At 65.4% G+C, this 56,076-nt stretch carries 53 protein-coding genes and 2 pseudogenes (1 of these 55 only partly in view); 17 read left to right on the top strand and 38 right to left on the bottom strand.

Annotated elements, in window-relative coordinates:
• A protein-coding gene (locus tag CKW06_RS00275) for a DesA family fatty acid desaturase (protein ID WP_024958731.1) crosses the window boundary here: on the bottom strand, positions 1–445 show its start. It extends 758 nt beyond the left edge of the window; 445 of the gene's 1,203 nt are visible here — the first part of the coding sequence; its start codon is at positions 443–445; the stop codon falls past the left edge of the window.
• A 187-nt stretch (positions 446–632) separates the two neighbouring features.
• On the opposite strand from CKW06_RS00275, the gene CKW06_RS00270 reads away from it, so the two are divergent.
• A complete protein-coding gene (locus CKW06_RS00270; RefSeq protein WP_024958730.1) occupies positions 633–1,418 on the top strand; it encodes an ABC transporter ATP-binding protein in 786 nt (261 codons plus the stop codon).
• Positions 1,419–1,601: 183 nt separating this feature from the next.
• Here the strand turns inward: CKW06_RS00270 and CKW06_RS00265 are convergent, their stop codons facing one another.
• Both CKW06_RS00265 and CKW06_RS00260 read right to left on the bottom strand, forming a co-directional pair.
• Entirely contained in the window at positions 1,602–2,804 is a 1,203-nt protein-coding gene (locus CKW06_RS00265; protein WP_024958729.1) for a DUF4785 domain-containing protein, read from the bottom strand.
• Between the two features lie 11 nt (positions 2,805–2,815).
• The gene (locus tag CKW06_RS00260; RefSeq protein ID WP_005407483.1) at positions 2,816–3,694 is read right to left on the bottom strand and encodes a lipase family protein; all 879 of its coding nucleotides are present in this window, start codon (positions 3,692–3,694) and stop codon (positions 2,816–2,818) included.
• A gap of 262 nt (positions 3,695–3,956) precedes the next feature.
• On the opposite strand from CKW06_RS00260, the gene CKW06_RS00255 reads away from it, so the two are divergent.
• The gene (locus tag CKW06_RS00255) at positions 3,957–4,796 is read left to right on the top strand and encodes an acid phosphatase (RefSeq protein WP_038646268.1); all 840 of its coding nucleotides are present in this window, start codon (positions 3,957–3,959) and stop codon (positions 4,794–4,796) included.
• Between the two features lie 112 nt (positions 4,797–4,908).
• Here CKW06_RS00255 and CKW06_RS00250 read toward each other — a convergent pair whose 3' ends face one another.
• Positions 4,909–7,179, bottom strand: a complete 2,271-nt coding sequence (locus CKW06_RS00250) for a TonB-dependent receptor (protein WP_024958449.1) — start codon at positions 7,177–7,179, stop codon at positions 4,909–4,911.
• Positions 7,180–7,336: 157 nt separating this feature from the next.
• Here CKW06_RS00250 and CKW06_RS00245 point away from each other — a divergent pair, with 157 nt between their 5' ends.
• Both CKW06_RS00245 and CKW06_RS00240 read left to right on the top strand, forming a co-directional pair.
• Positions 7,337–8,353: a TIGR00266 family protein gene (locus CKW06_RS00245; RefSeq protein WP_005407480.1), complete on the top strand. Its 1,017-nt coding sequence runs from the start codon at positions 7,337–7,339 to the stop codon at positions 8,351–8,353.
• 584 nt (positions 8,354–8,937) lie between these two features.
• Positions 8,938–9,930: a patatin-like phospholipase family protein gene (locus CKW06_RS00240; RefSeq protein WP_019337382.1), complete on the top strand. Its 993-nt coding sequence runs from the start codon at positions 8,938–8,940 to the stop codon at positions 9,928–9,930.
• A gap of 39 nt (positions 9,931–9,969) precedes the next feature.
• Here CKW06_RS00240 and CKW06_RS00235 read toward each other — a convergent pair whose 3' ends face one another.
• On the bottom strand, positions 9,970–10,455 hold the full coding sequence (locus CKW06_RS00235) for an Lrp/AsnC family transcriptional regulator (protein WP_005411782.1): 486 nt from the start codon (positions 10,453–10,455) through the stop codon (positions 9,970–9,972).
• 125 nt (positions 10,456–10,580) lie between these two features.
• On the opposite strand from CKW06_RS00235, the gene phhA reads away from it, so the two are divergent.
• The gene (phhA, locus tag CKW06_RS00230) at positions 10,581–11,474 is read left to right on the top strand and encodes a phenylalanine 4-monooxygenase (RefSeq protein WP_024957473.1); all 894 of its coding nucleotides are present in this window, start codon (positions 10,581–10,583) and stop codon (positions 11,472–11,474) included.
• A 110-nt stretch (positions 11,475–11,584) separates the two neighbouring features.
• Here phhA and CKW06_RS00225 read toward each other — a convergent pair whose 3' ends face one another.
• A complete protein-coding gene (locus CKW06_RS00225) occupies positions 11,585–12,640 on the bottom strand; it encodes a LacI family DNA-binding transcriptional regulator (RefSeq protein ID WP_024957474.1) in 1,056 nt (351 codons plus the stop codon).
• Between the two features lie 238 nt (positions 12,641–12,878).
• On the opposite strand from CKW06_RS00225, the gene CKW06_RS00220 reads away from it, so the two are divergent.
• The 5 genes and pseudogenes from CKW06_RS00220 (at position 12,879) to CKW06_RS00200 (ending at position 16,245) form a co-directional block, all read left to right on the top strand.
• Complete coding sequence (locus tag CKW06_RS00220; protein ID WP_024957475.1) at positions 12,879–13,469, top strand: cysteine dioxygenase family protein; 591 nt, start codon at positions 12,879–12,881, stop codon at positions 13,467–13,469.
• A 113-nt stretch (positions 13,470–13,582) separates the two neighbouring features.
• Complete coding sequence (eda, locus tag CKW06_RS00215; protein WP_024957476.1) at positions 13,583–14,221, top strand: bifunctional 4-hydroxy-2-oxoglutarate aldolase/2-dehydro-3-deoxy-phosphogluconate aldolase; 639 nt, start codon at positions 13,583–13,585, stop codon at positions 14,219–14,221.
• Between the two features lie 96 nt (positions 14,222–14,317).
• A pseudogene (locus CKW06_RS00210) lies at positions 14,318–14,449 on the top strand (zinc-dependent alcohol dehydrogenase); the annotation flags it as partial.
• A gap of 1,122 nt (positions 14,450–15,571) precedes the next feature.
• Positions 15,572–15,901, top strand: coding sequence for a type II toxin-antitoxin system RelE/ParE family toxin (locus CKW06_RS00205; protein ID WP_231910850.1), 330 nt, complete (start codon positions 15,572–15,574; stop codon positions 15,899–15,901).
• On the top strand, positions 15,898–16,245 hold the full coding sequence (locus tag CKW06_RS00200; protein ID WP_012478672.1) for a helix-turn-helix domain-containing protein: 348 nt from the start codon (positions 15,898–15,900) through the stop codon (positions 16,243–16,245). The genes CKW06_RS00205 and CKW06_RS00200 overlap by 4 nt, the downstream gene beginning before the upstream one ends.
• A gap of 95 nt (positions 16,246–16,340) precedes the next feature.
• Here CKW06_RS00200 and CKW06_RS00195 read toward each other — a convergent pair whose 3' ends face one another.
• The 11 genes from CKW06_RS00195 to CKW06_RS00145 all read right to left on the bottom strand — a co-directional run bounded on the left by CKW06_RS00195 (position 16,341) and on the right by CKW06_RS00145 (position 24,868).
• Positions 16,341–17,342, bottom strand: a complete 1,002-nt coding sequence (locus tag CKW06_RS00195; protein ID WP_012478671.1) for a phage portal protein — start codon at positions 17,340–17,342, stop codon at positions 16,341–16,343.
• A 35-nt stretch (positions 17,343–17,377) separates the two neighbouring features.
• Positions 17,378–18,127, bottom strand: coding sequence for a hypothetical protein (locus CKW06_RS00190; RefSeq protein ID WP_024957477.1), 750 nt, complete (start codon positions 18,125–18,127; stop codon positions 17,378–17,380).
• A 72-nt stretch (positions 18,128–18,199) separates the two neighbouring features.
• A complete protein-coding gene (locus CKW06_RS00185; RefSeq protein ID WP_012478669.1) occupies positions 18,200–20,050 on the bottom strand; it encodes a DUF927 domain-containing protein in 1,851 nt (616 codons plus the stop codon).
• 58 nt (positions 20,051–20,108) lie between these two features.
• Positions 20,109–20,960: a toprim domain-containing protein gene (locus CKW06_RS00180; protein ID WP_012478668.1), complete on the bottom strand. Its 852-nt coding sequence runs from the start codon at positions 20,958–20,960 to the stop codon at positions 20,109–20,111.
• Positions 20,947–21,597, bottom strand: coding sequence for a hypothetical protein (locus tag CKW06_RS00175; RefSeq protein WP_012478667.1), 651 nt, complete (start codon positions 21,595–21,597; stop codon positions 20,947–20,949). Before CKW06_RS00175 ends, CKW06_RS00180 begins: the two co-directional genes overlap by 14 nt.
• Positions 21,594–21,809: a hypothetical protein gene (locus CKW06_RS00170; protein ID WP_024957480.1), complete on the bottom strand. Its 216-nt coding sequence runs from the start codon at positions 21,807–21,809 to the stop codon at positions 21,594–21,596. Before CKW06_RS00170 ends, CKW06_RS00175 begins: the two co-directional genes overlap by 4 nt.
• The gene (locus tag CKW06_RS00165) at positions 21,806–22,015 is read right to left on the bottom strand and encodes a hypothetical protein (RefSeq protein WP_024957481.1); all 210 of its coding nucleotides are present in this window, start codon (positions 22,013–22,015) and stop codon (positions 21,806–21,808) included. The genes CKW06_RS00170 and CKW06_RS00165 overlap by 4 nt, the downstream gene beginning before the upstream one ends.
• Before the next feature lie 296 nt (positions 22,016–22,311).
• A complete protein-coding gene (locus tag CKW06_RS00160; protein WP_012478664.1) occupies positions 22,312–22,599 on the bottom strand; it encodes an Ogr/Delta-like zinc finger protein in 288 nt (95 codons plus the stop codon).
• Positions 22,600–22,608: 9 nt separating this feature from the next.
• Positions 22,609–22,812: a hypothetical protein gene (locus tag CKW06_RS00155; RefSeq protein WP_012478663.1), complete on the bottom strand. Its 204-nt coding sequence runs from the start codon at positions 22,810–22,812 to the stop codon at positions 22,609–22,611.
• Complete coding sequence (locus tag CKW06_RS00150; protein WP_012478662.1) at positions 22,809–23,081, bottom strand: helix-turn-helix transcriptional regulator; 273 nt, start codon at positions 23,079–23,081, stop codon at positions 22,809–22,811. The genes CKW06_RS00155 and CKW06_RS00150 overlap by 4 nt, the downstream gene beginning before the upstream one ends.
• A gap of 596 nt (positions 23,082–23,677) precedes the next feature.
• Positions 23,678–24,868, bottom strand: coding sequence for a tyrosine-type recombinase/integrase (locus CKW06_RS00145; RefSeq protein WP_012478661.1), 1,191 nt, complete (start codon positions 24,866–24,868; stop codon positions 23,678–23,680).
• A 170-nt stretch (positions 24,869–25,038) separates the two neighbouring features.
• Here CKW06_RS00145 and adhP point away from each other — a divergent pair.
• A pseudogene (gene adhP / locus CKW06_RS00140) lies at positions 25,039–25,956 on the top strand (alcohol dehydrogenase AdhP); the annotation flags it as partial.
• A gap of 245 nt (positions 25,957–26,201) precedes the next feature.
• On the top strand, positions 26,202–26,594 hold the full coding sequence (locus tag CKW06_RS00135; RefSeq protein ID WP_005411776.1) for a hypothetical protein: 393 nt from the start codon (positions 26,202–26,204) through the stop codon (positions 26,592–26,594).
• A 71-nt stretch (positions 26,595–26,665) separates the two neighbouring features.
• On the opposite strand, the gene ligD is transcribed toward CKW06_RS00135, so the two are convergent.
• From ligD to CKW06_RS00120, 3 genes are all read right to left on the bottom strand, one after another.
• On the bottom strand, positions 26,666–29,152 hold the full coding sequence (ligD, locus tag CKW06_RS00130) for a DNA ligase D (protein ID WP_024957484.1): 2,487 nt from the start codon (positions 29,150–29,152) through the stop codon (positions 26,666–26,668).
• A 3-nt stretch (positions 29,153–29,155) separates the two neighbouring features.
• On the bottom strand, positions 29,156–30,076 hold the full coding sequence (gene ku, locus CKW06_RS00125; protein WP_005411774.1) for a non-homologous end joining protein Ku: 921 nt from the start codon (positions 30,074–30,076) through the stop codon (positions 29,156–29,158).
• A 164-nt stretch (positions 30,077–30,240) separates the two neighbouring features.
• Positions 30,241–30,639 carry a hypothetical protein gene (locus CKW06_RS00120; RefSeq protein WP_012478657.1) on the bottom strand — a complete coding sequence of 133 codons (399 nt, stop codon included), beginning with the start codon at positions 30,637–30,639 and terminating at the stop codon, positions 30,241–30,243.
• A gap of 147 nt (positions 30,640–30,786) precedes the next feature.
• Here CKW06_RS00120 and CKW06_RS00115 point away from each other — a divergent pair, with 147 nt between their 5' ends.
• Positions 30,787–31,125, top strand: coding sequence for a hypothetical protein (locus tag CKW06_RS00115; protein WP_005411772.1), 339 nt, complete (start codon positions 30,787–30,789; stop codon positions 31,123–31,125).
• 156 nt (positions 31,126–31,281) lie between these two features.
• On the opposite strand, the gene CKW06_RS00110 is transcribed toward CKW06_RS00115, so the two are convergent.
• The gene (locus CKW06_RS00110; RefSeq protein ID WP_024958105.1) at positions 31,282–33,375 is read right to left on the bottom strand and encodes a TonB-dependent receptor family protein; all 2,094 of its coding nucleotides are present in this window, start codon (positions 33,373–33,375) and stop codon (positions 31,282–31,284) included.
• Between the two features lie 171 nt (positions 33,376–33,546).
• On the opposite strand from CKW06_RS00110, the gene CKW06_RS00105 reads away from it, so the two are divergent.
• From CKW06_RS00105 to CKW06_RS00095, 3 genes are all read left to right on the top strand, one after another.
• The gene (locus CKW06_RS00105; RefSeq protein ID WP_024958104.1) at positions 33,547–34,749 is read left to right on the top strand and encodes an amino acid aminotransferase; all 1,203 of its coding nucleotides are present in this window, start codon (positions 33,547–33,549) and stop codon (positions 34,747–34,749) included.
• Between the two features lie 342 nt (positions 34,750–35,091).
• Positions 35,092–36,108, top strand: coding sequence for a class 1 fructose-bisphosphatase (locus CKW06_RS00100; protein ID WP_024958797.1), 1,017 nt, complete (start codon positions 35,092–35,094; stop codon positions 36,106–36,108).
• A 108-nt stretch (positions 36,109–36,216) separates the two neighbouring features.
• Positions 36,217–36,927 carry a 2OG-Fe(II) oxygenase gene (locus CKW06_RS00095; protein ID WP_024958796.1) on the top strand — a complete coding sequence of 237 codons (711 nt, stop codon included), beginning with the start codon at positions 36,217–36,219 and terminating at the stop codon, positions 36,925–36,927.
• A gap of 62 nt (positions 36,928–36,989) precedes the next feature.
• Here the strand turns inward: CKW06_RS00095 and CKW06_RS00090 are convergent, their stop codons facing one another.
• From CKW06_RS00090 to cls, 6 genes are all read right to left on the bottom strand, one after another.
• On the bottom strand, positions 36,990–37,460 hold the full coding sequence (locus CKW06_RS00090; protein WP_229297673.1) for a hypothetical protein: 471 nt from the start codon (positions 37,458–37,460) through the stop codon (positions 36,990–36,992).
• Positions 37,457–37,747 carry a hypothetical protein gene (locus CKW06_RS00085; protein WP_024958795.1) on the bottom strand — a complete coding sequence of 97 codons (291 nt, stop codon included), beginning with the start codon at positions 37,745–37,747 and terminating at the stop codon, positions 37,457–37,459. Before CKW06_RS00085 ends, CKW06_RS00090 begins: the two co-directional genes overlap by 4 nt.
• A gap of 141 nt (positions 37,748–37,888) precedes the next feature.
• On the bottom strand, positions 37,889–38,980 hold the full coding sequence (locus CKW06_RS00080) for a PA0069 family radical SAM protein (RefSeq protein WP_024958794.1): 1,092 nt from the start codon (positions 38,978–38,980) through the stop codon (positions 37,889–37,891).
• 101 nt (positions 38,981–39,081) lie between these two features.
• Positions 39,082–39,825 (bottom strand): pyridoxine 5'-phosphate synthase, encoded by a 744-nt coding sequence (locus CKW06_RS00075; RefSeq protein ID WP_024958793.1) that lies wholly within the window; start codon positions 39,823–39,825, stop codon positions 39,082–39,084.
• A 9-nt stretch (positions 39,826–39,834) separates the two neighbouring features.
• Positions 39,835–40,104 carry a hypothetical protein gene (locus CKW06_RS00070; RefSeq protein WP_005411742.1) on the bottom strand — a complete coding sequence of 90 codons (270 nt, stop codon included), beginning with the start codon at positions 40,102–40,104 and terminating at the stop codon, positions 39,835–39,837.
• Positions 40,105–40,144: 40 nt separating this feature from the next.
• Positions 40,145–41,605 carry a cardiolipin synthase gene (cls, locus tag CKW06_RS00065; protein ID WP_024958792.1) on the bottom strand — a complete coding sequence of 487 codons (1,461 nt, stop codon included), beginning with the start codon at positions 41,603–41,605 and terminating at the stop codon, positions 40,145–40,147.
• A 141-nt stretch (positions 41,606–41,746) separates the two neighbouring features.
• Here cls and CKW06_RS00060 point away from each other — a divergent pair, with 141 nt between their 5' ends.
• The gene (locus tag CKW06_RS00060; RefSeq protein WP_032964867.1) at positions 41,747–42,949 is read left to right on the top strand and encodes an ISL3 family transposase; all 1,203 of its coding nucleotides are present in this window, start codon (positions 41,747–41,749) and stop codon (positions 42,947–42,949) included.
• A 74-nt stretch (positions 42,950–43,023) separates the two neighbouring features.
• Here CKW06_RS00060 and CKW06_RS00055 read toward each other — a convergent pair whose 3' ends face one another.
• The 11 genes from CKW06_RS00055 to dnaA all read right to left on the bottom strand — a co-directional run bounded on the left by CKW06_RS00055 (position 43,024) and on the right by dnaA (position 56,076).
• Positions 43,024–43,437 (bottom strand): ExbD/TolR family protein, encoded by a 414-nt coding sequence (locus tag CKW06_RS00055; protein WP_005411740.1) that lies wholly within the window; start codon positions 43,435–43,437, stop codon positions 43,024–43,026.
• A 3-nt stretch (positions 43,438–43,440) separates the two neighbouring features.
• Positions 43,441–43,866, bottom strand: coding sequence for an ExbD/TolR family protein (locus CKW06_RS00050; protein WP_005411739.1), 426 nt, complete (start codon positions 43,864–43,866; stop codon positions 43,441–43,443).
• Positions 43,867–43,928: 62 nt separating this feature from the next.
• Positions 43,929–44,690, bottom strand: a complete 762-nt coding sequence (gene exbB, locus CKW06_RS00045) for a TonB-system energizer ExbB (RefSeq protein WP_005411738.1) — start codon at positions 44,688–44,690, stop codon at positions 43,929–43,931.
• Between the two features lie 94 nt (positions 44,691–44,784).
• Positions 44,785–45,453 carry an energy transducer TonB gene (locus CKW06_RS00040; protein WP_005411737.1) on the bottom strand — a complete coding sequence of 223 codons (669 nt, stop codon included), beginning with the start codon at positions 45,451–45,453 and terminating at the stop codon, positions 44,785–44,787.
• 143 nt (positions 45,454–45,596) lie between these two features.
• Positions 45,597–46,784, bottom strand: a complete 1,188-nt coding sequence (locus CKW06_RS00035) for a tetratricopeptide repeat protein (protein WP_005411736.1) — start codon at positions 46,782–46,784, stop codon at positions 45,597–45,599.
• A 132-nt stretch (positions 46,785–46,916) separates the two neighbouring features.
• Complete coding sequence (locus CKW06_RS00030) at positions 46,917–47,723, bottom strand: M48 family metallopeptidase (RefSeq protein WP_005411735.1); 807 nt, start codon at positions 47,721–47,723, stop codon at positions 46,917–46,919.
• Positions 47,724–47,794: 71 nt separating this feature from the next.
• On the bottom strand, positions 47,795–48,640 hold the full coding sequence (locus CKW06_RS00025) for a CPBP family intramembrane glutamic endopeptidase (protein ID WP_005411734.1): 846 nt from the start codon (positions 48,638–48,640) through the stop codon (positions 47,795–47,797).
• Between the two features lie 67 nt (positions 48,641–48,707).
• Positions 48,708–51,167: a DNA topoisomerase (ATP-hydrolyzing) subunit B gene (gyrB, locus tag CKW06_RS00020; RefSeq protein WP_005411733.1), complete on the bottom strand. Its 2,460-nt coding sequence runs from the start codon at positions 51,165–51,167 to the stop codon at positions 48,708–48,710.
• A 112-nt stretch (positions 51,168–51,279) separates the two neighbouring features.
• Positions 51,280–52,374, bottom strand: a complete 1,095-nt coding sequence (recF, locus tag CKW06_RS00015) for a DNA replication/repair protein RecF (RefSeq protein ID WP_024958547.1) — start codon at positions 52,372–52,374, stop codon at positions 51,280–51,282.
• 994 nt (positions 52,375–53,368) lie between these two features.
• Positions 53,369–54,469 (bottom strand): DNA polymerase III subunit beta, encoded by a 1,101-nt coding sequence (dnaN, locus tag CKW06_RS00010; protein ID WP_005411731.1) that lies wholly within the window; start codon positions 54,467–54,469, stop codon positions 53,369–53,371.
• Between the two features lie 275 nt (positions 54,470–54,744).
• Positions 54,745–56,076: a chromosomal replication initiator protein DnaA gene (gene dnaA / locus CKW06_RS00005; protein ID WP_005411730.1), complete on the bottom strand. Its 1,332-nt coding sequence runs from the start codon at positions 56,074–56,076 to the stop codon at positions 54,745–54,747.

Raw genomic sequence — 56,076 nt, 5'->3', positions numbered from 1 at the left:
GCAGCAGCACCGGACCGAGCGTGGCGTGCGGGGTATACAAATGGCGCTCGATCGCATCATCCGGGGTACCGCGCCCGTACTGATCGATGTCCGCGCGCATGCCGCGTGCTTCCCGGTACAGCTCCACGCCATGCCAGAACACCGTGCCGATGCCGCGGGTGACCGGGCTGTGCGGGTCGTCCTCGGTCTCCACCTTGGCGTGGTGCTTGCGGTGGATGGCCACCCACTCGCGGGTGATCATCGAGGTGGTCAGCCACAGCCAGAAACGGAACACGTGGGCCAGCGCCGGGTGGAAATCGACGCCGCGATGGGCCTGGCCGCGGTGCAGGTACAGGGTCACCGAGAAGATGGTGATCTGGGTGAAGACCAGCAGCACGCCCAGCATGGCCCACCAGCCGAGGCCGAGCACACCACCGGTCAACAGGGACATCAGGGCATCAGGCATGGCGGCTCTCCGTATCGACGCGGGGATGGCAGACATCATGGGCGCTTGCGTTGCAAACTGCATCCCTGCGGCGGTGATTGCCACCGTCATCCGTGGCACCGTTCACAGTTGGGGACCTGAGTTGTCGAGCCTTGATCCACGCGCCAGCACCACGACTGCCGCCCCGTCCGTTGCGGAGCTGCCCCCCTTGATCGAACTGGACCGCGCCACCGTGGTGCGCGGCCAGGTGAAGGTGCTGCACGGGCTCAGCCTGCGCATCGCGCAGGGACAGCACACCGCCCTGCTCGGCCCCAACGGCTGCGGCAAGTCGACCTTCATCAAGCTGATCACCCGCGAACTGTATCCCCTTGCACAGGGAGACGGCTCGGTGGCGGTGAAGGTGCTGGGCCAGAACCGCTGGCAGGTGGACCGGCTGCGTTCGCAGCTGGGCATCGTCACCGGCGACCTCAGCAGCAATCTGGCCGACATGCCCGGGCTGACCGTGGAACAGGCGGTGCTGTCCGGCTTCTTCGCCAGCTACGTGGTGCCGGCCTTCCGCGAAGTGACCGCCGACATGCGCACGCGCGTCGGCGAGACACTGGTGATGACCGGCGCCCTGTCCCTGCGCGAACGCGCCTATGCCGAGCTGTCGGCCGGCGAGACCCGCCGCGTGCTGATCGCCCGCGCGCTGGTCAATCGGCCGCAGGCACTGCTGCTGGACGAACCCTCCACCGGACTGGACCTGGTCGCCCGCGAGCAGCTGGTGGCGACCATGCGGGTGCTCGCCCAGCAGGGCATCACCCTGGTGCTGGTGACCCACCACATCGAAGAGATCATTCCCGAGATCGAACGCGTAGTGCTGCTGCGCGACGGCCGTGTGCTGGCTGATGGCACCCGTGCCGAACTGCTGCGCAGCGCGCCGCTGTCGGCGGTGTTCGGTGGCGCGATCACCGTGTGCGAGCAGGAAGGCCGGCTGACCGCGTACGCGGGGTGAGGCGGAGCCCTCGGGGGAAACAAGGGGCCTGGAAACCGACAGGCCTGGGAGACCGACTCTACCCCGTCGTGATGTCATTCCCGTCGTGATGTCATTCCCGCCGTCACGCCATTCCCGTCGCGATGCCATTCCGTCGCCATGCCGGTGCAGCGGGCCGGATGTTCCGGCCCGCCACCGCCTTGCTCAGAACCTCAACGCCAGTGCGCGCGATTCGATCGGTGCCATCCGGCTCTGATCCTGCAGCTGCAGGTCGCGCAACTCGTACGGCGCACCGAACCCAACCGGCAACGCGGCCTGGTCGAACGGCAGCACCAGCTGGCCCGCGCCCGGTCCATCGAACCACGCGGCCGCGTGCGCCTGCGCCACCGGCTTCAGCTGGCCATCGCGGCCGGTGGCATACAACGTGCCACGCGCCTCGTAACGCCCGGCGGCGGCCACCTGCAGCGGCAGCGCTACCTGGCGGCTGGCCGGGTCCGGTGCCGCCTGGCCACTGAAGCGCGCAGTGGGCCGCGCCACCGCGAAGGCCACCTTGCCATCGCGCAGCACACCATCGGCCTGGGCGAACACCTGCAGTTCCCACAGCCCCTGCACGTTGCCGACATCAGCCGGAATCCGCACCTGCGCGCGCAGGCTGCCATCGGTGGTACGCAGCAGGCGCTGCGGCCAGCTGCGGCCATCGGGCGCGACCAGCAGGGCTTCACCGCCCAGGCCGCCACGACGCGAGGCCAGCTGCGCGGTGGTGGCGCCGTCTTCCAGCAGGCGTGCCTGCAGCTGCACGTTGCCACCGGCCAGCACCTGCGCCTGGTTGGCCTGCACTTCCAGCCGCAGCGGGCTGTTCGGCTCCAGCACCTGCACCACGTAGCGGCCCTGTGCCTGCGCGCTCTGCAGCGTGTACGCACCGGCGGCACTGGTCGCGCCGGTGCGCAGCATGCTGCTGCCATCCCTCACCGGCATGCCGGCCTGCTGCAGCGCACGCGCGTCGACACTGCGGGCCACGCTGCTGCGGCCCGCCGGGTCGCGCACTTGCAACGCATTTGCCGGCACTGCCCGCGCGCCTTCGGCCGGGCTCAGCTGGATCACCGCGTCGGGCGCCGTCAGCGGCAACTCCAGGCCGCGTTGCAGCTGCGCGCCATCGACCTGCTGCCAGTAGCTGCGGCTGACCGAGGCATACGGCGTAGCCGCCTGCAGCGATTGCGCCGGGTCCAAGGCCCAGGCGAAGGACAGCGGTGCGCGTTCGCTGTCATCGGCCGGCAACGGCGCGGCAACCAGCGCAGCGGGCACCTGGTCGCCAGCACGGGCGGCCTGCAGCGGCTGCGCGGCCTGCGCTGCGGAAAGGGACAGTACTGCCAGCACGGCACCGGCCAGCAGGGTGGATTGAATCGTCATGGTCGTCTCCCTCACTGGGTCAGGTCGTTGCGCAGCAGGGTGCCCAGGCCGAAGCACTCGCGGCGGCTCTGGTTGTGGCTGAGCGGTTCTGCGCCCTGGGTACGCGCCTTGTCGGTGAACCAGGTGGTGCCGGCGGCCTTCTGGCTGCTGCACTCCAGGAAGCCATCGGAGCAGGACGACAGCCAGTTCTGGGTGAACTCCAGGCCGACGTTGGCGGCATAGCCGCCGCAGTAACTGTTGCTGTCCCACACCGCCGACTCCACGTCGCTGCCGACCACCGCGCGGAACGGCTTGGGCAGCGCCGGGCGACCGGCCGTGCCATACAGGTTCTGCGCGTTGTAGGTGGCCATGCTCGCCACCTGCTGCTGGCGCACCGCGTCGTTCTTGTAGCCCAGCAGCCAGCCCAGCGAGGTTTCGAAGGTGTTGCCGTTGAGCACCGCATCGGCCAACGGCGTACCCGCCGAGGAAGGTGCCAGCGCGGTGACCTTGCGCACCGTGCGGATGATCTTCGGATAGCGGCTGTCGTAGGTCGGGTTGGACAGGATCCAGCGCACCACATTGCCGCCGTTGGAATGGGTGATCACCACCAGCTGGGTGATGCCACGGCTGTCGATGAAGCTGGTCAGCTGGTTGGCCAGGCAACCGGCAGCTTCGGGCTTCCACATGTACTGGGTGAAGTCACAGTTGATGACCACGTAGTTGCTGCTGTTCGGCAGGCCCTGGCGCACGGTGTCGATGATCGCCGGCTGCCAGTAGTCCTGGGTGGCGTTGGTCTGCGCGCCGGTGCCATGCACGAAGGCCACGCCGACCACGTCGGCGGCCTGCGCCGGCGCTGTTGCAAGCCCGAGGAGCAGGGCCAGGACGGTACTTCCTGTTGCGGTGCTGCGCATCGCTTCTCTCCCTCTGTCTTCGGATCCCCCCGACCCGGCTGGAACTGGACGGCCCTGGCGCTTGCCGTTGTGCCGATGCTCGCGGTGCAGCGGCGTGAAAGTCCGTGCGCTGCGCCCGGAATCAGGAGACTGACGTCAAACGATGACGCTTTTCATATCGCGACAATGACCATGCCGGGTCTGGCCGTATGACCGATGGCCACTGCAGTGTCGTATGGGGGCTGCGATCATGGCGCGTTGTTTTCTCTCCCGGAGCCTGTCCATGTCGCTGATTTCCCACCCTGCCCGCCCGCTGCTCGGCCTTGCCGTCGTCGCGGCCCTGGCCGGTTGTGCCGCCACCGCCACCAAGCCGACCGCCGTCGAAGCCAACATCACCACCAAGGCGGTGGGCTATCTGGACAAGAGCACGGTTCCGGCCAGCCTCGACCTGGTACCGGCACCACCGGTGGCCGGTTCGGCCGCGCTCGCCCTGGACGAGCAGGTCAGCCGTGAAGCCCGCGCGCTGCGTGGCAGCCCGCGCTTCGCCCAGGCCGGTGTCGATGCGGAACTCGGTTTCCCCGAAGGCGCCAACCACTTCTCCTGCGCCGCCGACATCGACGTCGATGCGGTGAAGACCCCGGCGCTGTATCGCCTGCTGGAGCGCAGCCGGATCGACGCCAGTGCGGCGACCAAGGCGGCCAAGAACCACTACCAGCGCCCGCGCCCGTTCATGGTCAATGGTGAACCGACCTGCTCGCCGAAGGACGAGGAAGGCCTGCGCAAGAACGGTTCCTACCCCTCCGGCCACACCTCGATCGGCTGGGCCTGGGCCCTGATCCTGTCCGAGATCGCGCCGGACCGCGCCGATGCCATCCAGGCCCGTGGCCGCAACTACGGCGAGAGCCGCCTGGTCTGCAACGTGCACTGGCAGAGCGACATCCTCGAAGGCCGCTTCATGGGCGCCGCCGCGGTGGCCCGCCTGCACGACAACGCTGCATTCAACAAGGACCTGCTGGCCGCACGCAAGGAAATCGCCGCCGCACGCAAGGCCGGCCTGCACTCCAGCCGCGACTGCACCACCGAGAACGCGGTGCTGAAGGTGCGCCCGCAGAGCGCGCTGTAAGCGCGCGCCGGATCACTCGTTGCCGGCCAGCGGCCGGCACTACCAATGGGCGTAAGGAAGAAGGGCCGGCATTGCGCCGGCCCTTCTTCATTGCATCAACGCAGCCACCGCATCAGAACTTCGCGGTGAACTCCACGCCCCAGGTACGCGGCTCGTTGAGGAAGCCGGTCAGGTTGTTGAAGTCGATCGCACCGACCACGCGGGTCTGGTTGGTCAGGTTGCGGCCGAACACGGCCACGTCGTACTGGCCGTAATCCCAGTTGTAGCCCAGGCGCAGGCCGCCTTCCAGCGAACTACGGCCGCGGAATTCCGGCGACTCGTAGATGAAGAAGTTGACCGCACTGCGGTAGGCCCAGTCGGTGTAGGCGTACAGCTCGCTGCCATCGCTGAGCGGGAAGCCGACGCGCAGGGTCGCGTTGTGGATCCACTTCGGCGCCTGCGGCAGCGGGTTGCCGTTCACCAGCGCATAGGTCTGGCCGTTGATCACCGTGGTCGGGTCGGTGATGGTGCAGCCGCCGCCACAGATCGCCACCGCCAGGTTCTTGTCCTTGATCTCGGTGTCGTTATAGCTGCTGCCGAAGGTCAGCAGGACGTTGTCGGCCAGGTAGGCCTCCAGGTCCAGTTCCACGCCCTGGCCAATGGTCTTGTCGGCGTTGAGAAGGGTGGCGGTGTTGTTGCTGCCACCCACCGCGATCAGCTGCTGGCCGTCGACGTTGTAGCGGAACACGCTCAGGCCCAGGCGTGCGCGACGTTCGAACAGGTCGGCCTTGATGCCGGCTTCATACGAGATGACCTTCTCCGAATCGGCCTGCGACAGCCCCGGCGCGAAGGCCAGGCGGCCCTGGATCGACGGTGCGCGGAAGCCCTTGGCGACACGGGCGTAGGCATTGATGTCGTCGGTCAGCTTGTACACGCCGCTGACATCCCAGCTGACGTCGTTGACGTCGGTGTTGGCCAGGTACGGGCCGCTGACCGGGGTGCCGAACGGAACGGCCTGCAACACGCTGGCGCTGAAGTCCTTCTTGTCCTGGGTGTAGCGCACGCCGGCGCGCAGCTTGAAGCGGTCGGTGACATCGAAGTCACCCGAGGCGAACACCGCCCACGCCTTGTTGCGCTGGTTCTGCACCACGTGGCCGGTCTGTGGATTGCCCGGGGTCAGCGAGTCGTAGTTGAAGTTGTTGATGGTCACGTCTTCATCGAAGTAGAAGACGCCGGCCTGCCAGTCGAAGCGACCCCACTCGTTGGACTCGATCCGCACTTCCTGCGTCCACTGGCGGTGGTGCGGCAGGCCGTCGGCCGACTCCGACGAGAATGGAATCAGGCCCGGGCCGTAGTTGCCGGCACCGAGGAAGGCCGCACCGTAGCCGCCGTCGATGTCGCCACGGTTGAGCGATTCGGCGGTCTCGTAGCCGGTGATCGAATGCAACGTCACCGAGCCGAGGTTCCACTGCAGGCGCGCGCTGCCGCCCCAGGTTTCCAGGTCGGAGAAGTTGACGCCGTCGTTGGCCACCTTGTCGCGGTCGAAGTTCTCGACCAGCGAATTGCCACCCTTCCGGATGATGTTGGCGCGGAACAGGCGGGCGGTGCCGTTGAGCTTGCGCTTGTGCAGGTTGAACAGCGCTTCGAAGTCGTCGCCTTCGTACAGGAACTGCACGCGGCCGGCGGCTTCGTCATAGCCTTCGAAACCACTGTTGGGGGCACCGGCGCGGGTGTTGTCGACCCAGTCATCGCGGCGCTGGTAGATCGCCGAGACACGTGCCGACCAGCGGTCGGTCAGCGGGCCGCCGTAGGCGCCCTGCACGTTCCAGCTGTTGTAGCTGCCGTAGCCCACGCGCACGTAGCCGTCGGCATCCTGCGACGGTCGCGCCGAATCGAACTTGACCACGCCGGCCGGGGTGTTGCGGCCGAACAGCGTGCCCTGCGGGCCACGCAGCACTTCCACGTTGGCCAGGTCGAACAGCGGGAAGCCCTTCAGCAGCGGGCTTTCCTGCACCACGTCGTCATACACCAGCGACACCGGCTGCGAAGCATTGAGGTCGAAATCGGTGTTGCCCAGGCCGCGGATGTAGAAGCGCGGGAAGGCACGGCCGTAGGACGACTCGATGTTGAGGCTGGGCACGCGCGCGGCCAGGAAGCGGATGTCATCGCCGGCCGAGCCGAGCACATCCAGCTTCTCGCCCTGGATCGCGCTCAGCGCGACCGGTACGTCCTTGGCGTTCTCGACGCGGCGCTGCGCGGTCACCTGCAGGGCATCGAGGGCAACCGGATCCTTGGCGGCGGGGGTTTCCTGAGCGGCTGCTACCAGCGGCAGCAGGGCGGAAAGAGCGGCAACGATGGGGCGCGCGACCGGAAGGCGGCCACGGGAAGTACGGGTCGGGGACATGGCGGTAGGCTGTGTTTGGAGGGGTGGTAAAACGGCGCTACCAGATAATTGTTGCAATACAGCACCTACGCCGCAAATGCCCGCCGTTCATGGCCCCGTCGCCGGCGCCCCGGGCGCTCGCTAGACTCGGGGTTTCCAACGCGACGGACCCGCCGCCATGACCCAGTGGTACTTCCATGCCTCCGCCCAGGCCGAGCGCATCGGCCCGCTTGATGACGAGGCCGCGCGCCGCTACGCGCAGGCCAATCCGCGCGCGCTGGCCTGGTGCCAGGGCATGAGCGGGTGGACACCGATCGCCGAGGTGGCCGAGCTGCAGGCGGTGGCCCCGGGCATGCCCAACACCCCACCGCCGGTCCCCGTCGGCGCCAGCGGCCGCGCCGACGACATCGAGTTCCGCATCGTCGGCCATGAAATGCAGTTCGTGGAGATCGAGCTCGACCCCGGCGAGAGCGCCATCGCCGAGGCCGGCGCATTGATGTTCAAGGACGCCACGGTACAGATGGACACGGTGTTCGGCGCCGCCAACGGCGACCAGGGCGGCGGCTTCATGGGCAAGGTGATGGCCGCCGGCAAGCGCGTGCTGACCGGCGAGAGCCTGTTCGCCACCGTCTACACGCAGAGCGGGCACGGCAAGGGCAAGGTCGCCTTCGCCGCGCCCTACCCGGGCACGGTGCTGGCAATGAAACTGGACCAGCACGGCGGCCGCCTGATCTGCCAGAAGGACAGCTTCCTGGCCGGTGCGCGCGGCGTGCAGATCGGCGTGCAGTTCCAGCGCAAGATCATGACCGGCCTGTTCGGTGGTGAGGGTTTCATCATGCAGAAGCTGGAAGGCGACGGCTGGGTGTTCATCCACGCCGGCGGCTGCGTGGTGGAACGCGAGCTGGCTGCCGGCGAGCGCCTGGACGTGGATACCGGCTGCGTGGTGGCCTACCACCCGACCGTGGACATGGACGTGCGCCGTGTTGCGGGCATCAAGAGCATGCTGTTCGGCGGCGAGGGCGTGTTCCTGGCCACGCTGACCGGCCCAGGCAAGGTCTGGCTGCAGTCGCTGCCGTTCTCGCGCCTGGCCGGCCGCATGTGGATGGCCGCGCCGCAGGGCGGTGGCCAGAACCGCGGCGAGGGTTCGGTACTGGGCGGCCTGGGCCGGATGCTGGACGGCGACAACCGCTTCTGACCGCCTCCGGTCGTTCCGTCCGCTGGCCGGCAACCCCATGGACCTTGGCGCGCATCCCGGTAGTGCCGGCCGCTGGCCGGCAACCCCATGGACCTTGGAGCGCATCCCGGTAGTGCCGGCCGCTGGCCGGCAACCCCATGGACCTTGGCGCGCATCCCGGTAGTGCCGGCCGCTGGCCGGCAGCCCCATGGGCCTTGGCACGCATCCCGGTAGTGCCGGCCGCTGGCCGGCAACCCCATGGACCTTGGCACGCATCCCGGTAGTGCCGGCCGCTGGCCGGCAACCCCATGGACCTTGGCGCGCATCCCGGTAGTGCCGGCCGCTGGCCGGCAGCCCCATGGACCTTGGCACGCATCCCGGTAGTGCCGGCCGCTGGCCGGCAACCCCATGGACCTTGGCACGCATCCCGGTAGTGCCGGCCGCTGGCCGGCAGCCCCATGGACCGTTTCCAGTTTCCCTATGGTTGCCGGCCAGCGGCCGGCACTACCTTTATGAATGGGCGATATTTCCCACCCTGCCCGCCCCGCCACGGCTTCGGTATGCTGGCGCCCTTTCCTGAATCCGGCGCCGCGAGCGCACTGCCGATGAGCCTGTTCCGCCCCCGCATGCTGCTGTCCGTCGCCCTGATCGGCCTGCTGGCCGGCTGCGGTGGCGATCCGGTCCGCCCCACGCCGCCGCCGGCGCCGACCGTGGTGCCACAGGCCAAGCCGGTGAAGATCGGTATCGCCCTCGGCGGTGGCGCGGCCAAGGGCTTTGCCCACATCGGCGTGATCAAGATGCTGGAAGCCAATGGCTTCGAACCGGCGGTGGTGTCCGGCACCAGTGCCGGCAGCGTGGTCGGCGCGCTGTACGCCAGCGGCATGGACGCCTTCCAGATGCAGAGCAAGGCGGTGGCGCTGGATGAAGCCAGCATCCGCGACGTGCGGCTGTTCTCCGGTGGCCTGGTGCAGGGCCAGAAGCTGCAGGACTACGTCAACGAACAGGTTGCCAACCGTCCGGCCGAACGCCTGAAGAAGCCGTTCGCCGCCGTCGCCACCCAGCTGGAAACCGGCGAGCGCGCGATCTTCGTGCGCGGCAACGTCGGCCAGGCGGTGCGCGCGTCGAGCAGCATTCCCGGCGTGTTCGAACCGGTGAAGATCGGTGGTCGCAACTACATCGATGGCGGCGTGGTCAGCCCGGTGCCGGTGGATGCCGCGCGCCAGCTCGGCGCCGACTTCGTGATCGCCGTGGACATCTCCAGCAAGGCCAGCGGCAAGGCGCCGACCGACATGCTGGGCATCGTCAACCAGTCCATCTCGATCATGGGCCAGCGCTTGGGCGAACAGGAACTGGCACGCGCCGACATCGTCATCCGGCCGAAGGTGCTGGACATCGGCGCCGCCGATTTCAGCCAGCGCGGCACCGCGATCCTGGAAGGCGAGAAGGCCGCAATGGCGGCCATGCCGCAGATCCGCGCGAAGATCCAGCAGTTGCAGCGCGCGCGCGCCGCCGCGGCGGCACCCGCGCCGGTGGCCGCACCAAAGTGCGAGGAAGCCTCGCGCCTGGGCAAGCTGATGGGCCGCAAGGACAAGTGCTGATCCCTTGATGCCTGGCCACCGGGCATGCCCGGTGGCCGCTCAGGACTCCAGCTGCGAAAGCGGCAATGCCTGGAAGCCCTTCACCGTGCGCAGCACGAAGCTGGAGTTGGCATCGGCCACGCCACCGGCGTTGAGCAACCGGTCCAGCAGGAAGCGCGAGAAGTGCTCCAGGTCGCGCACGTAGACGTGCAGCAGGTAGTCCATGTCGCCGGTCAGCGCATGGCAGGCCACCACCTCGTCCCACGCTTGCACGCTGTCCACGAAGTGGCCGATGGCGGCCTGGTCGTGCTTTTCCAGCTGCACGCGCACGAAGGCCTGCAGGCCCAGCCGCAGCTGCCGCGGCTCCAGCCGCGCGCCATAGCCGACGATCACACCCTCGCTTTCCAGCCGCTGCAACCGCCGCAGGCAGGCCGAAGGCGAAAGATTCACCCGCGCCGCCAGTTCGGCGTTGGTGGCGCGCCCATCCCGCTGGATTTCAGCCAGCAGGCGTATATCCGTGCGATCAAACTGGACTTCTCCGGCCATTGTTGCCCCGCAACATGGTGAGTACGCAAGGATATTGCGCCAACAGGGTCAACGGGCGCAACTTTTGCAACCCTGTTGCGCGTGCTCTGCCCTAGCATCGTAGGCATCCCGTCAAGGAGTGCCCCATGGACCTCGCCCAGCCCCGCCGCGTCGAACACCAGCAGACCGACAAGGGCTACGTGCCGGTGTACACCACCGCGCTCGTCGAGCAGCCGTGGGACACCTATACCGCCGACGACCACGCCACCTGGAGCACGCTGTACCAGCGCCAGCGCGAGCTGCTGGTCGGCCGCGCCTGCCAGGAGTTCCTGGATGCACAGGACGAGATGGGCATGAGCGCGCACATGATTCCGCGCTTCGACCAGCTCAACGAAGTACTGGGCGCCGCCACCGGCTGGACCCTGGTCGGCGTTGAAGGCCTGCTGCCGGAACTGGATTTCTTCGACCACCTGGCCAATCGCCGTTTTCCGGTGACCTGGTGGATCCGTCGCCCGGACCAGATTGATTACATCGCCGAGCCGGATCTGTTCCACGATCTGTTCGGCCACGTGCCGCTGCTGATGAATCCGGTGTTCGCCGACTACATGGAGGCGTACGGCCGTGGCGGCGTCAAAGCCCACGCGATCGGCCCGGATGCACTGCAGAACCTGACCCGCCTGTACTGGTACACGGTGGAATTCGGCCTGATCGATACGCCCGAAGGCCTGCGCATCTACGGCGCCGGCATCGTGTCGTCGAAGGGCGAGTCGCTGTACTCGCTGGAATCGCCCGCGCCCAACCGCATCGGTTTCGACCTGCAGCGGATCATGCGCACGAAGTACCGCATCGACACCTTCCAGAAGACCTACTTCGTCATCGACAGCTTCGAACAGCTGATGCAGGCGACGTCGCCGGACTTCACCCCGATCTACGCGGCACTGGCCGACCAGGCGCATCTGCCGGCCGGCGAGGTGCAGGGCGATGACCGCGTGTTCCAGAAGGGCACCGGTGAAGGCTGGGCCGACGGCGGCGACGTGTAAGCGCACGGGGTACAGCGCTTCGCATTGAAAGGAAAACGGCGCACCTGGATGCGCCGTTTTCGTTGTTGCCTGCCTGCGCCATTGCAGCGGCGCAGGCGAGGGCAGGGCACTCAGGCGTCCACGGCGCGGCAGGAACCGCGCACCATCAACTGCGGATGCACGCTGGCTGCGGTCGGCGCATCCGGCAGATCGGTCTGCACCAGCATCGCTGCGGCCATGCGGCCGATGTCGGACACGTGGCGGCGCACCGAGGTCAGCGGCGGCCACAGCCGCGAGGCCAGCGGGCTGTCGTCGTAGCTGACGATCGACAGCTGCTGTGGCACGGCAATACCCGCACGCAGCGCGACCTGGTAGACACCGGCCGCCATCTCGTCGTTGCCGGCGAAGATCGCACTGGGGCGGCGTTCCCCCAGCAGCAACCGTTCGGCGGCATGCACGCCGGATTCGAAGGTGTCGCCCGCTTCCAGCACGCGCTCGCCCGGCAAGGTCAGCCCCACCTGGGCCAACCGGTCAAGGAAGCCATGGGTACGCTCACGCGCCGCGCGCCGGTCACCCGGTCCGGCGATCACCGCGATGTCGCGGTGGCCGAGCGAGAGCAGGTAGCCCGCTGCTGCTGCCGCGCCATCGCGATCGTGGGTGACCACCGCCTGCACGTCTTCTTCCGACGCATGCGCGTTGATCCGCACGTAGCGGCAGTCGATGTCGTCCAGCATCTGCGCGAGTGCAACCGATTCGGATGCACGCGGGCCGAGGATCACCCCATGCAGCTTCTGCTGCTGCACGAAGCGGCGCACGCCGTCCGCACAGTCCGGATCCTGGCTGTTGCACGGGTGCACCACCAGCTCATAGCCGGTGCCGCGCAGCGCTTCCAGCGCGCCGTGCTGCAGGTCGACAATGCATTGGGCGCCGGGGTCGTCGTACACCAGCCCGATCAGGAAGGAGCGGCGGAACGCGAGTCCGCGCGCCAGCGGGTCGGGGACGTAACCGACCTCGCGCATCAACGCCTCGACCTTGTCGCGGGTGTCTTTGCGCACCAGCGGCGAGTTGTTGATGATTCTTGAAACCGTTTTCTTGGAAACTCCCGACAGTCGTGCGATGTCGTTGATCGTGGCAGCCTTGCCTTTCGATGCCGGCAACGCGGCATCGCTCATATTTCGCACTGACATGTATAGAACCAGGTAAGTCGGAGAATTCTAGCCTTGCGCCCGTCGGGCGCGAAGTTGCGGAATGTCGCAGCTGGAGCGGCACAGACCGTGTTCGACACGTTCCACCGCGTGAGGTTCCATTGTGATCGCTCTACTGCGTTTGCATCTAAACCGTTTTTCACGCGTGCTTGCCATGAATGCGGGTGCCACGCGCGCGAACACCAACATTCCCTTAACCATGCTCCGCTACAGTCGGGGCATGGACCTGCAGACTTCTCCGTTTCCGGCGTTCCGTGGCCGCGACCGGTTGATCGCCGCAGTCGACGCGGCGATGACCGCCGGTGATGCCGGGCGCATCACCGCCGACCTGCAGCTGGCGCTGCAGGAAGCCATCGCGGACAGCCGCATCGAGCTACCCGAATGCGTGCACCGTCCGGTCAGTGATCATTACGCGCGACGCCCGCTGTACCACAGCCAGGAACACGGCTACAGCGTGATTGCCATGAGCTGGGGCCCAGGGCAGGGCACGCCGCTGCACGACCACGATGCCATGTGGTGTGTGGAGGGCGTGTGGTTGGGGGAACTGGAGATCACCCGTTACGAGCTGCTGGAATGCGCCGGCGAACGCTGGCGCTTCCGACGCCACGCCGCGCTGCGCGGCGGCTGCGGCAGCGCCGGCAGCCTCATTCCACCTCACGAATACCACACCCTGCGCAATGCCAGCGATGAAGCCCTGGCCATTTCGGTGCATGTATACGAAGCGCCGATGGAACGTTCGGCGGTGTTCGACCCGCTTGGGGGTGACTGGTACCAACGCCGCATCCAGGCACTGCAGGCCGACGCAGTCTGAATCCGCCGCAGGGCAGGGTACCAGCACCTTCGCAGCGTGCATGGCATCATGCGCCGCTGCGCTGCCGGACCCGGCGGCGATCCGCGATGCCCCATCGGGCAAGGAGCAAGACCATGTCCAGCGCTGATCCGCGCCTGCGCGCGCTGTTGAAGCTGGCACCGGTGATTCCGGTGTACACCCCCGAAGATGTGAATGAGGCGGTCGAAGTGGCCCAGGCGCTGTTCCGCGGCGGCCTGCCGGTGATCGAAGTGACGCTGCGCACGCCGCAGGCGCTGGATGCGATCAAGGCCATAGTCGAAGCCGTGCCCGATGCTGTCATCGGCGCCGGCACCGTGCTCAACGCCGCGCAGATGCAGGCGGCGAAGCAGGCCGGCGCGCGCTTCGCGGTGTCGCCCGGTGCAACGCCGGCGCTGTATGCCGCCGCACGCGATGCCGACCTGCCGTACCTGCCCGGTGCCGCCACCGCCTCGGACCTGATCCTGGGCCTGGAGCAGGGCACGGACACCTTCAAATTCTTCCCGGCGGTGCAGGCCGGTGGCGCTGCGTTGCTGGCGGCCTGGCACGGCCCGTTTGCCGACGTGCGCTTCTGCCCGACCGGTGGCATCAGCGCGCAGACCGCGCCGCAGTTCCTGCACCTGCCCAACGTGCTGTGCGTGGGCGGCTCGTGGCTGACCACCCCGGCGCTGCTGCAGACCCGTGACTGGGACGCCATCGAACGACTGGCGCGCGAAGCATCGGTGCTGGCCAGCTGAACCTGCTGCACGGATCTTCAAAGGTTTGATCGTGATCAAAGCGCCGGCCTCGAGCCGGCGTCATTCTGTGGGCAAGCGCACTGCGGAGATCCGAACATGCAATCCACCATGAAGGCCGCCGTCGTACGCGAGTTCGGCAAGCCGCTGGTCATCGAGGAAGTCTCGGTACCGCGCCCGGGGGCGGGCGAGGTGCTGGTCAGGATCGAGGCCTGTGGCGGACTCCACACAATAACCAGCTAACCATTGCTACATATAGATTCTTCCAAGAGTTGATTTTGAAGTTACCGCCACAATTACCGCCATCAGCGCAAAGCTTGGCCTGAGCGACGGGCACTAGGGGCGTCACGGAATGCTGCTGCGCGTGCACCGGCTCTCAGCACGCGCAGCAGCGCGCTACTGCATGACGCCAGGGCTGGAAGAGCGCTGCACTGCACGTGGCCAGTGAGCGCGCTGGTGACGGTTGAGATGGAATCGGGTGTACAGGGAGGCAGGAGGCCCGGCGGTGTGCGCACCCCGGCGTGCGCACTCGTCTCCCCGCCACGCCTGCGCACTTCATAGGGTGCTTTTTCTGCACTACCTGCACACAGGCCAGGAATAGGCCCAGCAAGGCTGTAGGGGACACTGAGAGGTCATGCCAATACCTGCGAATCCCTGCACCAAAGGGGGTTTCTGGCGGGGCACTGAGCGGCCAGATGGACGCCAAATGCGCAGTGACCAGAGAAGGGAGAAAAGAGGGCGTCCAATAGCGTCCAAGAAGAAAACACCCACTACTTACAGTGTTTCAGGAAGGCTATGAATTAAGGGTCTGGAACGCTTTTTTGGTTACACGTCCTGTGCAGGCACTACTGCCCCTCTCCCCCTGCCACTTCCCCTGTCTCCCAAGGGTTTCGCCGGTCTATCTATTGTCCTAGCGCCTGCCATTTCCTGTTTGAGATTTCTGACTCACTGTTTTTACTGGTTACATTGGTACGCTGGTTACACCCTCCATAGCCACCTTATATATCAATGACTTACGTCTGGCGCGAGTGCGTACCATCCGTTGGGAACAACTGGTTACACTGGTTACAGGCAGGACCGCAAAGACGCGCCTGATTGACTGGCTCACAACCGCAAGGCGCCCCTTTCAGGCATCGCAGCGCCGACTGGATTACGTGACTGGCGACTGCCCGGCACCTCGAAGGCAGGACGCCAGGACACATCACCGATTCCACCGTGGCTACCTGCTGTAATGGGGGAGCCGTGGAGCACCGCTGCGGGCGTCGGCAATAGGGGCCGCGCCCCTGAATGAACGTACATAAATAAGTACATCCCAGAACGCTCCCGGCGTATACTGGCCGCATGAAGACAGTCTTGGACGTCCGGTTCTACCGTTCCGCCTCGGCCGATGAGCCTGTGCGGATATGGCTCAAGGAAGAGGTCTCTGCCGAGGCACGCAGGGCCATCGGTGGCGATATCAAGACGGTCCAGCTCGGCTGGCCCATGGGCATGCCGCTGGTGCGAAAGATGGACGACCGGTTGTGGGAAGTGCGTAGCTCGATCCCCGAAGGCATTGCCCGCGTCATGTTCACCACGGTCAAGCAGGACATGGTGCTGCTGCACGGGTTTGTGAAGAAGTCCGATAAGACGCCCAAGGCCGATCTGGCAGTGGCAAAGAAGCGTAGGGATGAGGTGATCAAATGAGCAAGAACCCGCACATCGGATCGAGCTTTGACGACTTCCTGGAGTCGGAAGGGCTGCTGGAAGAGTCCGCATCTGTCGCGGTCAAGCGCGTGATCGCCTGGCAGGTTGCTGAAGCCATGAAGGTGGCCAAGGTCAGCAAGTCTGACTTGGCCAAGCGCATGAACACCAGCCGCTCGCAGCTGGATCGCGTGCTGGATGAGGCAGATACCGGGCTCACCCTCGATACGCTCAGCCGTGCAGCCACCGCGCTGGGCTATCGGATTCACGTTGACCTGGTGCCGCCCAAGCAACAGGGCAGCAAGCGGCGGAAGGATGCGACTGAGGCTACCGTCCGCGCGGCGTGAAACGAAAATAGGCCGCCCGTGGGCGGCCTATTGGGTCAGCCCGGGCCGGAACCGCCGCGCGTTCTGCGAGCGGCACCGGCACACCGGACAGGGCGTCAGGTTGCTCCGGGTGCCAGGTCAAACGGGGCGAAGGTAATGACATCCTCGCCGATCCATTCGTTGACCATGGCCATACGCGATTGCAAGGGTGCCAGTTCCATCGATGCCCACACCGTGGCCGCATCCCGAATCGAGCCGAATCCACCCGCATTCTGAGGCACGATGCCCAGCAGCTGCGGGGGGATGCGCAGTGCAGCCAGAATGTCATCACGGGTCACGCGCTTGATGCCGGTGAATTCATCCTTGGCGGCCACTTCGCTGATCGGGATCAGCTGCAACCCGTCCTTCTTGCCGTTGGGCGAATGCACGAACAAGTTGCGGAAATTACCCGGCCCGCGCGAGTCTCGCAGCGCCTGCCGCAGGGCGTCCACGTCCATGCCCTCCGGCTGCGGGTCGGTCATGTAGAGGATGAACCCAGCATGCGAGCCGTTGGTGTAGTACCTGCGGCGGAACAACGTCGCCGATTCGTTGAGCAGCGCCGACTGCACCACGGCCAGCCACTCCGGCATCCCGTAGATTTCCTGATCGGTATCGGCCTCGCGCAGCTGGTACACAGAGCCAGGTGCAAATTCATGCTCGGCCCGTCCGGCTCGCACCTGAAAGAACTCACCGGGTTGCACACCACGGCGCATGTACTGGGCCATGAGTGGCTGTAACTGCAACAGGCGTCCGGAGTAGGAGATTTGCCGCTCCATGTACGCCATGCCGAACACCAGGTAATCCAAGGCCATCTGCGAGAACGCGGTGCGGTCCAGCAATCGATGCGGGACGAAGGTACGCACCAGCATGTTGCGCTTGAAGATCAGGCCACTGTGCAGGAACGGATTGGAGCGCGTGGTGCGCGACAGACCACTGAGGGTGATCGGTGGTTCGTAGTAGCGCCCATTGCGCCAGCATTCCAAATAATCGAACAACCCGCGCGAGTCCAGCACGGGCGTTGGTTCACCAAAGGAAAAGGCCGTAATTGCCCCGGCAGTGCCCGCGCTCGGCGCGGGCACAACCTGACCGATAGCGGCATCAGCAGGGGAATCAGTCACGCCACGCCCTCTGCATTGAGCTCTACCCGCCGCCTGATACGGGCGGCAGTACTGCCTGCCAGCTGCATGTCCACCTCGCTCATATCCATCGGCGGCAATGCCAAGCGTTCCGCAACCTGCTCAGTCACTGTGGCATCGTCCAAACGATGGCGCACCGCGTTGCAGAGGTTGCCGAAAAACGCGCTGGCCAGTTCGTCGTCACTGGCTGCCTGCCGATGGTTCACGCCCGCGTTCTCCGCTCTCGAGAACAGTGCGAAGGCGACCGCCAGGCTATCGCCCGCTTGCTCCAGCAACTGCCCATAGGCCTGACTGGCAGCCTCTCTGATGACACCGTTCGTCGTGCTGAGGCAACGATCCGCAGCCTCAGCCAACTCCAGCTCCAGGCGCGGCAGCTCAGCCGCGATTTCGCCCTCCATCGCCTCATATTCCTCAGCCAGCGAGAGCGCCGAGCGCTCGTTGGCGCGCAGCTTCTGAATGTCACGGGTCAGCGTGCCATCGCTCTGGCGCAGTTTGGCCCCCCACTGCTGACGTGCAGCGGCGGCGTCACCCTGTGCAGCCTGTTTGGCGCGCTGCATCGTATCGACCTTGCCCACCAGGGCGCGCTTGCGCTGCACTGCGCTGGCCAACTGCTGGGCCAGCTCGTTCAGCCGCCGCCTATTCTCCGATACCGACGCTACCTCGGCACCTTCGCCGGGTTGGGTAGCCAGTTCGGAGGTGGTGGTGGTGGTGGTCTCGATGTTGCTCATGTTGAATCTCCGTTGAAACGATGGGGGGCTCGCCGACACTGTGTCGGCTAACGGTGTGAAAGACAGCGCCGCTTACAGGCCGCTGTCGTGAACCTTGCGAGGGTCAAAGACGAAGACGCGGATAGCGCCCAGGCCGGGGATGCGCACAGCTTGTGAGGGCCTACCATCGGCACTGCGCTTAAGCCATCCGGCCTCAGCCAGCGTGCGTGCGGCCAAGCGCACATCAAAGCCCGCACACAGCTCGCGCCTGAACGCCTCCTGCAGCACCAGGTATTCCGTCAATCCGACCTCATCGAAGCGTCGGAAACCTACACGGTCGCGCACCGGCACTGTGCCTTCGGGGCCGCGCAGCAGCTCCAGGCGACTCTCGCCATGGGCTTCAAAGAACGCACGCACGCGCGCAAGCAGTTCGTCGGTGTCGGCGCTGCCGGAACCGCCCCGACGTTGCAGCCATGCCTGGAAGCACGTCGCCACGCCCCGTGTCGCCTCGCCCTTGGGCCAACCGGTGATGCGGTGGCGGCAGGTGCTGGCCAACTCCCCAGCAAAGGCGACAACAGCAAAGCGCTCGGCCACCCGGCGCACCTCCCCCGAGGCATCTTCGGGTACGTAGCTGGCCAGGAATCGGTCGGTCGATTCGCGCAGCTGGGCGGTCAGCGTCGGGCTGTCCTGCTGGGTCAGGTAGCCCATCCACAGCGGCCACGGTGCGCCGTAGGTGCGTGCTGCCGCGTCCTTGAGCAGGGCCGACAGTGCCGCGCCGTCGCTGGCATCGTGCAGGCGCTCAAACACGCCGTGCCCGCCCTCGGCCTCGGCGGGTACGTCGGCCAGGCGCACGGACTGGCCCGCCCGTGCCTGCTTGCCCACCTCGGCCATGTGCTGCGCCAATCCGACCTCACCGGCCGACAGGATCAGCACCCGCCAGCGTGCCGCCGCACGGGCCTCACCGGCCCGGTTGGCGCGGCTCTTGCCGTTGCCGTTGGCCAGCAGATAGGCCGCATCACCGGCCTGCTTGGGGTCGATCTGCGCCAGTTCATCCAGAATCAGCGTGGCATCGTTGTGCAGTACCGCCACGCCTTCCAGACCGTTGGCGGTGCTGCGCCATTCGCGGGCGTATTCCGGGGGACCCACCACGCTGGCCGCCACGCGCAGCGCGGTGCTCTTGCCGCTACTGCTGCTGCCGACCAGGTGGAAGCCACCGCCCGTAGCGCCAGTGAAGTGCAGCAAGGGCCCCGCGAACATCGCCGACACCGCCAGCACCAAGCGCGAATTGTCCTGGCAGCGCCGGGCCACGTCGCATCGCCAGTCCTCCAACGAGCCGACCGCCGCATAGTGATGCTGCAATCCACCGCTGTGCTGGTAGACCAGCCGCTCCGCGCCATTGCCGTAGCTTTCGCCATTGGGCAGCACATAGCGGCCCTCATGCCAGCCCGGCACGGCCACGTTACGGGCGCGGGTGTCGATGCGCTCCTGAATGATGTAGGCCAACAGCCGCTGCATCGTGTTGCGGTGGGCCGACATTTCCACACCGCCCGCTGCCAGCTGGCGCACGAACTCGCGCGGGTCGCCCACCAGCATTTCCGCAGGTGCCGCCCACTGGTGGGGATGGCCATCGGCATCGGTCCAAGTCAGCAACCGCCCCCATTGCTCGCTCTGGCTGTCGCGGGTCTTGGCCTCGACCTTCAACGGCGAGCAGACAAACACCGGCTCGGCCAGGTCACCGTCTTCGGTGACACCGACGTAGTACACGCCGGTCTCGTTGAGCTGGTAGTGGGCCCGTGCAGCACTGGCGCTGTCGACGGCGTCCTTGTTGCCCTTGGTCCTGCCCTTGGCGCCCTTGCGCACGGCGCGCTGAATCGAACCGCGTACGGCGCCAGTGCCGGCGTTCTTGGCGGCATCATTGAAATCGACAGAGGTGACGTTGCTCATGCACGGGGCTCCAGTGCCGCGTCGGCGCGCTGCGCCTTCGGGGTAAAGAGAGAAATCATCAGGAGGTGGCCTCATGGCTGGGCCGCGGCGGCATGGCTACCACCCCGCCCACGGCATCGGCGGCGCGCTGGGCGTTGGCCACGCCCGGATTGATGCCCAGCCGCGAGGCGGTGGCCGCATCGTCATCGGCGCACACCACGATCACCGCCGAGGGGAACTTGGCGCGCAGGGCGCACGCCACCGGCTCCAGGTTCCCGGCATCGAAGGCCACGGCGGTGGGGTGGCCGGTGGCCTCATGGATGCTGGCGGCAGTGGCATAGCCTTCGGCGATGCACACCACGTCGCTGACCGTGCGGCCTACGGCGTAGTACAGACCACGCTTACGGCCACCGGCCAGGAAGCGCTTGCTGCCATCGGCGGCGATAGTTTGCAGGCTCCACAGCCGCCCCTGTGCATCGCGCAGGGGCACCAGCAACAGGCCGTCCAGCTGACGCAGGCCGTGCACGCCCACGCCCTTGGCCACCAGGTAAGGATGGTCGGGCGTAGCAGCGCTGGCGCGCTGCCAGCGCTCACGCGCCTGCTGCCGGGCCACAGCTTGGCGCTGGGCGCGTTCGGCCTGCTGCTGGCGTTGTGCGCGCACCACGGCCTCGCGCAGCATCGCGCGGTCGGCCTCGCTGAGTGCCTCGCTTCCAGCTTCGCACCAGGACTCATTGAGCCCGGTCTTCCAGTTGCCATAGGCACCGGCCTGAGGCGGGCCTGCATGCAGCACATACCAGCCGCTGCGCTGGCCGCTGCCATCGCCCTCGGCGCGGACGCGGCACAGACGGCCATTGGCCAGGACAGCATCGCCCGTAGCCACGCATAGTCCTGCCGCACGCAGTGCGGCAATGAATCCCTCAGGCCGCGTCATCGTCGGCCTCCATCTGACTGCTGTGTCGGGCGCTGGCCACCACAGCGGCCAGGTCTTCATGCACGTAGGCGGCGCTGGCCGCCACGGCATCGAACGACAACGCCACGGACTCGCCGATGCCCTCGCCTACGCTGGACAGCAGCAAAGAGGCGGAACGCGCACGCTCCACGCGATTGAAGCTGTCCTCGCTGATCCAGTAGCCGTAGGGCATGGGTGCAGCGCTGGGCGCGCGCTCTTGCGGCGGCTCGACAGCAGCCTGCTCGGCTTGCAGGTCGGCCAGCTGCAAGGCCATGCCGCGATCGAACTGCTCCTGTGACTGCGCAGGCGCGAACAACGACAGGCGCACGCGCACCCGCGCCGCAACCGTGGCCAACTCCAGGCAATCGCGCTCCAGCGGCCACAGCAGGCGCTCGCGCAGGCGGTCCTCCAACGGGTGGCCTTCCAGCGCCTCATCCAGTTCACCACTGACAATGGCAAGACGGCGCGAAGCCTTGCTGTGCAGCCGCTCGATGCGGCGAGCCACCTCGACAATATGGGCGGTGCGCTCGGCATCGAACCAGGTATCGGTGATGGTGGCGCTCAGCACGCCATCGGCCACACCCGGCACGCCGGACACTCTTACGGTTTCCGTGTTCATGCAGCCACCTCCGCGTCTCGGACCATCACCAGCAGCTGGCCTACGGAGAGTGCTTCCAGTGCACCAGGGCGGCATTCCAAGGCGGCTACCAGCTGCGTCAGTGCAGCCATCGGCATCGTGTGGATGCGCTGCAACTGGCGCACAGCGCTAAACAGGTCATGCGTGGCCGCATCGTCATTGGCGACGGCGAAATTCAGGGCAGAGACGTTCATCGCGCGGCCTCCTGAACGGTGGCGGCAATGGCGTGCTGCACCTCGCCCAGCGTCAGCGCCTCGGGCGCTTTGCCGGTGGCCTCCAGGCGCGCAGTCAGCGCCAGCCAGCGGGAATGGTCCCAGTCGAGGGTGTCGGCGATTTCGCCGAGGTGGTGTGCGATACGGGTGGCAAAGCGCGACGGCGCGGCCAGGGTGTCATGAGACATGGCAGGATTCCTTGGATAGGTTGGAATCCGCCACCGCGCTGCTAAACGAGGTGACGGACGGTACGCGGTTAGCAGACCGGACCCAAGGAGCCGGCAGGCCTTTCGGCCTCCGCGCACCGCCCGCCGTAGAACTGGCAAGCAGTCGCCCGCGACAACACAGCGAGCAACAAAAAAGCGCCGTGCATCGGTCGATGGGCGCTGGTGCGCCTTGGGGTTCGGGCTGCTAAACCCGGTCGCCGATTGTGCGGCGACGGGGCAATGCTGCACCGGGTTTGCCGGTGCTGTCAACAGGCGCGTCATCGCCGTGCCTTGCCAGGTGTGGTGACGGGCTCTTGCTTGGCCTGTGCACTGAGCGCGGCGCGTTCAGCAGGACTGCTGATCGGCAGGCAGATGTCATTTCGCGGGCACGCGCTCTGCGTATGCGTGCGCACGATTTCGGTGTAGGCCGAGAAGGTATGGCCACACAGCGCGTTGCGACACTGGAGCAGTGATTCACGCAGCAGTTTGGAATGCAGCACGCTGGTGCGCACGATGGCGGCGGTATCGCAGTGCGGGCAGCGTAGGAACGCTCTTGAACTGGTCATCGCAGCACCTCAGCAGTCAGTGACCGAGCGGCTACCCGCGACACCACGCGACAGTGCGATGCGGCCGCCTTGCGCGGTCCGGCTTTGGGAGAAGTTCAGCGCCAGATTCGGCTGTGCCACAGCCGTGCGCAGATGCTCGGCCAGAAACTTGGCCTCTTCCGGGCTGAGGTTGAATTTCTGGTTGGAGATGGTCAGGACGATGGTGTCTTTCATGGCTGCACTCGCAGATGGGTGTCGGGGATGTGGGTGGCAATCCACGCGTCCACGTCCGACTCCAGCCAGACGGTCACGCGCGGGGAAAGGGGGATCGATGCGGGGAACCGGCCACGTTTCATCAGCCCGTACAGGTGCGAGCGGGATATGCCGGTGCGGCTGAGCACTTCGGGCTTGCGCAGGAAGCGCTCACCGCGTCCGGCGTCATGCCGGGAATGATCGGCAGGCTGGCCAGGTGCGGTCGCCGGAGGGGTTGGGGAACCAAGCATGTGAGAAGTCGCGGCGCTGACTTTGGGTCAACTGCCACCCTGTGTTGTGGGCTTGGTTAGAGGCTAGAGACCGCCGCAGATGAACTCACGCGGTGCCCTGTGTAAAAGACCGGCTTACAAGTCCCGCATTGGACGCCAATGGACTTCCTTGGAGGTATGGCCTGGCGCTTCCTCTAGGCCTAACGACGCACACGGCAAGTCGGTGCACGCGATAACGCCTGCACTCGATAGGCAGATTCACAGGGCGTCGCCCTCGTTGGCCAGGGAGTGAATCGGGCGCATCGCCCGGTGGCGTGCACCACCTCCCTCAGAGGCCGGGCCCGGCTCCACTCACCCGCAGGTGTCCGTCAGAGCCGGGCGAAAGCACAACGGCACGGCTATCAGGCCGGATAGAAGCGTCGGTCCAAAGGCGTCCTATGCCGTCCGATTTCTTGCCGGTGTACCACCGTAACCAGTAGCACCCAATGGCCGGTACACATCTCGATCAATTGCAAGTCATTGATATATAAGGACGTGGAAGAGAGTGTAACCAGCGTACCAATGTAACCAGCAAAAACAGTAAGTCAGAAATGAAAAATGGAAAAACGGGGGGGGGGTCAGGGGGAGGTCCTCAGGCCGTCCAGATAGTCCGCCCATGCCTGCATCATTTTTGCGCGCTCGACCAGGTGAGCCGTACGGTTGTATGCCCGTCCGTTTGGATCACGCACGGCATGTGCAAGCTGGTGCTCGATGTAGTCTGGTCGGAAACCCAGCACCTCATCCAAGACAGTGCGCGCCATCGCGCGGAAGCCATGGCCGGTCATGGAGCCAGATTCATAGCCCAGCCGACGCAGTGCGCCATTGACTGCGTTCTCACTCATGGGTCTTCCCTTGCCGATCATGCAAGGGAAAACGTACTTAGCTCGACAGGTCAACGGGTGCAGCTCCCGCAGAATGGCAACGGCCTGCACTGCCAGAGGAACGATGTGCGGCTGGCCAGTCTTGGTTGCGGTGAAGCGCCACTGACCTGCATCAAGATCAATGTCGTCCCACAGGGCATGGCGTAGTTCGCCAGGACGTACAAACACCAAAGGGGCCAACCGTAGTGCAGCCTGGACCACAGGCGAGCCCTGATAGCCATGCGTTGCACGCAGCAGACCGGTGATCAGGGATGGGTCGGTAATGCTGGGGAAGTGCTGCACTTCCGAAGAAGCAAGCGCCCCTCTTAGATCATCTGCCGGATTGCGATCCGCACGGCCAGTAGCTATGGCGTAGCGGAACACCCTTCCAGCTATCCCCCGAGCACGGTGTGCGGTTTTGACAGCACCGCGCGATTCGATCCTTCGCAGTGCATCCAGCAGCTCCCGTGCAGGTATTGCACCTACAGGAGATCTGCCAAGGTACGGATTCAAGTCTCTTTCAACGATGCGTCGCTCATGGCTGATTGATTCAGCAGAGAGCTTCCCAGCTCGCATGGAAAAGTACTCCGCTGCAACAGCCTCAAACGTGCTGGCACTACTCTCAACGACTGCCTTCTTCTGTGCCTTGCGATGCTCGCCAGGATCGATGCCACCGGCTAGTAGCTTGCGTGCTGCGACGTGGCGCTCTCGAGCGACGGCCAGGCTTACATCGGGATAGGTACCCAGCGACAGCGTATTGCGCTTGCCAGTCACTGGCCGGCGGTAATCCCAGCGCCACCACTTGGCACCATCAGGGCGCAAGAGCAGGTACAGGCCACCACCATCACGGAGCTTCTGGACGCTGGCGGAAGGCTTGGTCTTGCGAATAGCGGTATCGGTCAGAGGCATGAAGACGGTAACTGGCAATGAAGGAGTAGAGATTACCGCCAATGTTACCGACAAAGGACTGTGGATTTGAGTGGACTACATAGGACTGAAGTGGACTCAAAGTATCAGCAACATGTTGATATTGCTTAAATGATTGGACCTTACGAGATCACATAGGACAATCAAATGGCAGCTGTGGCGTCTGCCACACCGACCTGCACGCCGCCGAGGGCGACTGGCCGGTGAAACCGAACCCGCCGTTCATCCCCGGCCACGAGGGCGTGGGGCACGTCGTGGCCGTGGGAGGCGGGGTAGGGCACGTCAAGGAAGGCGACAGGGTCGGCATCCCCTGGTTGTACTCGGCGTGTGGCCATTGCGAACACTGCCTGGGTGGCTGGGAAACGCTGTGCGAGACGCAGCGCAACACCGGTTACTCGGTCAACGGCGGCTTCGCCGAGTACGCACTGGCCGATGCCAACTATGTCGGCCTGCTTCCGAAGGAAGTGGGCTTCGTCGAGATCGCGCCGGTGCTGTGCGCCGGCGTGACCGTCTACAAGGGCCTGAAGGTGACCGACACCAAGCCCGGGGACTGGGTGGTGATTTCCGGCATCGGTGGCCTGGGCCACATGGCGGTGCAGTACGCCCGTGCGATGGGCCTGAACGTGGCTGCGGTGGACGTGGACGACAACAAGCTGGCATTGGCCCGGCAGCTCGGCGCGCAGATCACCGTGAACGCGCGTACCACCGATCCGGCCGCATTCCTGAAGAAGGAGATCGGCGGTGCGCACGGCGCTCTGGTCACCGCAGTGTCGCCCAAGGCGTTCGAACAGGCTCTGGGCATGGTCCGCCGCGGTGGCACCGTGTCGCTCAATGGCCTGCCGCCCGGCAACTTCCCGCTGGACATCTTCGGCATGGTCCTCAACGGCATCACCGTGCGCGGCTCGATCGTCGGCACCCGGCTGGACCTGCAGGAGTCACTGCAGTTCGCCGCCGAAGGCAAGGTCGCAGCCACGGTCAGCACCGACCGCCTGGAGAACATCAACGACGTGTTCGCGCGCATGCACGCGGGCACCATCGAAGGCCGCGTGGTGCTCGACTTCGCCGCCTGACTGCCTGTGCATGGCCGCCGCTGCTCCGTACCCCTCTCCCACGGGCACGGCGGCCATGCCGATCCATCGGTAGTGCCGACCGCTGGCCGGCAAAACCCCAGTCGGTTCGGTAGTGCCGGCCGCTGGCCGGCAAACCCCAGTCGGTTCGGTAGTGCCGGCCGCTGGCCGGCAAACCCCAGTCGGTTCGGTAGTGCCGGCCGCTGGCCGGCAACGCGGGCACTCTGTGGCAGCCGTACAATACGCGCATGCCTGGCCTGCTCAAGACCCTGTTCCTGTCCATCGTCGCCCTGATCGGCGGCGTGCTGTCGCTTGCGCTGGTCAGCAGCGTCGCCGGCTGGCTGCCGCCGTTGCTGGGCCTGTCGCCGGACAGCAACAGCGTGCAGCTGGGGTGGGACCTGGCCTTCAGCGTACTCGGTGGCGTCGCCGGCATTTCCTTCGCCACCTATTACGCGCCGTGCTGGCCGCGTTCACATGGCTTCTCGATCTGGTCGCTGATCGCGCTGGGCTGTGGCTACGCGATGTGGACGGCGGGTGCGGACTTCCCGTTCTGGTTCGTCATTTCGCTGTTGGCATCGCTGCCGTTGCAACTGCTGGTCGGTTGGTGGTTCGGGCGCCGCCCCTCGCGCGATCTGCGCTGAGCGCATGCAGGTAGTGCCGGCCGCTGGCCGGCAACTGCAGGATGGCCGAGGTTGCCGGCCAGCGGCCGGCACTACCGCTTCGGCGACGGCAGCCTCTGCTTCAACCGCGCGATGCCCTGCCATGGGTCACCCTTCAGCCGCTTGGCGCGCGCCAGCGCCTTGGCCATCGGAAACGCGTCGGCCGCGCTCACCCGGGCCAGTTCTTCCCAGCGCAGCGGCACCGCCACGCCGGCAGCATCGCGCGCGCGCAGCGACCACGAACACACGCTGGTGGCACCGCGTGTGTTGCGCAGCCAATCGATGAAGATCACGCCGCCGCGCTTGGCCTTGCTCATCGTCGCCACGTAGCGATCAGGCTGCTCCAGCGCCATTGCCTGCGCGAACGCCTCGCAGAACGCCTTGGCCTCGTCCCAGCCGGCCTTGGGCTGCAGCGGCACCACCACGTGCACGCCCTTGCCACCGGACAGCCGCACGAAGCTCTGCAGGCCCACCTCCTGCAGGCGGTCACGGACATCGCGCGCAGCGGCCTTCACCTGTGCCCAGCTCACCCCTTCGCCGGGGTCGAGATCGAACACCAGACGATCCGGGTGCTCGGGATCGGCCACGGTTGCGCCCCACGGATGCAGTTCCAGGGTGTTCATCTGCACCAGCTGCAGCAGGCCCCGCGCATCGTCGACGTAGAAGTAATCCTCGCGGCCGCTCTTCTGCTGCAGGGGTACCGCATGTACCGCGTCCCCCAGGCCGGGGCCATGGTGCTTCTGGAAGAAGCAGGCCTTGCCCACGCCGTCCGGGCAGCGCAGCAGTGACAGCGGACGTCCGGCAATCTCGGGCAGGATCCAGCGCGCCATGCGCTGGTAGTAGTCGGCCACGTCACCCTTGCGCAGTTTCTGCCTTGGAAACACCACCCGCTCCGGATGAGTGATCTCGACCTCGCCTCCGGTTTCGGCATCTGCGGTGCTCATTCCCAGGTCCTCCTTCTGCTTGTCGCTGCGCAGTCGCTTGAAACTGGCCTGGCGCAGCAGGCCTTCCTTGCCCCAGCCACGGAAGGCCACCTCGGCAACCGCCACCGGCTTCACCCAGCGTACGCTGGCAGCGCGGAACGGCACATGCGCCGGCAGCTGCAGCACGGGCGTCTTCACCGCCAAGGGCTGCAGTGCCTTGAGCAGCGCGCGCAGGCTTTGGTCGTCGAAACCGGTGCCAACGCGGCCCACATAGCGCAAGCCGCCCTTGTCCGGCGTCGCCAGCAGCAGCGAGCCGAACCCCACCCGTGAACCCTTGGGTGCCGTGTAGCCGACGATCAGGAACTCGTCGGTGTCTTCGTGCTTCACCTTCACCCAGCTGCGCGCGCGGGTATTCACGTACGGGGCATCCACCTGCTTGCTGACGATGCCTTCGAATCCGGCCTTGCCACTGGCAACGAACACCTGCGGGCCATGGTCGATCACGTGCTCGCTGAAGGCCAAGGTGCCAGGCGCCGGCCCAATGAGCTCTTTCAGGAGTGCTTTGCGCTCCAGCAACGGCGCACGACTGATATCCGCTCCAGCCAAGCCCGGAAGATCGAACACGATGTAGCGCAGCGGTTGCTTCGAACTGCCGTCGATCACCCGCTGCAACGCTGCGAAGTCACTGCGTCCTTCCTTGTCCAGCACCACCAGTTCGCCGTCCAGGCGTGCATCGCGCACCGGCAGCGCCTGCACGGCCTGCACCACTTCGGGAAAATCATCGGTCCAATCCAGACCATTGCGGGAGCGCAGCTTGACCTCGCCATTGTGCAGATCCGCCAGCAGGCGATAGCCATCCCACTTGATCTCGTGAAGCCAGCGGTCGCCGTCCGGCGCACTGTCGCGATGATCGGTCAACTGCGGTTTGAATGCATGCGGGTAGGGTGCGTCACGTGCGCCGTGCAGTTGCAGCGCGCGTGCATGCCAGCGCACATCGGCCTTGCGTGTGGCCGTGCGTGCGACGGGTGCAGCTCGCGCCGTCTTGTCCGCGGAACGCTTCTTCGCCGCAGGTGTTCGTTTCGGCATCGGTGCCGTCAGCAGGTCATCCGCCTCCGCGTCGCGCGCTTCCCCGTCACCGCGCTTGATCAACAGCCACTGCACCTGGCGTCCTTTCATCGCGGTCTGCACCAGCTTCCAGCCACCGGCCAGGCGTTGTCCATGCAGCACGAAGTCGATCCTGCCCGCCGCCAGTGCCTGCAGTGGATCGCCTTCACAGGCCCAGGTGCCGTGATCGAAGACTCCCACGTGGCCCGCACCATAGTGGCCTTCAGGAATGTCTCCCTCGAAACCGGCGTAGGAGAGCGGATGGTCTTCCACTTCCACGGCCAGCCGCTTTTCACCGACGCGCAGGGAAGGCCCCTTGGGCACCGCCCAGCTCTTCAGTACGCCGTCCATTTCCAGGCGGAAGTCATAGTGACGCGAGCTGGCATGGTGCAGCTGGATGACAAAGGTCGGCCGCCGCTTCGGGTCGCCCGGTGCGGGCGTGTCGTCGGGCTCCGTTGTCTGCCCGGCGCCACCGCCAAGCCGGCGTTTGCGCCGATACTGGTGCAACGACATGGCTCACCCCGCCTTGCGTCGGGGTGCGGTCTTCTTTGCAGCCTTCTTCGTTGTCTTCTTTGCGGCCTTCTTCACTGGCGACTTGGCGGCTGCTTTGCGCGTTGCGGCCTTCTTCGCTGGCGTTCGCTTGTTCGCATCCAGGCTCTTCTGCAGCAGCGCCATGAAGTCGACCACATTGGTACTGGCGTCCTCGCGCGGTGCCGGCTCATCGTCCACCCGCGTGGTGCCGCCCTTGGACTTGATGCGCTTGTTCAACACCTGCTGCAGGCGCTCGCGGAATTCATCGTGGTACTGCGACGGATCCCAGTCGCCGGCCATCGACTCGATCAACTGCTCGGCCATCGCCGTTTCCTTGCTGGTGATGCGATAGTCGGACAGCTTGCCGGTGGGCAGCTTGTAGTCCTCGGGATCCACCAGTTCCTGCGGATAGCGCAGGATCATCAACACCAGTGCGTCCTCATGCGGCATCACCGCACACAGGTATTCGCGCGTACGCACCACCACCCGCGCGATGCCCACCTTGCCGGTGCTGCGCAACGTTTCGCGCAGCAGCACATAGCCCTTCTCGGCCTTCTTGCCGGGCACCAGCAGATACGGTTTCTCGTAATAGCGCGGGTCGATCTGCGCCGCATCCACGAATGATTCCACCTCAACCGCTTCGTGGCTTTCCGGCGCAGCCGAGCGGATATCACCTTCCTCCAGCACGACATAACTGCCCTTGTCGTACTCATAGGCTTTGACGATGTCCTTCCAGGGCACTTCCTCGCCAGTGTCGGCGTTGACCCGTTCGAAACGGATCGGCTTGCGGTCGCGGGAATCGAGCATGCGGAACTGCAGGTCGACCTTGCGTTCGCCGGACATCAGCGACACCGGCACGTTGAGCAGGCCAAACGACAGCGTGCCGGTCCAGATCGGGCGGGCCATGGGCGTACCTTTGGCGGGGCAGGGCATCCAGCTTCGGATGGGCGGTGTAAACCACCCGTGTCGATACCGTGCACGTGGGTTCTACGCAGATGCGGTAGTGCCGGCCGCTGGCCGGCAGAGCTCGCGGCCTGAAGTTTCCTGGGGTTGCCGGCCAGCGGCCGGCACTACTGCAGCAACGGCCTCACCGCCGCCGCCGGAATATGGTCCAGCGCGCGCCAGGCGTCCTCCACCACCGGCCGCGCCTGCGACCAGCCCAACCGTGACTGCCCGCGCATCTGTTCCCAGTGCTCGGCCAGTTCCTCGCAGGTATCGGCGGCATCACCGCGTGGCCAATCCGCAGCATGCGTGGTCAACGCGAAGGCATACACCGGGCACAGGTCGCGCCAGTTCCGGTGGCTCTGCCCGCGGCGCTCCTCGTAGTCGCTGAGCATGTACTGCAGGTAGTCCTGCGCCACCGCCTGGGGGTCTTCATGGCGACGCGTACGGCGCTGCGCGCTGCGCTGGCCGAGCGGATCGAGCAGGGCGTTGAACACGGACGGTGCGGGTCGTTCAAGACGGGGCATGGCCGGCTCCTGCAGCGGGGGCGGGTGGGCAGGAATACGCGCGGTGCCGTTACCGGGGGGTGAGCGAGATGTTCATGACGCCAGGTTCGCAACGGCTTTACCTGCGGAGCGGTGTAGTGGAATCCCCCCAAGGGCAGGTACCAGACCATGAGCCGAGAGACCTCGCGAGACCCGCTGCGGGAGAACCACCCGCCCATTCCCGGCGAGCAGCGCGGCAAGCGCGATGCCGACAACGCCGACTACCGCGGAACCGGCGCGCCGTTCTTCGATGCCGAGCACGACCACCTGCCGGTGAAGCACGAGGCTGAACAGGCGGCCCAGGACCGCAAGGATGGCGGCGACCGCCATCGCGGTGGCCAGGAGAGCCCGCTCAAGCGCCGTGAACGCAAGCAGCGCGCCAGCGACAACCAGGACGAGGCGCTGGAGGAGACCTTCCCGGCCAGCGACCCGACCTCGCCGTTCGTGCCAGCCAAGGCCCCCGACTGACCGGTAGTGCCGGCCGCTGGCCGGCAACCCCCTGACGCCCTGCACGGCGCGATGCCGGCCAGGGCCCCCGATTTACGGGGTAGTGCCGGCCGCTGGCCGGCAACGTCTGGGCTGCCCTACACAAAGCGATGCCGGCCAGCGGCCGGCACTACCAACTCAACGCCACGACCATTGCAGGCCGACGTTGGCTCGCCGTCCCGGTCCCGGCTCGTAGAAGCGACCATTGCCGTCATTGACGATCACCGAGCCGATGTAGGCCTGGTCCAGCACGTTCTCCAGCCTGGCGAAGGCGCGCAGCTCGCCGCCCGGCAGCGTCCATCGACGGCCGGCTTCCAGGTGCAGCAGGGCGTAGCCCGGCGCGCGCTCGGTGGCCACGTCATTGACCACGGTATCGCTGCTGGCCATTGCCTCCAGCGCCCACTGCCAATCGGCAGGGCTCCACTGCAGCCGGGCGAAGGCCTGCTGGCGCGGCACGCCGGGCAGACGGCTGCCTGCAGCGACCAGGGTGTTCGAGGTCAGGTACGGCGAGCGCACCTGCGCCTGCAGCCAGGTCCACGCCAGCTGCAGTTCCAGGTGCTCGGCCAGCGGCTGTCGGTACTGCAGCTCCAGCCCCTGGCGGCGGGTGCGGCCAATGTTGCGGTAGGTGCTGCGTCCGCCGATATTGCTGGCAACGGCCAGCTCGCCGTCGGTATCTGCACGGAACAGGCTGATATCGAGTTGGTTGCCATCCTGTGCGTGCCACTTGCTGCCAACCTCGATGGAGCGGCTGCGCGCGGCGGCCAGATCCAGTGCCAGCCCGGCTTGGCCGTCGGCGCGATAGCCCAGTTCGTTGAAGGTGGGGGTCTCGAAACCACGTCCCACCGCCGCGTGCAGCCGCCACTGCGGGCTGGCCTCGAAGCTGACGCCTGCCACAGGCGTGATCGCCTGGTAGCGGCGGTGGCCACTGTCGTCGGGGTTGGCGCCGACGATGTAGCGGTCATTCGATTCGAATCGCACGGCGCTGTGGCGCAGCCCGGCCAGCAGCGACCAGCGCGGGCTCCACTGCCACCAGGCCTGGGCGAACTGATCCACGTTCTGCACGACGTCGATCTGGTCACGACGCAGCCGCCCACGCACGCCCAGGGCGCTGCCGATGAAGTTCTCGAAGCCGGTGCGGTGCTGGCGCTGGCGGTCGGCGCTGAGCCCGGCTACCAGGTCCAGCGGTCGCCCGGCCAGATCACCGTGCCAGCCCCAGCGCGCGTCCAGCCCGCCATAGCCGCCCTGCAGATCGATCACGCCGCCGGCATGCAGCGGGCTGTTGGTCTGGGGTGCCGGCGGAATCGGCAGGTACTGGCGTACCGCGCGCTGGCCGGCATAGCCCATCAATTGCCAGCGCTGCGCTCCCGTTTCACGGGTCCAGCGCAGGCCGGCCTGCTGCTGGCGCACGGTTTTGCGGGTGTTGTACTGGTGCGCGACTGCCGTGGCCTGGCGCGGATCAGCCGCCACCTGGGCACGGGTCAGGCCCAGCGGATCCTGCGCATCGGGGGCGTCAAGCGCATTGAGCAGCAGCTCCAGCCGCCCACCGCCCAGCTCTCCACCGATGCGTGCGTTGAGCGATTCACGGCGCGCGCGGCTATGGTCCCGCCAGCCATCGGCGCGGAAGTGATTGGCGGCGATGCTGTAGTCCAGCACTTGACCGGCACCCTTCAGCTGCGCACCGACACTGAGCGTGTTGTCGGCGCCGGCATTCACGCGCAACCGCCACGGGTCGCCGGCCTGGCCCTGCGCGCTCCAGACCTGCAGCACGCCGCCGGAGGAATTGCCGTACAACGCCGAGAACGGCCCGCGCAGCACCTCGATGCGCTCGGCGCCCAACAGGCTGGCATGCGACAGCTGACCCTGGCCGTCAGGCATGGTCGCCGGCACGCCGTCGATCAACACCCGCACCCCGCGCACCCCGAAGGTCGAGCGCGCGCCGAAGCCACGGATCGACAGCTGCGTGTCCTGGGCGAAGTTCTGCCGGTCACGCGCCAGCAGTCCGGGGACCCCGGCCAAGGCCTCAGACAGCTGCGCGCCGGTGCCCGCGCGGCTGGCGTCGATCCAGACCGTGTCCTGGCTGGCCGGCAGCGCGAACGGATCGATGCCCGGCACCCGGGCGGCCTGTACCTGCACCGCAGGCAGGGCGGTGGGCTCAGGCTCGGCCACTGCCGCCCAGGGCGACAGCAGCAGGGCGGACAGCGGCAGGCAACGGCGTCGTGCGGCGGGATTCATGATTCAGGTTGATGGATCGGGCGGCAACACACGCCATGGTACGGGGCCGCGGATGACGATGGCGGCGGCCAGCCCCGGCAGGCTTTGTTACGATGGGCTGTTTCCGGCCGAAAAGCCGCGGACCGCGTAGCGCACTTCCTCCCCCTTTCCGTCTACCGAACGAGTACCGCCGTGTCCTTCTTTGCAAACGTGGAACTGGTCCCAGGCGACCCGATCCTGGGCCTGACCGAGGCGTACAACGCCGACAGCCGCCCGACCAAGGTCAACCTGGGTGTGGGCATCTACTACGACGAGAGCGGCCGCATTCCGCTGCTGCGCGCCGTCAAGCAGATCGAGCAGCAGCTCGCCGCCGAGGCCAAACCGCGCGGCTACCTGCCGATCGATGGCCTGCCGGCGTACACGCAGGCCACGCGCGAGTTGGTGTTCGGCAAGGATTCGCCGCTGCTGGCCGCCGGCCGCGTCACTACCGCACAGACCGTCGGCGGCAGCGGTGCGCTGCGCGTCGGCGCCGACGTGCTGAAGAAGCTGCTGCCGCACGCCACCGTTGCGCTGAGCAACCCGAGCTGGGAAAACCACCGTGCGGTGTTCAGCGCCGCCGGTTTCGACGTGCTGGATTACACCTACTTCGACCCGGCAACCCATGGCGTCGATTTCAACGGCATGCTGGCCGACCTGGGCAAGCTGGACGCCGGCACCGTGGTGCTGCTGCATGCCTGCTGCCACAACCCCACCGGTGCCGACCTCACGGTCACCCAGTGGAAGCAGGTCGCGCAGCTGCTGAAGGACAAGCAGCTGTTCCCCTTCATCGACATGGCCTACCAGGGCTTCGACAAGGGCATCGAGCAGGACGGCGCCGCCGTGCGCATCATCGCCGAAGCCGGCATCGACAGCTTCATCGTCGCCAACTCGTACTCCAAGTCGTTCTCGCTGTACGGCGAGCGCGTGGGTGCGCTGTCGATGGTGGCACCGACCGCCGCTGACGCCAAGGCGGTGCAGTCGCAGGTCAAGCGCGTGATCCGCACCATCTACTCCAGCCCGTCCACCCACGGTGCCGCGCTGGTGGCCGGCGTGCTGACCAACCCGGAACTGCGTGCGATGTGGGAGCAGGAGCTGACCGAGATGCGCGAGCGCATCCACGCCCTGCGCCAGGGCCTGGTCGAGAAGCTGGCCGCTGCCGGCGCGCCGCAGTTCGGTTTCATCAACGAACAGGCCGGCATGTTCTCCTACTCCGGCCTGAGCCGCGAGCAGGTCGAGCGCCTGCGCAACGAGTTCGGCATCTACGCCGTCGGCACCGGCCGCATCTGCGTGGCCGCGCTGAACCAGAACAACCTGGAGTACGTCGCCAAGGCCGTGGCCACCGTCGCCAAGGGCTGAAGCAACGCGGCACACGCTTGAAAACAAAGGCGCCGAAAGGCGCCTTTGTTTTTTGCTCTTGCTCTTGTCTTTGCCATTCCCACCGCGCTCGCGGCGAACCAGGAAGCGCAGTGAGAGGGGCACCGTGGCCAGGACCGTGAGGCGCATGGATGCGCCGATCGAGCCCCCAGGGATGGGTTTACGGCGTGTCCTGGCCACGGTGCCCCTCTCGCTGCGCCTACATGAAGAGAGGGCGCCACGAGCGCAACGCATCTGGAAACGATTACGACTCCCCGCGCTCACGCACGCGCTGGCCGGACGGGCGACAATAGGCGTTTTCCCGCTGCCGAGACCTGCCCGCTCATGTCCCGTACTTCGTTGACCCGCTTCCTGATCCAGGAACAGCACGCCGGCCGCATCAACGCCGACCTGCGCCAGCTGATCGCGGTCGTCGCCCGCGCCTGCACCAGCATCTCCATCGCCGTCAGCAAGGGCGCCCTCGGTGGCGTGCTGGGCGATGCCGGTACCGGTAACGTGCAGGGCGAGGCGCAGAAGAAGCTGGACGTCATCAGCAACGAGATCCTGCTTGAAGCGAACGCCTGGGGTGGCCACCTCGCCGCGTGCGCCTCGGAGGAAATGGACCACAGCCAGCCGGTGCCGGACATCTACCCGCGCGGTGATTTCCTGCTGCTGTTCGATCCCCTCGACGGCAGCTCCAACATCGACGTCAACGTCTCCGTCGGCACCATCTTCTCGGTGCTGCGCTGCCCGACCAATGTCGAACTGCCGGGCGACGACGCCTTCCTGCAGCCGGGCAGCAAGCAGATCGCCGCCGGCTACTGCATCTACGGGCCCAGCACCCAGCTGGTGCTGACCGTCGGCCATGGCACCCACGCCTTCACCCTGGACCGTGAGAAGGGCGAGTTCGTGCTGACCACCGAGAACATGCAGATTCCGCCGGCGACCCAGGAGTTCGCGATCAACATGTCCAACCAGCGCCACTGGGAAGCACCGATGCAGGCCTATGTCGGTGATCTGCTGGCGGGCAAGGAGGGCACGCGCGGCAAGAACTTCAACATGCGCTGGATCGCCAGCATGGTCGCCGACGTGCACCGCATCCTGACCCGCGGCGGCATCTTCATCTACCCGTGGGACAAGAAGGATCCGTCCAAGGCCGGCAAGCTGCGCCTGATGTACGAGGCCAACCCGATGGGCCTGCTGGTCGAACAGGCCGGCGGCGCCGCCTGGACCGGCCGCGAGCGCATCCTCGACATCCAGCCCGACCAGCTGCACCAGCGCGTGCCGGTGTTCCTGGGTTCGCGCGAGGAAGTGGCCGAAGCCGTGCGCTACCACCACGCACACGACAACGCACAGGGCTGACGGCCTATCGCCTGACAGCGGTCATGGCAGAAAGATGACATGACCGTGGGGTGACACCGAGGGCGGCAAACGGCACCATCAAGCCGTTGCCGCCTAAGGAATGCACGCATGCACGAGCAGGGCCCGGTCGATTTCATCGAGGTCATCCACAACGCGGTCCCCAGCGAGGTCTGCGCGGCGATCGTCGAGCGCATGCGGGCGGCGCGTGGCCTGCAGCCCGGTGCCGTGGGCAGTGGCGTGTTCCCGGAACTCAAGCACAGCAAGGATCTGCGCATCAGCGGCCTTGATGGCTGGCAGGATGTGGACCATCAGCTGCAGCACGCGGTGTTCAACGGCCTGCTGACTTATCTACGCCGTTATCCACAGGCGTTGATCGCGCCGCTGATGTTGCAGATCCAGGACAGCAAGGGCCAACCGCGACGCCTGTCTGCCGAGGACTTCCCTGACATGCCGCAGCAGCAGCTGGCCGACCTGGCCCGCACCTGCCTGCGCCCGGGCGCCATCAACCTGCAATGGTATGCGGCGGGCGAGGGCGGTTACCCGTACTGGCACTGCGAGCTGTACCCCAAGGATGCGCAGGCCGAGACCCTGCACCGGCACGTGCTGTGGACGCTGTACCTCAACGAGGAATTCGAAGAGGGCGAGACCGAGTTCCTGTTCCAGGGGCGGAAGATCGCACCACGCACCGGCAGCCTGCTGATTGCGCCGACGGCGTTTACCCATACCCATCGCGGTAACAGGCCGCAGGGTGGGGACAAGTTCATCGCGACGAGTTGGATCCTGTTCCAGAGCGCGCAGAAGTTGTTTGGAGGACGGTGAGGTCATCGTACTCCCCCCGATTGGAGCCGATATCCAGGCAAGTTCGTTATGCCGTCGGTGGTTTACCGGGCCTCAGGAGAGCAGTAGTAGTCGCCGCCCCTGTCCGAGTCCCAGTAGGTTCCTCCATAGAGCTTCACCGTACTGCCTCTTGTCGTCAGCTCTACCGAGCGCGCCAGGCGATCCTCGCAGAAGACCATCAATCTGTAATGGCGCTGCCGTTTGTCTTTCTGCAGTCGCCACCGCTTCTCTGCGGCTTGTTTGATGAAGAAAGCGGCGATCTGCTCTGGATCAGATTCGAGTTCGGCGTCGAAGACGGCCCCCAGGAACGTGACCTTCGGTAAGAACTTAACGTTCGTGGGATGGCCGCCTGAAGGGAGTTCAAAGGTATCGGTAGCAGCGCGCAGTTCTGCTTCTGTTGGCTCTCCGGTCCAATCGCCACCTCCGATGGATCCAAACATTGAAAGACAGGTACCGCCTATCAAGGCCGCAATGACAGTGCACAGGAGCAGATGGCGCAACGGTACCTTTTTCAAGGCCCATTCCCCGACTGTCGTTGTTCGTCGCTACTTGAATCCCGCAAGGCTTCAGTCGTCTTTGCCCCGAGCACCGGATCATTGATGCTCGACGGAGCTGGGCGCTTGCGAGGACGACGGCGATACAGGATCCCTCCCGCTGCCCCACCAAATACGGCAGTGCCGAGGCCGACCAGCTCTTCGCTGCCTAGCGGATCCGCTGACAGCAGTTTAGCCGCCGTCAGTAGAAGAAAGTTCAATGGGAACATCCAAAGGAACGCGATGCCGAGCCAGTAGATGAACTTCATTTCATGCGCTCAAGGATCCGGAATCGTCGACTCGACCCGGCAGGCGGAGCTGTTCTGCATCCATGATGCTGAACTCCCTTCTCCCCAGTCCCCGCCGTTGGTGTGGATTGTTACCGTTGCGTGGCTCTGCGGTCCAGAGTTCTAGAACAGACTTCCCTGCGGCGAATCCTTCTTCGGCGGCAGCGGCTTCTGGAACCGGCTGCAATCCAGCTTCGGCCAATGGCTGTTCTGCGCATTGAAGCCGAGACGCTTTCGCGCCAGCTTGAAGCGGTTGTTCAACAGATCGGCATACACGCCCTGGCCACGCATGCGGGTGCCGAACTGGCTGTCGTAATCCTTGCCGCCGCGCAGCTGCTGGATGGTGCTCATCACGTGCGCGGCGCGATCGGGATGATGGGTGTCCAACCAATCGCGGAACAGCGGGGCCACTTCCAGCGGCAGGCGCAGCAGCACGTAGCCTGCGGTGCTGGCGCCAGCATCGTGCGCGGCCTCCAGCACGGCTTCCAGTTCGCTGTCGTTGATCCACGGGATCACCGGCGCCACCATCACACCCACCGGAATGCCCGCTTCATGCAGGCGCTTCATCGCACGCAGCCGTGCATGCGGTGCCGACGCGCGTGGCTCCAGCTTTGCGGAGAGATGCGGGTCCAGCGAGGTCACAGAGAAATGCACGCTGACCAGGTTCTCCGCCGCCAGCGGTGCGAGCAGATCGATGTCACGCTCGACCAGTGCGTTCTTGGTGATCAGCGAGAACGGATGCTTGGTTTCCAGCATCACTTCGATCAGCTGGCGGGTGAGCTTGAACTTGCGTTCGATCGGCTGGTACGCATCGGTGTTGATGCCCAGCGCGATCGGTTGCGGAACGTAGCCCGGCTTCGACAACTCCTTGCGCAGCAGCTGCGGCGCATTGGTCTTGGCGAACAGCTTGGTCTCGAAGTCCAGGCCTGGCGACAGGTTCAGATAGGCGTGCGAGGGGCGCGCGAAGCAGTAGGAGCAGCCATGCTCACAACCGCGGTACGGATTCACCGATTGGCTGAAGCCGACGTCCGGTGAGGTGTTGCGGCTGATAATGCTGCGTGCGGTCTCGGCACGTACTTCAGTGCGCAGACGTGGGGCGAGGAATTCCTCGCTCTCATCGACCGCCCAGCCGTCGTCCACCGCCTCGCTGACGGTACTTTCAAAGCGCCCGGCAAGGTGGGACGTGGAACCTCGGCCCTTGATCGCGATACCCATTGCGGCAGGTTACGCCGCAGCCGTCTCAATGGCTGCGACGGCTGCCTGAAGGGTTCAGCGCGGTGCTGCGTCGAGCATGGCTCAACGCTACAGGGGAGCGGTCAGAGCAACGCCAGGTACCCGCGCACGGTGGCATCCAGCCCGTCATACAGTGCCTCGCTGATCAGCGCGTGGCCGATCGACACCTCCAGCACGTCTGGCACGTGAGCCAGGAAATCGCGCAGGTTGTCCTGTGACAGGTCGTGCCCGGCGTTGACGCCCAGGCCCACCGCCTGCGCCCGCCGCGCCGCAGTGGCGAACAGTTCCAGCATCGCCGCAGCGTCGCCGGCCGCGTGTGCTTCGGCGTAGGGGCCGGTATACAGCTCGACACGATCTGCACCGACTTCGGCCGCCTGCTCCAGCAGTGGGTTGCCAGCATCGACGAACAGGCTGACCCGGCAGCCCATCGCCTTCAGTTCGGCGACCAGTGGTCGCAGCCGCTCGGCATCCCGCTCGAAGTCGAAGCCATGGTCGGAGGTGATCTGTCCATCGCCATCCGGCACCAGCGTCGCCTGCGCCGGGCGGGTCTGCGCGCACAGCGGCAGCAGGCCTGGGTAGCCCTCGCGCGGCGGTGCGAACGGGTTGCCTTCGATGTTGAACTCGACACCACGCGCGCGGGTCAGCGTGGACAGCGCCAGCACGTCCTCGGCGGTGATATGGCGGCGGTCCGGCCGCGGGTGCACGGTGATGCCATGTGCACCGGCATCCAGGCAGGCCTGGGCGGCGCGCACCACGTCCGGTTCGGCGCCGCCGCGCGAATTGCGCAGGACGGCGATCTTGTTGACGTTGACGCTGAGCTGGGTCATGGAACGGAACTACTTGGAAAGAGGGGACGGATCGTGGTCGTTGGCGTCGACATTGCGGCGGGCCTGGGCCTGCTCGCGCAGGCGGCGCAGCTCCTCGGCATCGACAAGGGTGGCAGGGTCCCGCTGAAGGTCGCCGAAGCGGGCTACATAGCGACCGCGCACCCAGGCCAGCAGGAAGGCGAGGGCGGCCAGCAGGCACAGGGTCATCAATGCGGCGCTGGGGGTCTTCAGGGCGAAGGCGAAACAGCCCAGCGCCAGCAGCAGGTACAACCAGTACATAGTCGGGCTCCCCGGATGATCGCCGCAGTGTAGCGCTGCGTCAGAGCAGCGGCGAGGCCAGCCGGGCGAAGGCCTCGGGCAGGCGGTGCAGCCACAGCGAACGGCCAGCCTGGTCGTGCACGCGGGTGGCGCGGTCGAACTCTCCCTTCAGCAGCCCGGCCAGAGCGGCGACGCGGTCACGGTCGCTGATCATCATCGACAGCTCGAAGTTCAGGCGGAAGCTGCGGTGGTCGAAGTTGGCGCTGCCAACGATGCAGACATCGTCGTCGGCGATGAAAGCCTTGGTATGCAGCATGCGCGGGCCGTACTCGTAGATCTTCGCCCCGGCGTGCAGCAGTTCGTCGAAATAGGAGCGCGCGGCCTGGGTGACAAACCAGGAGTCGCTCATCTTCGGCACCAGCAGGCGCACGTCCAGTCCACCCAGTGCCGCCGAGGTCAGCGCCATCCGCGCCGCTTCGCCCGGCACGAAGTAGGGCGTCACCAGCCACACGCGCTCGTGTGCTTCCTGGATGGCCGCCACGTGCAGGCGGTGGATCGTTTCCCAGCCCGAGTCCGGGCCGGAGACCAGCACCTGGGCGTTGATCGCACCATCGCCGCGCAGCGGCATGTCAGCCGGCCACAGACGGGCAATGTCCATGCGCGAGGGATCCTGGCCACTGGCATAGAGCCAGTCCTCGGCGAACACCAGCTGCAGGCTGCGCACGACGTGGCCGCAGATGCGCATGTGCAGGTCGCGGTAGGCGTTCGGCTTGCGGCTCTCGTCTTCATCGTCGGTGATATTGATGCCACCGGTGAAGGCCAGCCGGCCATCGACGATCACCAGCTTGCGGTGCGTACGCAGGTTCAACCACGGCCGCTTGAACGGCTTCAGCAACTGCCGGGGATGGAACCAGACCGCCTCGCCACCAGCATCGATCAGGGGCTGCAGGAAGCGGCGAGGCAGGGCGGAAGAACCCACTGCATCCAGCAGCAGGCGCACCTGCACGCCGGCACGGGCGCGCTCGACCAGGGCGTCGCGCAGGGCGGTGCCGGCATGGTCCGGATTGAAGATGTAGTACTCCAGGTGCACGTGATCGCGAGCCTGCGCCACCGCTTCCAACAGAGCGGCGTAGGTAGCGGCACCATCCACCAGCCAGGTCACCTCGGTCGCGCTGCTCGGCGCCAGGCCCGTGGTGGCCTGCGCGATCTTGGCCAGCTCGGTGCAGTCGGCATCCGGTGGGCAGACATCGCTGTAGTGCTCCATGCCCGATCGTGCGCGTCCGCGGCGCAGCCGTTGCCGCTTCACCTTCTGCGGGCCCAGCAGGTAGTAGATGAACAAGCCGAGGTAGGGCAGCAGCGCCAACGACAGGATCCAGCTCAGCGTGGCGACCGGCTCACGCTTCTGCAGCATGATCCAGCCCGCCAGCGCGAACAGATACAGCAGGTAGGCCACCGCCAGGATCGAGCCAAGGTGGGCGATGCCGTCGAGCCAATGACGCAGGGAGTCGAAGAGGGCGAGCATCCGCCGATCATAGCGGTCCAGGCCGGCAGGCATAAAAAAAAAGGTTCTTCTCCCATCTGAGGGGAGAGGCTCACGGCCGACCCGCTAGATTGTGGTTGTCGAGACTACAAACTGGGGCCGGCCGTGGCCAAGCTGGATTGTATGCCGTTGCTGGGATGCTGGGCGGGATATCGCTTGGATGGATGGCGCCGGGAGGCGCGTGGAGGAGCCACTTGGCTGGTGCTTTCGCTGCTGCCTGATTCACGCCGCCGCCGACGCTGTAGCGGATGTGGCAAGTGGGTGGTGGCCATCCATGACCAGACGCTCCGGCGGGTCCGTGATCTACCCGTGTTCGATGAGCCGGTCGAGCTGGAAGTCCAGCGCCAGCGGCTGGCCTGTCCTCGCTGCGGGCCAAAACTTGAGCATCTGGATTGGCTGGAGCGACATGCCCGGGTAACACAACGGCTGGCGCAGAGCGTGGCACGCATGTGTGCCACGGCCTCCATCCATGCCACCGCAAAGTGGCATGGCCTGGACTGGAAGACGGTCAAGGCGCTTGATTTCAGGCATCTGGTGCGGACGCTGGGTCCGGTGGACCTATCGAACGTCCGGGTGATCGCGATGGATGAGTTTGCGATCCAAAAGGGGCATCGCTACGCCACGGTGGTGGTCGAACCATCACGCAAGCGCGTGCTTTGGGTCGGTCGAGGACGCAGCCGCGCAGACGTACGTCCCTTCTTTGAGCTACTCGGAAAGGACGGCTGCGAACGCATCCAGGCGGTTGCTATGGACATGAATTCGGCATTCGACCTGGAAGTGAAAGCCCAATGCCCAAACGCCGAAGTGGTCTACGACCTGTTTCATGTGGTGGCCAAATACGGTCGGGAGGTCATCGACCGGGTCCGCGTGGATGAAGCCAACAGGCTGCGTCAGGACAAACCTGCCCGGCGTGTGGTGAAGACCTCTCGCTGGCTCTTGCTGGGCAACCGGCAGAACGTCCCGGCCGATCAACGAGTGAAGCTCAAGGAGCTGCTGGCTGCCAACAAGGCCCTATTGACGAGCTATGTGCTGAAAGACGACTTGAAGCAGCTCTGGCGCTACCGTAGCCAGGCCTGGGCAGCAAAAGCGTGGAAGAGCTGGCGACAGCGCGCATTGCGTAGCCGCCTGGAGCCCCTGCGAACGTTTGTCCGTCGCCTACAGCCCTATCTGCCAGGCATCCTGGCTCATTGCCGATGGCCCCTTGGAACGAATCTGGTCGAGGGAATCAACAACAAGATCAAGGTCATCAAGCGCGTCGCCTACGGATACCGAGACGACGCCTATTTCTTCCTCAAAATCCGTGCAGCCTTCCCCGGACTTGGGTGAAGAACCAAAAAAAACGCCCCTGTCTCCAGGGGCGTCTGCAGTCGCGTCATGACTGTTGTGTTGCGGTGTAGCGATTACTGCTGCACAAAACCGATCTTCTTCATCTGAGCATTCTTCGCGGCGGCCAGAACCTTGGCCATCACGTCGTACTCGGAATCCGGGCTGGCGTCGATGCGCAGTTCCGGCTGGTTGGTCGGGTCACGCTGGACCTCCTGCTCCATCCGCTGCTGCAGCTCGCTGGTATTGATCGGGCTGTTGTTCCACGAGACCTGGTTGCTGGCGTCGATCTTCAGTTCGATCGGCGGCGGCGGTTCGACCAGCTGCGGCGGTGGGTTGAGCACGCGCTGCGGCAGGTCGACGGCGATCGGGTACGTCATGATCGGCGCGGTCACGATGAAGATGATCAGCAGAACCAGCATCACGTCCACGAGGGGCGTGACGTTGATGTCTGCCATGGGGCCCTTGCCACCACCACTACTGAATGCCATGGCTTATTGCCCCTTTTCTTTGGTCGCGACGAAGCCGACGTCCAGCATGCCCTGCTCCTGCGCGACCTTGGTCAGGTCGTTGATGACGCGCATCTTGGTGGTGCGGTCACCACGCAGGTTCAGCGGCGGCTGCGGGGTCTGCTGGGCGGCGGTCGCCAAGCGCGACTCGAGAGTCTGCTTGTTGATTTCTTCGTCGTTCCAGTAGATCGAGCCGTCTTCCTTGACTGCCAGGGTGATCGGTCCGGAACGCTTTTCAGCGTCTTCCGGCTTCTGGATCAGGTTGGCTTCCGGCAGATCCACCTTGACCTTGTGGGACATCAGGGGCGCCGTGATGATGAAGATGATCAGCAGCACCAGCATCACGTCCACGAGGGGCGTAACGTTGATGTCGGCCATGGGGCCGCCGCTGTTACCACTACTGAAAGCCATAACGGGCTCCGTCTAGATCTTGGTGACTACTTACGTTCGTCGCTGGGTGACGCGCGCCGCAATTAGCGGACGCGCGAGCCGGTGGCGAAGAAGTCGTGCAGGTCGTGCGCGAAGGTATCGAACTTGCTGATGGTCGCGCTGTTGATCTTGCTGAAGAAGTTGAAGGCGAACACGGCCGGGATCGCGACGAACAGACCGATCGCGGTCATGATCAGCGCTTCACCCACCGGGCCTGCAACGGCGTCGATCGAAGCGGAGCCGGTGGCACCGATCTTGATCAGGGCGCCGTAGATGCCCCACACGGTACCCAGCAGACCGACGAACGGAGCGGTCGCGCCGACGGTGGCCAGCAGGGTCATGCCCGACTGCAGCTTGTTGCTTTCGCGGGTGACGGCCTGACGCAGGGCGCGGTCGACGAACTCCGAACGGCTCAGGTTCTCACCCACGCCGCCGGTGGCGCCGCCTTCAGCGCGCTGGTGGTGCGCAGCAGCCTGGGCAGCGTCCAGGGCGATCTTCGAGAACGGCTCCGAAGCCGGCTGCTCTTCCATGGCACGGATGGCGTCCTGCGCGTTCGGGGTATCCCAGAACAGGCTGACGACGCGATCAGCAGCGCTCTTCAGGCGGGTCGCACGGAAGATGTTGATGACGGTCCAGTACCAGGACATGGCCGACATGGCGATCAGGGTCAGCAGCACGACCCAGGAAACCGCGAAATCACCCGGCTTGGTGGTCATTTCGTGGATCAGGTGCTCGAAGCCCATCTGCGACAGGGCGTTGGACGGATTGCCCCCGGCAGCAGCGGCGATGAAAATTTCCTGCAGCATGACGCTTACCTTTGTTGTGTGTGGTGATAAAGGGTGTAGCTAAGCTAAACAATCGAACCGGGAGCGGGGGTGGCCATGCGGACACCCGGGCGCATCAGTTCAGCGCAAAGTTGACCGGGACGCGAACGCGACCTGCCGCCTTCTTACCGCCAGATTCAGCGGCGTTGAAGCGCCACTTGCGAGCCGCTTCCATCGCGGCACGGTCCAGGTCGCGGTTACGGCTGGACTTTTCCACCGTGACATTGGTGACGTTGCCGTTGGCATCGACATCAATGATCAGGATCACTTCGCCCTGGATACCCGCGCGGAAGGCGGCCGGCGGGTAGCGCGGCGGATTCATGGCCTTCGACGAGATGTCCACGCTGGCCTCGATCGAGGTCGCAGGTGCCGGCGGCGCGGGGGGCGACGGCGGGGTGACGATATCGCTCGGGCGCGGCTCCGGCACGTCCACGACCGGCGCCTGCGGCGGCGGCGGGACCGGCGACGGCTTCGGCGGCGACAGATTCTTCACCGGCGGCGGCGGAGTATCGGTCGGCGGCGGCGGCGGCGGCGGCGGGGGCGGCGGCGGCGGCGCATCGACGATGGTCACCATGACGTTGCGCTCCTTCTCAGCCACGGCCTTGGGAGCCACGGCGGGAATGAGGAGCATCATGAAGGCGGCCAGATGCAGGGCAATTACAAACGCGATGCCGACGATGCGAGGCCAGCTCAGCCCCTTGTCATCGGGTTGTTCGTACCGGTGAACGACTAGTTGTTCCGTCATGCGCCAAGAGCTCAATAGTGGGGCCGGGATGCCGGGGGCGGAATCCCTGATCAGCGGTGCATGACACCGCAGGAACCTCCAAGCTTATACCAATCCTGAGCGCCTGCGCATCAACTGGGCAGGCATTCAGGCGTTATTCCTACTTACTTCAGGTTGATGATTTTCTTGGCATCAGCCTGGTTCTTCACACCCTTCGCCAGCGCCTGCTGGGCGGCCTGCTTGGCCTCCGGGATGCGACCTTCGGCATGCAGGACGCGTGCCAGGTTCAGGTAGGTCTCACCGTCCTTGGACAGCGGGGCAGCCTTCTGCCACGCATCGATCGCCTGCGGCACCTGGTCGGAGTAGTAGTAGGACTGGGCCAGCGCCAGGTAAACCTGGTAGTCCGGCTTCAGGATGCCCTTCTGCAACCCTTCGTTGATGACCGCGATGACGTCCTTTTCCTTTTTGTCGGTGTTGGCATAGATGGAGTACAGCTGCTTGTACTCGCGCTCTTCGGTGAGCTGGCCGCTGCTGCGCAGCTTGTCCATCACCGCGGCCGCCTTGTCCATCTGGTCGGCCTGCATGTACATGCTGGCCAGGTTCAGCTGGGCCTTCTTGTCGTTCGGGTTCTTGGCGGCCAGCGCCTCGGCTTCCTTGACCGCTTCGCCGGACTGGCCGGCTTCGGACAGGGCCGCCATCAGCAGCTGGTTCCAGTTGTCCTTCGGTTCGGCGGAGCCGGCGATGGCCTGCTTCAGCACCGGAATCGCTTCCTGGTAGCGCTCCAGCTGGTACAGCGCCTGGCCCTTGGCGATCAGTTCTTCCGGCTTGGTCGACTTGCTCTCGGCGAAGTACTTGTCGAGGGTTGCCAGGCCTTCGGCTGTCTGGTCTTCCTGCAGCTGCAACTGGCCCAGCATCAGCATCGACTGGAAGTGGCCGTTGTTGTCCAGGCCGTTGAACTGCAGGACCTGCTTCAGGTAGGCGATGGCAGCCGGGGCGTCATCGGTCTGGTAGGCAGCCTGCGAGGCCAGCTGCGCGGCCAGCGACTTGTCGTACTCGTTCGCGGCGCTGTCAGCCAGGATGGCGTCGGCCTGGGTGCGGGTTTCCGGGAACTTTTCCTTGTTGTAGCTGTCGATCATTTTCTGCAGCTTGCTGCCCATCTTGGCCGAAGCCTTGACCGTCGGCTCCTGGCGGGTCGCGTTCGGGTACAGCGCCTCGGCCTTGGCCTGCTTGCCGCCACGGTTGCCGCGCTCGGAGGAACGCGAGGACTGCGCGAAGGCATCGGTGACCACGGCGCCGGTCAGGGCGGTCGCGACGAGGACGGAAAGCACAGCTTTGTGGTTACGGAAAATCATCGTTCACCTCGATCGAACCGCCGGTTAGCGGCAAAGTCGGACTGTCAGAAAAATCTGAGCCGCCAAACGTATCAGAAACAGATGGCGTGAGAAATCGTTTTATGTGCTGCAATACAGCATAGAACTGCGCACTCATCCGCACTTTGGCCGTAGCCCGGCCGCCTGCGCCTGCTGATAGACCGGCGTCAGGCCCGGGGCATCACGTCGCAGTTCCTGGATCCGGTTGGCCGGATCCGGGTGGGTGGACAGCCATTGCGGGCTGCGACCGCCGCTGGCGGCCATCATGTTCTGCCACAGGTCGACCGCCTGCGCCGGATTGAATCCGGCCTGGGCCATCAGTCGCTGGCCGATCACGTCAGCCTCGCTTTCCTGCGTCCGCGAGCCCGGCAGCAGGAAGGCAGTCTGCGCGCCCATGCCACCGAGCTGGTTGACGGTGCTGGCAGCACCTTCGCCGTAGGCTGCGCCAGCCAGCGCGCCGAGCACGGCCAGCCCGGTCTGCGCACCCATCTGGCGGGTGATGCGCTCTTCGTGGTGGCGGGCGATGACATGACCGATTTCATGGCCGATCACGGCAGCCAGCTGATCCTGGTTCTTGGCCACGGTGAAGATGCCGGTGTTCACGCCGACCTTGCCGCCGGGCAGGGCGAAGGCGTTGGGCTCCTTGTCGACGAATACCGCCGTCTCCCACCGTACGCCACGGTATTGAGCTGGCAGCTGCGCGACCAGGGCGTTGACCACGCACTGCACGTAACCGTTCTGGCGGCCGTCGGTGCTGATCTTTTCCTTCTGCTTGGTTTCGGCGAACGCCTGTGCGCCGAGCTGGTCCAGCTGCGCCTGCGAGACGCCGCCCACCATCTGCCGGCGACCGGTAGGGGAGGTGGTGGTCGCGCAGGCGCTGACCAGGGTGGTGATGACAAGGGCCAGCAGCAGTTGTTTCATGGAAACTCCCCCGTGTTCATATGCGGAGTGTGTAGCGTAGCGGCTTAATCTTTCGTCAAGCGGACGCGGCGTTACGTTGACCCCAGGAACACCATCGCGGCAAGGGCGACCGCATTGTTCAGCGCGTGGGCGGTGATCGCCGCCCACAACGTGCCGGTGCGCCGGTAGAGCCAGCAGAACGCAGCTCCCATGCCACCATAGACCAGCCACAGCTGTGCGATTTCGGCCGGGCCATTGGCACTGGTGCCAGGGATCTCATGGATCAGGGCAAACGCGAGGCTGCTCAGTACCACGCCCAACCCTGGTCGCCCGGCCTGCCACAGGCGGCCAAACAGCACGCGGCGGAACAGCAGTTCCTCGTAGGCCGGCGCCAGGACCACCGCGAACAGCACCAGGAACAGCGGGAAACGTGCGATCGCGCTCTGCATCAGCGCCAGATTGGTGGGGACCGGCTCGACGCCGAACTGCTTGGCCAGGAAGGCGATGCCGTTGCTGCCGAGCACGATCAGGGTCGCCACCAGCAGGGTCCAGCCCCAGGTGGAGGGGCGGCGCAGCGCCTGGCGCGAGGCGTGGCGCTCGGCGGCGTTGGCCGGCCGTCGCCAGAAGTACAGCAGCAACGCGGCGCCACCGGTGGCGAACAGTGCCATGAGAATCTGCGCAAGCGCGCCGGGCTGGCCCAGTGACGCCGCGACCGAACTGGCGTCGGGTGCGCCAGCGCCAGCCTGCGCGTTCGCGTAACCAACCACCACGCCACGGTACAGGCCCCACAGCAGGCCACTGACCAGGCTCAGGCCGAACAGGGTGACAGCGGCGATGCCCAGGTCGATGAAGAACCCCGCCAACGGCGAAACGGCACGCGGCGCGGCAGAAGCCGGCGGAACCGGGGGCGGAGCGGAGACCGGGGCGGATGCTGACATCAGGTACCTGTGTTCAAGAGTCGAAGGCCGGCGCGCCTCCCCGCGCGCCGGCCGTGTCCCGATTGTGTCAGATATCCAGGTTTGCGACCTTCAGCGCGTTGTCTTCGATGAAATCGCGACGCGGTTCGACGACATCGCCCATCAGGGTGCTGAAGATCTGGTCGGCTGCGACAGCGTCCTCGATACGCACCTGCAGCAGTCGGCGGGTTTCCGGGTTCACCGTGGTGTCCCACAGCTGCTCCGGATTCATTTCACCCAGACCCTTGAATCGCTGGATCTGGCGGCCGCGCTTGGCCTCCTCGAGCAGCCAGTTCTGTGCCTTGGCAAAGCTGTCGACTTCGATCGACTTGGCACCGCGGGAAATGGTCGCGCCCTCGCGGACCAGACCGTGCAGCAGCTTCGATGCCTGGTGGATCGCGCGCAGTTCGCCGCTTTCGAAGGCCGACATCGGCAGCACCTGGATGTGCTGTTCGCCCATGTGGCGACGGGTCACCAGCACAGCGGCCGGGCGCTCGTCGTTGGCTTCCTGCAGTTCCAGCGTGAAACGCGGGCTGCCCAGGCTGCCCTGGTTGAGGCGCTTGGCCAGTGCATCCAAGCCCTCGCCTTCGCCGGCAGCGCGCAGGCTTTCCAGGTCCATCGGCACGAAATCGACCAGCGCTTCAAGCAGGTTGCGGTCGTAGCGATGTGCGTTGCGCTCGATCGAATCCAGCGCGGCCGCGTAGGCCAGCAGCAGCTTTTCCAGCGCAAGGCCTTCGATGCCGGGCTCGCCGGTGGCCGGCACCAGCGCAGCGTTTTCCACCGCGCTGCTGGCCAGGTAGCTGTCCAGCGCCGGGTCGTCCTTCAGGTACAGCTCCTGCTTGCCCTGCTTGATCTTGTACAGCGGCGGCAGGCCGATGTAGACGTAACCGCGCTCGATCAGCTCCGGCATCTGACGGTAGAAGAACGTCAGCAGCAGGGTGCGGATGTGGGCGCCGTCGACGTCGGCGTCGGTCATGATGATGATCTTGTGGTAACGCAGCTTGTCCGGGTTGTACTCGTCTCGGCCGATGCCGGTGCCCAGCGCGGTGATCAGCGTGCCGACCTGGTCGGAGGACAGCATGCGGTCGAAGCGCGCGCGTTCCACGTTGAGGATCTTGCCGCGCAGCGGCAGCACCGCCTGGTTCTTGCGGTTGCGGCCCTGCTTGGCCGAGCCACCTGCCGAGTCACCCTCGACGATGAACAGTTCGGACAGCGCCGGATCCTTTTCCTGGCAGTCGGCCAGCTTGCCCGGCAGGCCGGCGATATCCAGCGCGCCCTTGCGGCGGGTCAGGTCGCGGGCCTTTCGCGCCGCTTCACGTGCGCGCGCGGCGTCGACGATCTTGCCGGCGATCGCCTTGGCTTCGTTCGGGTTCTCCTGCAGGAACTCTTCCAGGCGCGCACCGAAGGCGTTTTCCACCGCCGGACGCACGTCGGAGCTGACCAGCTTTTCCTTGGTCTGGCTGGAGAAGCTCGGGTCCGGCACCTTCACCGACAGCACCGCGATCATGCCTTCTCGCATGTCGTCGCCGGTCAGGTTGATCTTGGCCTGCTTGGCGATGCCGTTCTGCTCGATGTAGTTGTTGAGCACACGGGTCAGCGCACCGCGGAAACCGGCCAGGTGGGTACCGCCGTCCTTCTGCGGAATGTTGTTGGTGAAGCAGTACATCGTCTCCTGATAGGAGTCGGTCCACTGCAGCGCCACATCCACGACGATGCCGTTGTGCTCGCCGGTGACTGAAATGACGTTCGGGTGCAGCGGCGTCTTCAGCTGGGCCAGATGCTCCACGAAGCTGCGGATGCCACCCTCGTAGTGGAAGTCATCGCGACGGCCGTCGCCACGTTCGTCGGCAAGGACGATCTTGACGCCGGAGTTCAGGAACGACAGTTCGCGCAGGCGGCGGGCCAGGATGTCGTAGTGGAACTCCACGTTGTCGTGGAAGGCGACGGTGGACGGCCAGAAGCGCACGGTAGTGCCGCGCTTGGTGGTGGTTTCCAGCTTGGCCAGCGCGGTCACTGCGGCGCCGTTGCTGAATTCCTGCTGGTAGTGGAAGCCGTTCTGGAACACGTCCACCAGCAGCTTCTGCGACAGCGCGTTGACCACGCTGACGCCGACGCCGTGCAGGCCGCCCGAAACCTTGTAGCTGTTGTCGTCGAACTTGCCGCCTGCGTGCAGGACGGTCATGACGACTTCGGCTGCAGACACTTCGCGACCGAGCTTGGCACTCATCTGCTCGTGCTTGCCAGTCGGGATACCACGGCCGTTGTCGGACACCGAGACCGAACCGTCGGCGTGGATCGTCACCGCAACGTGGTCGGCGTGGCCGGCCAGCGCTTCGTCGATCGAGTTGTCGACGACCTCGAACACCATGTGGTGCAGACCGGTGCCGTCATGCACGTCACCGATGTACATGCCGGGACGCTTGCGGACAGCCTCCAGGCCTTCCAGGGCGGTAATGCTGTTGGCGTCGTAATTGCCGTTGTTTGCCGGGGTGTTCTGTTCGTCGCTCATTGCGCTTGCCGTAGGCTCCGCAGGTCGGCCACCGCTTGGAGCGATGTGCCGAGAATGAAAGGATTCCAACCCGAATTATACCAGCCGGGGTCGAGCGGCCCTGGTGTGCCCACTATGGCACAGCCACGATCTGTGCATGTTCCACGTGGAACCGGGCGATGTGGGTCAGGTCCAGCAGCGCCGCCGGGGTTTCGGTAGCGGTGATGAAGATCTGTGCCGGCCCATTGAGCAGGCGCTCCAGCACCCGCGCCTGATGGGTGCGATCCAGCTCCGAGGCCAGATCGTCCAGCGCGATCACCGGCCATTCGCCGCGCTGTTCCGCATAGTCCTCGGCCTGCGCCATCAGGCAGGCCAATGCCGTCAGCTTGGCCTGGCCACGGGACAACGCATCACGCCCCGGAATGCTGTGGAAATCCACACTCCAGTCTGCCCGGTGTGGGCCGACCGAGGTATAGCCGGCCTGCCGGTCACGTTCCCGGGCCAGAAGCAGGGCATCGGCCAAGGGAAGCTCATGCCGCCGCCAACCGGGACTCAGTTCCAGCCCCTGGATGCCGAGTTGCGGAGCCAGGCTGGCGGCCAAGGCCACCGTGCGCTGCTGCAGACGCTCCAGGTAGTGCTGACGGCGGCTGGTCAGCGGTTCCCCGGCCTCGGCCAGCTCGTGATCCCAGGTATCGAGCATCCGCGACGGCCCGCCCTGCTTGAGCAGAGCATTGCGCTGCTTCAGCGCCCGGGAATAGCGGCGCCACAGGGAGAGAAAATCCGGTTCCACGTGGAACAAGCCCCAATCGAGGAAGCGACGGCGAGGTTCGCCACCCCCACTGACCAGTGCATGGCTCCCCGGCTCGAACGTCACCACGGCCAGCGCTGCGCAGAGATTGCCCAGCTGCGCGACGTCTTCACCGTCCAATCGTCCCTTCCAGTCCTGGCCACTGTGGCGCAGCCCGGCCTTTCGGCGGTGGGGCGGGTGATCGGCACGCTGTTCGTCCCATTCCACGAAGATCTCCAACGCTTCCTGGCCCTGGCGCACCAATCCGTCGCGGACCCGGCCACGGAAGCTTCGTCCGTAGGCCATCAGGTGCAACGCTTCGAGCACGCTGGTCTTTCCGGCACCGTTGTCGCCAGTCAGCAGGTTCAATCCCGGCTGGGGCGACAGGTCCACCGCACTGAAGCGACGCAGTTGGTGGAGGGCGAGGCGGCGGATAAGCATGGGGCGCGAAAGACCATCCGCACGAGGCGGTAGTGGGGCAGGGAATCCATCAGCTTACTGCATCGGTCAAGCCAGCCGTGGCGCGCCAGACATCGCCACTGTGCTGAAGCCTCCGCCTGGCAACCCTACGCGTGTTCCACGTGGTGGCGCTCCCTCACCTGGGCTCGCCTGGGTCTGGATATGCCCGGGAATCCTTGAATTCTGAGCGGCGGCGCAGGGTACGGGCCTTCAGATTTCAGCGATTTCAGCCTCATTCCGCGAGCATCGCCAGGTGCCCCCGACGGTGGGTTGCGCGAACACCGCGCGGATTTCTTGAAATCTACGATGCGATGCCGTGGAGGGTTCCACAGATTTCAAAGAATTCAGCCCATTCGTTTCACGCTGTCCACAGCGGGTCTGTATGACTTATACACAAGGTATGGGCAAACTGTGGATAAAAAAGCCCTTTTGCCCGACCTGCGAAACTATCCACAGGTTCCCCCCCAGCCTGAGGGGCCTCTATACAGGGGGTTTCAGCTGCATAAATCTCTTGAAAATCAATTGGATAATGCATTTTTCCACGAAATCTGGGCCTACCATCACCACCATGCTTTAGATTTATACCCAGATTTAGAAGCTAGGCCAGCTCTGATCCGGCCCCAACCACGCCTGTGGACAGTGACGTCTGCAGATGAAGCAACCACTGCGATAGCGGATGCGATCCGCTTCATCCATCCGACCAGATCGGGTCACCCTCAATCAGGCTGAAGACCCGGAACTGCGTACTCGACCGAAGTTGGCTGGGCAGCGCCCAGGTCAGCAACCTGGATTCCTAACGCGCAGGGCCGATTGCATCGGAGGGGCAACCAGGAACAATCGGCAAGCAGCAATCTCGAGCAAGACATTCGCCCAGACCTGGAGATTCCGCGATCCCCGATGCTCCACGTGGAACCTGCAAAAAAAACGCCCGGGGAGATCCCGGGCGTCCTTCGGTTCCACGTGGAACAGGCTGCTGTCAGAGACGCAGCGGCATCACCACGTGACGCGACTTCTCGCTGCTGGATTCACGAACCAGCGCAGAAGAGTTGGAATCGCGCAGCTGGATGATGACCTCCTCATCGCGCAGCGCGGAGAGGGCGTCCAGCAGGTAGTTCACGTTGAAGCCAATGGCCAGATCACTGACCGTGGTGTCGGCTTCGATCTCTTCCTGGGCTTCTTCCTGTTCCGGGTTGTGCGCGCTGATCTTCAGGTTGCCCGGCGAGACTTCCACGCGGATGCCGCGGTACTTCTCGTTGGACAAGATCGCGGCGCGCTGCAGCGAGGCACGCAGTGCTTCACGATCAACCTTCACTTCGCGGTCGGCACCGATCGGAATCACCGCTTCGTAATCCGGGAAACGACCGTCGATCAGCTTCGAGGTGAAGGTGACATCGTCGCGCTTGACGCGCACGTGGCTGCGGCCGACTTCCAGTTCGATCTCGCGATCGCCGCTCTCCAGCAGGCGCTGCAGTTCGGTCACGCCCTTGCGCGGCACGATGATCTGGCGCTTGGAACCGCTGGGCTTGGCCAGATCGGTTTCACACAGGGCCAGGCGATGGCCGTCGGTGGCGACCGTGCGCAGCGCATCGCCGCGCAGGTCGAACAGCAGGCCATTGAGGTAGTAGCGCACGTCCTGCTGGGCCATCGCGAACGCAGTGCGCTCGATCAGTTCCTTCAGGGTTGCTTCGCCGATGGCCACGCGCTCGGTGGCTTCCACTTCGTCCACCGACGGGAAGTCGTTGGAGGGCAGGGTGGCCAGGGTGAAGCGGCTGCGGCCGGCCTGCACGGTGATCTTGTCACCGGTCTGCGAGACGGTAATCCGGCTGCCGTCGGGCAGGGCGCGGATGATCTCGAACAGCTTGCGGGCGGGAATGGTGGTTTCGCCGTCCTGGGCGTCTTCAACCGCGATCCGCGACACCATCTCCACTTCCAGGTCGGTACCGGTCAGCGACAGCTGGCCGTTCTGCACCTGGACCAGGAAATTGGCCAGAACCGGAAGGGTCTGGCGGCGTTCGACCACGTTGACGACCTGTGCCAACGGCTTGAGAAAGGCTTCGCGCTGCAGTGTGAAACGCATGTGGTTCCGTGCCCCTATGCTTTAAAAAATGTGGAATAAATCAAAAGCTTGGTGGTGCTGGTAGAGACAGAATCGCTGGAAAACAACGCTAAGTCTTTGTAAATAAAAGGATTTCAGGCATCGAAACCCTCTGTATTACCGACCCCCAGGGGGTGGGGAAAGCTGTGGATAAAACCGACGCGATTTCAAATGCCATTTTTATCCACAACGTGTCCCGCGCTTGCTACCGGATTCTGCACCGTTTTGTGCGATGACGCCTCATCGGCATCCGTGCATCATTCGCTCAGCTTCCGGATCAGCTTGTCCCAGTCCTCGCGGAGCTTGCCGTCGGTTTCCATCAGGGTCCGGATCTGGCGGCAGGCATGCAGCACCGTGGTGTGATCGCGACCGGCAAAGGCATCGCCGATCTCGGGCAGGCTGTGCTCGGTCAGTTCCTTGGTCAGGGCCATGGCGACCTGGCGCGGGCGTGCCAGCGAGCGGGTCCGACGCTTCGACAGCAGATCCTTGATCTGCAGGCCGTAGTAGTCGGCAACGGTTTTCTGGATGTTGGGAATGCTGATCGCCTGCTGCTGGGCGCGCAGCAGGTCGCGCAGGGTTTCCTGGGCGAATTCGGTGGTGATCGCGCGGCCGGTGAAATTGGCGCGGGCGGTCAGGGTATTGAGCGCGCCTTCAAGGTCGCGCACGTTGGAGCGCATCTTCTTGGCGATCAGGAACGCAACATCATCGGGAATCTCGGCACCGCGTTCGCGTGCCTTGGCCAGCACGATCGCGGCGCGGGTCTCGAAGTCCGGCGGTTCGATCGCGACCGACAGGCCCCAGGCAAGCCGCGACTTCAGGCGCGCTTCCAGGCCCTCGACTTCGCGCGGATAGCGGTCGCAGGTCAGGATGATCTGCTGCTTGCCATCGAACAACGCGTTGAAGGTGTGGAAGAACTCTTCCTGGGTGCGGTCCTTGCCGGCGAAGAACTGGATGTCATCGATCAGCAGCGCGTCCACCTGCTGGAACTGGCGCTTGAACTGATCCATGGTCTTTTCCTGCAGGGCCCGGATCATCGCGCTGAAGAACTGTTCCGAACGCAGGTACAGCACCTTCGCGCCCGGATTGGCCTGGCGCATGGCGTTGCCGGCGGCGAACATCAGGTGGGTCTTGCCCAGGCCGGTGCCCCCGTACAGCAGCAGCGGGTTGTGCGCGCGGTCGCCCGGCTTCTGCGCCGCCTGGAAGGCGGCGGCCAGGCCCAGCTGGTTGCTGCGGCCTTCGACGAAGTTGGCGAACGTGTAGTGGTTGTCCAGGTTGCCGGCGAACGGCACCTGCGGTTCGCTGGACACATGCGCCGACGGCGTGGAAACCGGCGCGTTCTGCGCCTCGACAGGGCGCGGGCGCGAGCCGATTTCAAGAAAAACGTCGCTGAAACCGGCGAAGTGCGCCAGCAGTTCGCGGATCCGGGCCAGGTACAGCTCGCGGACCTGGTCGACGATGAAGGCATTCGGTGCATACAGCACCAGGCTGTCCACGCGCAGATCGGCCTGCAGTGGCTTCAGCCAGGTATGAACGTCTTCCGGCGGGAACTCCGCTTCGAGGCGCTCGAGACTACGGGACCAAGCATCCAT

This window comes from Stenotrophomonas maltophilia (assembly GCF_900186865.1).
Taxonomy (GTDB): Bacteria; Pseudomonadota; Gammaproteobacteria; order Xanthomonadales; family Xanthomonadaceae; genus Stenotrophomonas; species Stenotrophomonas maltophilia.
Note: the sequence above shows the minus strand (reverse complement) of the source record. Positions and strands in the feature narration are given on the sequence as shown.

Bases quoted from the DNA above. Each gene is read 5' to 3' on its own strand.
- CKW06_RS00265 (WP_024958729.1), bottom strand. From the start codon at position 2,804: ATGACGATTCAATCCACCCTGCTGGCCGGTGCCGTGCTGGCAGTACTG.
- CKW06_RS00100 (WP_024958797.1), top strand. From the start codon at position 35,092: ATGTCCCGTACTTCGTTGACCCGCTTCCTGATCCAGGAACAGCACGCC.
- CKW06_RS00025 (WP_005411734.1), bottom strand. From the start codon at position 48,640: ATGTCAGCATCCGCCCCGGTCTCCGCTCCGCCCCCGGTTCCGCCGGCT.
- CKW06_RS00135 (WP_005411776.1), top strand. From the start codon at position 26,202: ATGCCTGGCCTGCTCAAGACCCTGTTCCTGTCCATCGTCGCCCTGATC.
- cls (WP_024958792.1), bottom strand. From the start codon at position 41,605: ATGCTCGCCCTCTTCGACTCCCTGCGTCATTGGCTCGACGGCATCGCC.
- ku (WP_005411774.1), bottom strand. From the start codon at position 30,076: ATGGCCCGCCCGATCTGGACCGGCACGCTGTCGTTTGGCCTGCTCAAC.
- CKW06_RS00170 (WP_024957480.1), bottom strand. From the start codon at position 21,809: ATGAACGTCTCTGCCCTGAATTTCGCCGTCGCCAATGACGATGCGGCC.
- ligD (WP_024957484.1), bottom strand. From the start codon at position 29,152: ATGTCGTTGCACCAGTATCGGCGCAAACGCCGGCTTGGCGGTGGCGCC.
- gyrB (WP_005411733.1), bottom strand. From the start codon at position 51,167: ATGAGCGACGAACAGAACACCCCGGCAAACAACGGCAATTACGACGCC.
- CKW06_RS00255 (WP_038646268.1), top strand. From the start codon at position 3,957: ATGTCGCTGATTTCCCACCCTGCCCGCCCGCTGCTCGGCCTTGCCGTC.
- CKW06_RS00110 (WP_024958105.1), bottom strand. From the start codon at position 33,375: ATGAATCCCGCCGCACGACGCCGTTGCCTGCCGCTGTCCGCCCTGCTG.
- recF (WP_024958547.1), bottom strand. From the start codon at position 52,374: ATGCTTATCCGCCGCCTCGCCCTCCACCAACTGCGTCGCTTCAGTGCG.
- CKW06_RS00175 (WP_012478667.1), bottom strand. From the start codon at position 21,597: ATGAACACGGAAACCGTAAGAGTGTCCGGCGTGCCGGGTGTGGCCGAT.
- CKW06_RS00150 (WP_012478662.1), bottom strand. From the start codon at position 23,081: ATGCTTGGTTCCCCAACCCCTCCGGCGACCGCACCTGGCCAGCCTGCC.
- CKW06_RS00180 (WP_012478668.1), bottom strand. From the start codon at position 20,960: ATGACGCGGCCTGAGGGATTCATTGCCGCACTGCGTGCGGCAGGACTA.
- CKW06_RS00190 (WP_024957477.1), bottom strand. From the start codon at position 18,127: ATGAGCAACATCGAGACCACCACCACCACCACCTCCGAACTGGCTACC.
- eda (WP_024957476.1), top strand. From the start codon at position 13,583: ATGTCCAGCGCTGATCCGCGCCTGCGCGCGCTGTTGAAGCTGGCACCG.
- CKW06_RS00240 (WP_019337382.1), top strand. From the start codon at position 8,938: ATGAGCCTGTTCCGCCCCCGCATGCTGCTGTCCGTCGCCCTGATCGGC.
- CKW06_RS00040 (WP_005411737.1), bottom strand. From the start codon at position 45,453: ATGACGGAACAACTAGTCGTTCACCGGTACGAACAACCCGATGACAAG.
- CKW06_RS00035 (WP_005411736.1), bottom strand. From the start codon at position 46,784: ATGATTTTCCGTAACCACAAAGCTGTGCTTTCCGTCCTCGTCGCGACC.
- CKW06_RS00165 (WP_024957481.1), bottom strand. From the start codon at position 22,015: ATGTCTCATGACACCCTGGCCGCGCCGTCGCGCTTTGCCACCCGTATC.
- CKW06_RS00235 (WP_005411782.1), bottom strand. From the start codon at position 10,455: ATGGCCGGAGAAGTCCAGTTTGATCGCACGGATATACGCCTGCTGGCT.
- CKW06_RS00060 (WP_032964867.1), top strand. From the start codon at position 41,747: ATGCCGTTGCTGGGATGCTGGGCGGGATATCGCTTGGATGGATGGCGC.
- dnaN (WP_005411731.1), bottom strand. From the start codon at position 54,469: ATGCGTTTCACACTGCAGCGCGAAGCCTTTCTCAAGCCGTTGGCACAG.
- CKW06_RS00185 (WP_012478669.1), bottom strand. From the start codon at position 20,050: ATGAGCAACGTCACCTCTGTCGATTTCAATGATGCCGCCAAGAACGCC.
- CKW06_RS00120 (WP_012478657.1), bottom strand. From the start codon at position 30,639: ATGCCCCGTCTTGAACGACCCGCACCGTCCGTGTTCAACGCCCTGCTC.
- CKW06_RS00225 (WP_024957474.1), bottom strand. From the start codon at position 12,640: ATGTCAGTGCGAAATATGAGCGATGCCGCGTTGCCGGCATCGAAAGGC.
- CKW06_RS00200 (WP_012478672.1), top strand. From the start codon at position 15,898: ATGAGCAAGAACCCGCACATCGGATCGAGCTTTGACGACTTCCTGGAG.
- CKW06_RS00250 (WP_024958449.1), bottom strand. From the start codon at position 7,179: ATGTCCCCGACCCGTACTTCCCGTGGCCGCCTTCCGGTCGCGCGCCCC.
- CKW06_RS00260 (WP_005407483.1), bottom strand. From the start codon at position 3,694: ATGCGCAGCACCGCAACAGGAAGTACCGTCCTGGCCCTGCTCCTCGGG.
- CKW06_RS00030 (WP_005411735.1), bottom strand. From the start codon at position 47,723: ATGAAACAACTGCTGCTGGCCCTTGTCATCACCACCCTGGTCAGCGCC.
- CKW06_RS00050 (WP_005411739.1), bottom strand. From the start codon at position 43,866: ATGGCTTTCAGTAGTGGTAACAGCGGCGGCCCCATGGCCGACATCAAC.
- CKW06_RS00095 (WP_024958796.1), top strand. From the start codon at position 36,217: ATGCACGAGCAGGGCCCGGTCGATTTCATCGAGGTCATCCACAACGCG.
- CKW06_RS00245 (WP_005407480.1), top strand. From the start codon at position 7,337: ATGACCCAGTGGTACTTCCATGCCTCCGCCCAGGCCGAGCGCATCGGC.
- CKW06_RS00055 (WP_005411740.1), bottom strand. From the start codon at position 43,437: ATGGCATTCAGTAGTGGTGGTGGCAAGGGCCCCATGGCAGACATCAAC.
- CKW06_RS00080 (WP_024958794.1), bottom strand. From the start codon at position 38,980: ATGGGTATCGCGATCAAGGGCCGAGGTTCCACGTCCCACCTTGCCGGG.
- CKW06_RS00160 (WP_012478664.1), bottom strand. From the start codon at position 22,599: ATGACCAGTTCAAGAGCGTTCCTACGCTGCCCGCACTGCGATACCGCC.
- CKW06_RS00220 (WP_024957475.1), top strand. From the start codon at position 12,879: ATGGACCTGCAGACTTCTCCGTTTCCGGCGTTCCGTGGCCGCGACCGG.
- CKW06_RS00155 (WP_012478663.1), bottom strand. From the start codon at position 22,812: ATGAAAGACACCATCGTCCTGACCATCTCCAACCAGAAATTCAACCTC.
- dnaA (WP_005411730.1), bottom strand. From the start codon at position 56,076: ATGGATGCTTGGTCCCGTAGTCTCGAGCGCCTCGAAGCGGAGTTCCCG.
- phhA (WP_024957473.1), top strand. From the start codon at position 10,581: ATGGACCTCGCCCAGCCCCGCCGCGTCGAACACCAGCAGACCGACAAG.
- exbB (WP_005411738.1), bottom strand. From the start codon at position 44,690: ATGCTGCAGGAAATTTTCATCGCCGCTGCTGCCGGGGGCAATCCGTCC.
- CKW06_RS00115 (WP_005411772.1), top strand. From the start codon at position 30,787: ATGAGCCGAGAGACCTCGCGAGACCCGCTGCGGGAGAACCACCCGCCC.
- CKW06_RS00085 (WP_024958795.1), bottom strand. From the start codon at position 37,747: ATGAAGTTCATCTACTGGCTCGGCATCGCGTTCCTTTGGATGTTCCCA.
- CKW06_RS00075 (WP_024958793.1), bottom strand. From the start codon at position 39,825: ATGACCCAGCTCAGCGTCAACGTCAACAAGATCGCCGTCCTGCGCAAT.
- CKW06_RS00145 (WP_012478661.1), bottom strand. From the start codon at position 24,868: ATGCCTCTGACCGATACCGCTATTCGCAAGACCAAGCCTTCCGCCAGC.
- CKW06_RS00070 (WP_005411742.1), bottom strand. From the start codon at position 40,104: ATGTACTGGTTGTACCTGCTGCTGGCGCTGGGCTGTTTCGCCTTCGCC.